Below are 56,617 nucleotides of genomic sequence, written 5' to 3'. Positions count from 1 at the left end.
CAACTGCGGTGCGATACCGGAAAGCCTGATAGAGAACGAGCTGTTTGGCCACTCCCGCGGCGCGTTCACGGACGCGGGCGCCGCAGGGCCGGGATTATTGCGGCTGGCGCACCAGGGTTCCCTGTTTCTCGACGAAATCGATGCATTGCCGGCACGCGGCCAGGTGGCGCTTCTGCGCTTCCTGCAGGACGGCCAATATCGCCCGCTCGGCGCCCGGCATACGGAGTCGGTGGACGTGCGCATCATCGTCGCTTCCAACCGCAACCTGAAAACCCTGGTCGGCGAGCGCAGGTTTCGCGAGGACCTGCTGTTTCGCCTGCATGTGCTGTCGCTGGAAATGCCGGCCTTGCGCGATCGTCCTGGCGATCCATGGTTGCTCGCGCATCATTTCCTGAACAAGTTTACGCGGCGCTACGAGAGCTCCTGCGATCAACAAAGCCGCTCGCTTGCTGCGCATGCGCACGCCTGGTTCGATGCCTATGCGTGGCCGGGGAACGTGCGCGAACTGGAAAACCTGGTCCACCGCGTGTTCCTGCTCGAGGACGGGCCGGAGCTCCACCTGCCTGCCCCGGATTTCATCGCGCCCGGCCATTCCGGCCAGTGCCCGCCGCAGGACGCCGTCGACGCCGCACGGCCCTATGCGCTGGCCCGCGCGCAGGCACTCGACGCCTTCCACCAGCACTACCTGCGGGCGCTCCTGCACCGCACCCACGGCAACGTCACCCTGGCGGCCCACCTGGCCGGCAAGGAAAGGCGTGCCCTCGGCAAGCTCCTGCAGAAATACCAGGTCGACCCTTCCCGTTTCCGTCAGTGAGCCCGGCGCTCCGGATGCGCTTGGCGTGTTTCCGCCGGGTCGGAAATGACCCGCCGGGTCGGGCCGGGCCGGGTGCGCGTTGACCCAGGCTACGTCCATCGTCCCCCGTCGCCTCCTGGTAATCAAGGCTCGCTCCTGTCGATCCAGCGCTGGCACATGGGTTGCTTTGTCATTGCACACAGTGGAAGGCCGGGGCATCTTGCCGCGACCTGTCCGAACTGCAAACGAAAGGAGCGGGCATGCCATCCACAGCGGGAAAGAAGCCAGATCCGGAGTCAACCGAGCATGACGTGGACGGGCATTCGGTCCGGATCGTCCACGGGCCCGACCACGAGGAATTGTGGATCGACGGCACGCGCCGGCGTTTCTTCAAGAACTCCGGCGGTTATGTCCTGGCCGACAATGCCTATGTGCCCGCATGCGACAGCCTGCTCGAGGCGGTGCGCAGCTACCTGAGCCAGGCCGAGGGCGCGAAGCCCGGCGAACGGAGGGGAGAACGATGATGCGCTGCCGAAAGAACTTCATCGACCTGAGCCCGGTGGAGCGCGAGCGGCTCGCGGACGCGCTGAACGACGCGTTCAGCCGCGGCGTCATCAGCGACTTCGCCGGCGAGCATGACGAGCACTTCAATCACGGCATCCATTGGGGGCCCGCCTTCCTCCCATGGCACCGCCACTTCCTGCTCCGGCTGGAATGGGAACTGCGGCAATTCGACGACCGGGTCAGCCTGCCCTACTGGGACTGGACGCGGCCGGATTCGCGCGACCTCGATGTCGAGCCGTGGAAATCCTTCTTCGGCGGGCGCAACAACAGTGGCGGCCGTTTCGACCATTGGGACTATACGCGCCGCAGCGACTCCGCCGGCGTGGTCCTCCCGAGCCTGGCCAATGTGCTCGGCGAGCTCGGCCCCACCAGCTACTCCGCGTTCCGGGCAATCGAATGCGGCACCCATGTTCCCGGCCACACCTGGATCGGCGAAACCATGGGCGGCGGGCGCTCGCCGGACGATCCCCTGTTCTATCTCCACCACGGCAATATCGACCGCCTCTGGGCCATCTGGCAGCTCAATCACCCGGCGCCGGCCTTCGAGCAATATTCGGGCGCCACGAGCACCTGCAACGAGGACAACGATGCCTTCGTCGACCTGAATTCGCCGATGCACGGAGGCGCGACGCCCGCGTCCATGCTCGACCATGCTGCGCTCGGCTACGTCTACCATCGCGACGATGTGTTGCTCGCCGCCGCGCAGGCGCAGGGAATGACGGGGTTCATACCGGGCGATCCGCTCACGGTGGTGCTCGACACGCCGCAAGTCACCTTCAACGACGTGCCCGAGGGTGACACGACCCACCGCGCGGCGCTGTTCCGGATCAGCGGCTGCGGAGGGCTGATGTTCGAGGCCGCCATCACATCGGGGCCTTTCACCCTCGCGGACCCAAGTCCGTATTCGTTCCCCGGCAGTAGTTTCCCGACCGACCAGTTCCGGATCTGGGTCCAATACACCGGCCGCGCTCCCGGAACATCCGACCTGGGATTGATGCGTGTCGTGGCGCGCAATACCTTCGGCGACGAGCTCTGGCGCGACGACGATGTCCCGATCGCCGCCAACTCCGTCCGCCGGCCAAGGGCCTCGGTCACCCTGGTGCTCGACGAGTCCGGAAGCATGCTCGCCAATGCCGGCAACAACCGGATGCGCCTGGAAGTACTCCAGTTCGCCGCCACCACCTTCGTCGACCAGCTCTTCGACGACAATGGCGTCGCGATGGTCGCCTTTTCCGATGCCGCCCAGACCATCCGCGACCTCGAGCCCGCCGGTGCGCTCACGTCAAGCGTGCGCAACGATGTGCGGCTGAAGATCACCCAGCACGGTCCGCCCGACGCCTATCCCCACACCTGCATCGGCGCCGGCATCCAGCAGGCCGCGGACCTGATCGGCGCATCACCGATCAAGGACGACTTCGAGATCAATGCCACCGTCGTCTTCACCGACGGCATCGAGGACCGCTCGCCGCGGATCGCCGACGTGCGGCATCTCATCACCAACCGGGTCTATGCCGTGGGCGTTGCCGACGCGGCGAATGTCCAGAACGACATCCTGCGCGCGATCGCCGACGATTCGGGCGGGTTCATGCTGGTCACGGGCGCCCTTGCACAGGATGACGAATTCCTGCTCGAGAAATTCTTCATCCAGATCCTGGCCGGCGTCCTCAACCGGGACATCATCCGCGATCCGGAGGGCTCGGTCGGCTTTGGCGAGGTGGCGCGCGTCCCCTTCTCGATCACGCGCTCGGACATCGCCTTCGATGCCGTCGCCCTCACCCGCGCGCCGCAGTTCCTGGCCATTGCCTTGCAGGCCCCGGACGGAACGATCATCGGGGTTTCCCAGCTCCCGCCCGGAGCCTACCGGCCCGGGGCGACCTCGCGCAGCCTGCGCGTGACGCTTCCAGTCCTGCTCGATGGCAAGGAGCATTGGGAAGGCGAATGGCACCTGCTGCTTGCTCTGATGGGCCGGGGCGACGCCGTAAAGCTGGCGAACCTGCCCGGCGCCGGCGCGGTGGCGGGCCAGGCGGCGCGCCTTCCCTTCCATGCCCTGTTCCATGCGCGTTCCAACCTGAACATGCGCGCCACGCTCAGCCAGAACGGCGTCGCGCCGGGCTCGACGCTGTACCTGCGCGCCACGCTCACCGAATACGGGCGGCCGCTCGCCACGCACCCGTTCATCAACGCGACACTGACGCTCCCGGACCGGTCGACTACCATCCTGCCGCTCCACGAGACCGATGTCGGGGTATTCGAGGCATCGATGCTGGCCACGCAGAACGGGGCCTACCGTTTCCACCTGGTGGCCGAAGGCCTTGCCTCGCGGGGAGCGAAGTTCACGCGCGAGCAGCTGCTGTCGGCCGTAATCGGCCGGGCGTCCCAGCCGGGCGATCCGCGGCCGGGCGAAGGTGGCGACAACGGTAACGGCGGCAATGGCCCGGGCAAGGACGGGTGGAAGGACTTCCTCTGCTGCCTGCTGAGCGAACGCGTGCTCACGGGCCGGTTCGCCGAATTTGCCAAGCGAATCGGCATCGATGTCGATCAGTTGAGACCTTGCGCCAGGCGCCTGTGCGAGCACCGCGACGAGCCGCCGCCGTCCCTGCGGTGAGCGCGAACGCGGGAAGGGCCGCCCGTGGCCGCGGGCTGCCCTTTCCCGACGCCAGGCGGCCAACATACGAGGACGCCAAGGATTCCAATCAATGCGAACATCCCGGCATCGTGCGGTCGGCCCTGCCGGCCCGGGGCGCATCGCACCGGCCGGCTAGCCGCCTTCCTGCAGATGACTGCGCAGGAAGTCCACGCACACCCTCACCCTGCCCGACCCGGCGAGCCGCTGCGGATACACCGCCCACACGTTCGCCGGCTGCGTGTAGTCCGGCAGCACCTGCACCAGCGCGCCGCTGTCGAGGTAGGCGCGCGCATCCCACTGCGAGCGCAGCACGATGCCGGCGCCCTCCACCGCCCACATCAGGGCGATCTCGCCGTGATTGGTCGACAGCGCGCCCGACACCCGCACGGTTTCTTCGCCATGCCTGCCATGCAAGCGCCAGGTGCCGAGCGGATGGTCGCGCTCCTTGATCGGCAGGCACAGGTGGCCGGCGAGGTCGGCCAGCGTCTTCGGCACGCCGTGCTGCGCCAGGTAGGCGGGCGCGGCGCACAGGATGCGGTGGTTGTCCATGAGCTTGCGCGCGACCAGCTGTGGCGGGATGCTGTCGCCGATGCGCACGTCCAGGTCGAATCCCTCGGCTACCTGGTCGACCAGCCGGTCGAACACCTCGAAGCGGATCTGCAATGTCGGATGCGCGGCGGCCAGCCTGGCGATCACCGGCGCCACCAGCTTGCGCCCGAAGCCGAAGCTGCTGCAGATGCGCAGGCGTCCGGCCGGTTCGCGGCGCCGCTCCGACAGATCGTCGACCATGTCGTCGAGTTGCTCCAGAATGAGCTGGGCGCGGCCATACACCTGTGCCCCGTCGTCCGTGATCACGATACGCCGCGTCGAGCGCTCGAACAGGCGCACGCCCAAGGCGTCTTCCAGCATGCCGATGCGCTTGCTCACGAAGGCGGGCGACATGCCGAGTTCCTCGGCCGCGCCGCTGAAGCTCCCCTTGCGCACCACGCTCACCAGGACCCGCAGGTCGCCGTTTTCCACATTATTCACGATTCGTGTTCCATGAACGCACAATGACCTGGATTATAAACACTTCGTTTCTTTGCTAAGCTTGATACCAATATCAACACGCCATTATTGAGGAAAAACGATGAACACCCACAGGATCGCCGTCATCGCCGGGGATGGCATCGGCAAGGAAGTCATGCCGGAAGGCCTGCGCGCCTTGGAAGCGGTGGCCAGGCGCTTCGGCATCAAGTTCGACTTCGTCAGCTTCGAATGGGCCAGCTGCGACTACTACGCGCAGCACGGCAAGATGATGCCGGACGACTGGAAGGAGCAGCTGGCAGGCGTTGATGCGATCTTCTTCGGCGCGGTCGGCTGGCCCGACATCGTCCCCGACCACATCTCGCTGTGGGGCTCGCTGCTGAAGTTCCGGCGCGAATTCGACCAGTACGTCAACCTGCGCCCAGTGCGCCTGATGGCGGGCGTGCCCTGCCCGCTCGCGAACAAGCAGCCGGGCGACATCGATTTCTACGTGGTGCGCGAAAACACCGAGGGCGAATACTCGGCCGTCGGCGGGCGCATGTTCGAAGGCACGGACCGCGAGCTGGTGCTGCAGGAAGCGATCTTCACCCGCCACGGCACCGACCGCATCCTGAAGTACGCCTTCGAGCTGGCCCAGCGCCGCCCAAAAAAGCACCTGACGGCTGCCACCAAGTCGAACGGGATCGCCATCTCGATGCCATACTGGGACGAGCGCGTGGCAGCGATGGGCGAGTCCTACCCGGAGGTCCGCTGGGACAAATACCACGTCGATATCCTGGCGGCGCGCTTCGTGCTCTCGCCCGAGCGCTTCGACGTGGTAGTGGCCTCGAACCTGTTCGGCGACATCCTGTCCGACCTGGGCCCGGCCTGCGCCGGCACGATCGGGATTGCGCCATCAAGCAACCTGAATCCCGAGCGCAGCTTCCCCTCGCTGTTCGAGCCCGTGCACGGCTCGGCGCCGGACATCTACGGCAAGAACATCGCCAACCCGATCGCGATGATCTGGTCGGGGGCGATGATGCTGGAGTTTTTGGGACATACCGAGGCGCACGATGCCGTCATGGCGGCAATCGAGCATTGCCTGGTAAAGGGGCCGCGCACGCCGGATATGGGCGGGACGGCCAATACGACGGAAGTGGGTGTGGCGATCAGCGAGCGTATCGCGGCGGCAGGATAGCCGCGATCCGTAGGGTGGGCGGCGTCATTCAGGCCAGTGGCCTGAATGACGCCCACAGGTTCAACAAGCGTGAGAATGGACGCAACGCATCGACGCATACGTCAGTTGAACGCGCGGCCGGCAAAGCCGGCCACCCTACGACCTGCCTCCCTTCAACAGGCAGGCATTCAAACACTCCCCCCGCATCAAACAGATCATCCGCATTCGCCTTCTCGGCGAACCCTCGCCCCTCGCGTTCGCCGTCATGTGGCACAGCTCAGCAGGCAAGCGCGCCCAGGCGTAAGATGTTCGTCCCGGGCTGCATTCATCGCGCATCAAATGTCATCAAACTGTACGCAAACGTCCCCTCTTTGTAGGGACTGTGCTTTTAGATAAGTGGTCTTATACAATCATGGACCAAGGAGAAAATGAGCATGTACCGAGTGATGTTGGTGGAAGACGATGCGCGCCTGGCCGAGCTCGTCATGGAATACCTGTCCGGCTATGAATTCGCGGTCGACCTGGTCACGCGCGGCGACGCGGCGCTGGAGAGCTTCAAGGCGCTGTCGCCGGACGTGGTGGTGCTCGACCTGATGCTGCCCGGGCTGGACGGCATGGTCGTGTGCCGCCAGATCCGCGAGATTTCCGAGGTGCCGATCCTGATCCTGACGGCGCGCGAGGATTCCTACGACGAGGTCTCGGGCCTGGAACAGGGCGCCGACGATTTCGTCAACAAGCCGGTCCAGCCGCGCGTGCTGCTGGCGCGCCTGCGCGCGCTGATGCGACGCACCCAGGCCAAGGGCGGCCTTGACGCGCGCGTGCTCCAGTTCGGCGCCCTGCGCATCGTCACCACCGACCGCAGCGTGACCTGGCGCGGCGAAGCCTGCGTGCTGTCGAATACCGAATACAAGCTGCTGCTGGTGCTGGCCGAAGCAGCCGGCCGCGTGCTGTCGCGCGACGCGCTGCTCAAGAAGATGCGCGGGATCGAGTTCGATGGTCTGGACCGCAGCATCGACAACTGCATCTCGAAGCTGCGCCGCAAGTTCGACGATGCGGAGTCGGAGAAGATCAAGACGGTGTGGGGGGAAGGCTACCTGTTCTCGCCATCGGCGTGGAATTAGCCACTGTCACGATATCGCCCGCAGCGCGGCCCTACTCGAACAAAGGCACGATCGCCAGCGGCGCACTATACGTAATCAGCTGCCCGCTCTCCGCCCCGAAGCGGTAAGTCGCCGCCGGGAAGTCGTTATCGATATCTCCCGCGAACGCCGGCCCCGCCACCAGCTGCAGCGGCTGCTCGCCCTCCGGGCGGCGCAGCTTGACCGACACGTCGCCGCTCTTCTTCGGGAACACCATGCGCACCCCTACGCACTGGCGCGAGCGCGCGGTGGCGTCCACGTGACGGGCAAAGGCGAGCGCCTGCTCGCAGGCGGCGCGCAGGCCGGTCGTGTCGTAGGTGTTGTCCAGCTGCGGCGCGATCGACACGCGCGAGCGCAGCGCGAAGCCGCCCAGCCGGCGGTTGGGCGCCAGCACCGCGTTGTCGTCATAGGCGGCCTTCACCAGCGGCAGCACGCCGCGGCCCAGCGCGTCGAGCGCAAGGCTGGTCTGCACGGTCTTGCCGGTCAGCGCGAGCTGGATGCCCTCGCCCAGCACGCCCTTCTCGCGCGGCACCAGCTGCAGGTGGTTGTGAAGCAGGTTCTTGGCGCCGCCGTATTTTTCGAACACCACCATGGCGCGGTAGGCGTCGCGATAGCTCGCCCATTCCAGCGCGTGCAACTGCGCCTGCGCCAGGGCCAGGGAGGCCGTGGACAGGAGGCAGACGCTTGCAGTGGCGTGGGCGAGGCGCATGATCAGAACCGGTAAGCCAGTGCGGTCGAAACCGTGAGGTTGGTGGGCCGCTCGATGAGCGGGCTGCGGCGTGCGTCGCCAGTCAGGCGGGCCGCCTGCACGGTCGAGGTCACGATCCAGGATGGCGCCAGGGTCCAGTTCCAGCGCGCGCCCACGTGCACGTCCTTCATGCCGCCTCGCGGGCGGTATTCCAGGTTGCCGCCGGCGGAGGCTTCGTCCGGGGTGACGCCGAAGTAGGCGCGGTTGTAGGCGCTGTTGACGAAACTGGCGCCGGCCGACAGCGACACCGTGTGGTGCGGCGCGACCTGCAGCGCCAGGCGCTGGATGCCGAGCTGGGCGCGCACGCCGTCGCGGTCGTTGCCGGAACCGGCCAGGATGCTGCTCGTCAGGCGCCACTCGGGCGCCACGTAATAATTCAAGAAGCCGCCGCCTTCGAGGCGCAGTTTGATTTCGTCCATGCCGGCCAGCCGGTTCATGCCGAACAGGCCCTCGCGGGCGGTAACCGGCAGCAGGGTAGCACCCTGGGTGTCGCCGATGCGCCCGCCGGTGCCGGACAAGCTGCGGCGCGGATGGAGCGAGAGCAGCGGGCCGTATTCGAGCGTCGGATGACCTGACAAATGGATGCCGGCGCTCATGCCGGAAATGAAGGCGCCGCCGCTCCACTGGACCTGCAGCACCGGCAGTGCGGATACTTTCCGGCCGTCCGCTCCTTCGTACCGCGGCGCCGAGACGGCGCCCAGCCCCGCATACATGTCGCGGCTGCCGTCGGGCATCGGGTTGGTGGTCGGCGTCTGGGCGCTCGCAGCGCCGCCACAGAGGGCCAGGACCAGGACGAAAAGCTTTTTCATGTCGTTACAACCGGGAGTTCGCGTGCCGATATTTTACGTCGAGCAAGACAAATTCTCACGAATTGTTACCCTAAGAACTGAATTTTCTTGGAGAAGATCACCGGCACGCTGCTCCGGTCGACCACGACGAGGTGGGCAGGATAGGTGATCGCCATCGTGCAGATCACGCCCGGTCCCGGTTCGGTGTCGACGTGCAGCACCTCGAGCCTGCCGTCGCTGGGCACGATGCTGGAGATGACGGTGCTGTAGCAGCCGGACGGGCGCGCGCCCAGGAACACGCCGATGACCATCTGGCGGCTGAAGTCCACGGCCGGCAGGGGCAGCTCAAGGCCGGCATGTTCCCGCCACAGCGCGGCCCAGGCATCGGCATCCATCACCACCACATTGCGCGGCGCATTGACGCCGGAGCGGGTGGTCTGGGACAGCGTTTGGTAGCCCAGCGCCCCCCCTGGCGCCGGCAGCAGGTCGATCGCTTCGACCTTGTGCGCCGCGCCCAGGCCGAGGTCGGCCTTGTCGAGGTTCTGCAGCATGGTGTCGAACAGCGGGCGCAGGCCGGCGTCGCTGCAGCTGGTACGCGGGCCGGCGATGGTCTGGCCGGCGCTGCACAGCACCGCCTGCGGGGTCGGGCCCATCAGCGTCTGGGAATAGGACGCGTCGGCGCACTGGCCGGCGCGGTCCCACAGCACGTATTTGCTGTCGATGACGAACAGCTTGTTGCGGGTGCCGGCGCAGGGAGCGTCCTGCGCCATCTTGACGTACTCGGAAACGACCGGCACACCGCCATTCGGCTCGCCTACCGCAATACCCTGCCCCGCAGTGCGGTCGGGCGGCATCACGGTGGAGCCGCCACAGGCAGCCAGGGCAACGCCGATCACGGCGGCAGAAAGCAGGACGCGCACAGCCATGTTCATCTTGTTCTTCTCCTGCCGGCGTGTCTCTCCGCCAGTCGTTTCCTTGGGAATAAAAAAACCCGCCGACACTCGCATATCAGGCGGGCAAACGGAAAACCAGATAACCGGATACCTGATGATGAGTATCTTAAGGATCTTGCATGTTTTATTCCCCCCTAAACTGTCGGCGAATTGTCATCAATTTGTAAGGGCGGCGCGATGCACATCGTACCCGCCTTGCATTCGACTTGCCCTGGAAATTTTGTTTATTGCACAATGCTCCAGCGAGCCTTTGCTCCTATACAATGCGCTCAAGGAGAAACTATGTATTACGCAGCGCCTAGCAACCGCAAGTCATGCAGGATGGGTACGTGAACCGGATTTTTTTCCGCTTCTTCGTGCTGGTCATGTTGTCGATCACGGCCGCCACCTTCGTGATCTATTTTGCGTTCAGCCGGCTGTTCGGCGATCCGCTCGACGACATCGCGCGCAGCCAGGCCGCAGCGCAGATCTTCCTGCTCGAACAATACGTCGACAAGGCCCCGGCCGACGAATGGCTCACGCGCCTGAACAACGTGCGCGTCGTTTCCGACGTGCGCTATGACCTGATCACCCTGGCCGAAGCCCGCGCCGCGCTGGGCAGGAGCGGGCGCGCCGCGCTCGACCGCGGCGAGATCGTCCTCGATCCGGCCGAACGCACCCTGTTCCGCCGGGTCGACCAGGCGGGCGAGCGCTATATCGGCAGCCACGAAGAAGTGCTGCGCGCCGGGAACCTCCCGATCGATATCGGGCAGGCACTCAAGATGGAAGCCCTGCGCTACGTGATCGTCGCGATCGCCCTGCTGCTGCCGATCGCGCTGTGGTCGCGCTCGCACTGGCAGGGCTTGCAGGCGCTGTCGCGCGTGGCGGACGAATTCGGCAGCGGCAAGCTAGGGGCGCGCGCCCACTTGAAGCCCTCCGAGGCCGTCTATCCGCTGGCCGGGCGCATCAACCACATGGCCGACCGCATCGAAGAGCTGCTGCAAGCGCAGCAAAGCCTGCTGCACTCGGTGTCGCACGAATTGCGCACCCCGATCGCGCGGCTCGAGTTTGCCCTCGAACTGCTCGACGCCCGCGCCAGGGACCCCGACCTGAGCCGCCGCATCGCCGCCATGGAGGGCGACCTGCGCGAACTCAATGCCCTGGTCAACGAGCTGCTCGACATGAGCAAACTCGACAGCAGACGCAACCTGCAGGCCACGCCCACGCAGGTGGAACCGGTGCTGCGCGAATGCACGGAGATGCTGCCGCCCTCCCCGCAGCGGCTCGATTGCATCCTGGCCGGCGACCTGGGCGAACTGGAGCTCGACCGCCGCCTGCTGGGGCGGGCCGTCTGCAACCTGCTGCGCAATGCGCAGAAATATGCGAACGGCCGCATCCTGCTGGCGGCCACGCGCGGCCCGCAGGCGCTGGAGATCACGGTGGACGACGACGGTCCCGGCATCCCCGAAGCCGAACGCGAAAAAGTGTTCGAGCCCTTCTACCGGCTCGACCGCAGCCGCGACCGCGCCACCGGCGGCTTTGGCCTGGGCCTGTCGATCGCGCGCAAGGCCGTGGCGCTGCACGGCGGCGCCCTGCGCGCGGAAGCGTCAACGCTGGGCGGCGCGCGCTTCGTCATCACCCTTCCCGTCTGAACGATTATCAGGAGATATGCCATGATGAGCATGCGTCGACCCGGCACAAGGTCCATTGCCGCCCTCCTGACTGCGGCGGCGTCGTACGGACACGCGCACGCAGCCGATCTTGCGCTGGTGCTGCACAAGCCGGCGGAGATCCGCATTTTCGCCGCTGGTGAATCTCCGGCCAGGCTGATCCAGCGCCGGGCCGCCATTGTCCCGCCGGCCAGCACTATCCCAGGCGCCGTCTCGCTCCGGGTCGCGCCGGTCTCCGCCCGATTTTGTCCTCAACCCGGCTGTTCAGGAGAATCACGATGACGCTTGCATTGCGCTGCCGCTGCGGCAAACTACAGGGACAGGTCGACACGGGGCGCGTCGCCGCGCGCGCGGTCTGCTATTGCAAGGACTGCCAGGCGTTCGGGCATTTTCTGGGCACGGGGGCGCTCGATGCCGCCGGCGGCACCGAAGTCGCCGCGGCCCTGCCCGCTGCCGTGCGCTTCGACGCCGGCCTGGAGCACCTGGCCTGCATGTCGCTCAGCTCCAAGGGCCTGTACCGCTGGTATGCCAGCTGCTGCCGCACGCCAATCGGGACAACTCCGCGCGACCCGCGCACCTCGTATGTGGGATTGATACGTGCCTGCGTGGATGCTTCGCCGGAAGAGATGAACCGCGCACTGGGCCCGCTCAAGTCGCACGTGAATACGGAATCGGCAACCAAGCCGGTGACATCAAACGGCCTGGCTCTCGTCGGGGTGGTGGCGAAGGTAGGGATGATGCTCTTGAAGGCGCGCCTCGGTGGCGGCTACAGGAACAATCCGTTCTTCGACCCGCAATCCAGCCAGCCGGTGAAGCCGGTACAGGTCTTGTCGCTGGAAGAAAGAAAGGCGCTGACCCCGCAGGGCCAGCGCTAGGCCACGCGATCAGCGCTGGCGGGTCTCGGGCACGGTGCGCACGTGCGTGAAACCGTACCAGAGGTGTTCCCACCAATGGTCGCGCGAGTGCACGGTCACGAGGCAGGCCTTGTCGATGCCGCCCTTGAAGAGCGGATCGGGGCACTTGTTGGTCATCAGGGCATAACGCTGGTTCTCGGCGTTCACCAGGGCGAGGGCGAGCCAGATCGCCAGGCCCGCGAAGAAGGCCGCCAGCGACCAGGCAATGTGGTTCACATTGCTGGTCTCAAACAGGTCGTCCTCGTCGGGCCGGGACCCATCGTACATCTTGAGGACTTCGCGTTCGACGTCCTTGCTCATTTGGTCTTGGCTGCCTTGGCGACGAGTGCGTCCATGACCTGGGAGGTGGCCTGCAGCATCTGCTTCACGTCCTGGATCTTGTTCGCTTCGGCCACCTGGCCCGGCGACACCACGTACTTGCCGTCGATGATGATGGTCGGGGTACCGGTGACCTTGTAAGAGGCCTGCAGCTGGCTCAGGCGGCGCAGCTTGGTGGTCACGCCGAACGAGTTCCAGGTTTCCATGAACTTGGCCTTGTCCAGGCCGTTCTTGACCGCCCAGTCGACGATCGCGTCATCGGTCATCAGGCGCTTGCGCTCGACGTGCACCGCGCGGAACACCTTGCCGTGGAATTCTTCCAGCTTGCCCATCGCTTCGAGCGTCAGGAACAGATGCGCTTCCGGATCGGCCGGGCCCTGGAACGGCAGGTGGATGCGGCGCATGACGATGTTGTCGCCCTGCTTCTTCACCCAGCCGTTGAGCATCGGTTCGACCATGTTGCAGGCCGGGCAGTGGTAAGCGAAGAATTCGATGACTTCGACCTTCTTGCCCGCCGCCTGGACCGGCTGCGGTGCGGTCAAGGTCTGGTAATCCACGCCGTTTTTCGGGTCTGCCGGGGAAGCAAAGGCAGTGCTGGCGACCATGGTGGCAGCGATGAGGGCAAAACGCAGGGAACGCATAGATTTCCTTCCACAAGTGATTGAGCAAACGCCGGGAGATTACCATCTTTTTACCCGTCCCTAGAGGCTGGGGCGGTAATTTTGCATTTGCTTACGGATTTAACGGTTTGATGTTGAATAGTGGCTACGCAATCAACTTGGCGGAAATGACGGTCTTAAGGCCAGAAGCGTCAGAACCGTCGTTCCGCGAGGCGGGAACCCAATTTTTCAGCCGAAGTCACTTCGGCCGCCGCTGCCGCACCTTATCCAATACCTCGCACAGCGCCGCCGCCCCCTCCACCGTCCGCGGCCCGGGCCGCGTCAGCAGCTCGCCATCCACCGTGATCAGATTGCCCCGCTTCACCGCCGTCATGCCCGGATACGGCGCCCACACCTTGAGCCCCGGATTGGCCGGGTCGTCGCGCTTGCCGGCCAAAATCGCTTCCGGGTCGGCCGCCAGCACCGCCTCAATGCTGACCTCCGGCGCCACCACCTTCAGGCTGCCGAACACGTTGCGCCCGCCGCAGATGCGGATCGCGTCGCTGGCGATCTGCGCGTCGTTGAGCGTGTACAGCGGCTGGTCCCAGATCTGGTAGAACACCGTCACGGGCGACCGCTTGCCGTAGCGCGCGGCCAGGCCGGCCAGCTTCTTGCGCAAGGCGCCCGCCGCCGCCTGCGCCGTGGCGCCGGTGCCCAGCAGCTCACCGAGCCGCTCGATATTGCGGGCCACCTGCGCCAGCCGGCTCGGCTCGCTGTGGAAGATCGGGATGCCGAGCGATTCGAGCTGGGCGATCTGGCGCGCCGTGTTCCCGGTATGCCAGACCACGATCAGGTCGGGCTTGAGGCTGAGAACGCGCTCCATGTCGATCTGGCTGTTGCTGCCGACCAGGGGGATGGTCTTGGCCGCTTCCGGGTAGTCGCTGTAGTTCATGGCGCCGACCACGCGCGCGCCGCCGCCGGCCGCGAACAGCAGCTCGGTGGCATGCGGCGCCATCGAGATGATGCGCCGCGCCGGCGCCTGCACGGTGACGCGGCGGCCGGCGTCATCGACCACGCTGACCGCCGCCGCCGCGCTTGCCGAAGCCAGGGCTGCCAGCAGCACCGGCAGGGAGCGGACCAGCGCCTTCATCAGAACTCGTAGCGCAGCGACAGCTTCAGCTGGCGGCCATCGCTCGGGTAAATCCCCGAACGGCAGCCGTAAGCGTTGCTGTAGTACTGGCGATCAAGCAGGTTCAGGCCGGTGACGGCCGCCTCCCAGGCGCCAACGCGGTACGCGTAACGCCCATCCACGGTGGCGTAGGACGGAATGCGTGCGCCGCAGGCATTGGTGAAGTCGTTGCCGTAGCGCTGGCTGTCGACCCACTGGGCGCCGAGGTCGGCGCTGTGGGCGCTGCTTGGCGTCCAGGCCAGGCGCGCGGTGACGACGTTCTTCGGCACCAGCACCATTTCGCGGCCCGCGTTCGGGCCATCCGTGAACCCGGCCTCGACGCGCTGCCACTGGCCGCTGAAGCGCCAGGCCTGGCCCAGCGCCAGCTGGCCTTCCACCTCGACGCCCTGGCGGCGGGTCGGATCGAGATTGGTGTTCGCACCCCAGCCGCCGGAGAGCGTCGGGTCAAAGAAGATCTCGTTACGCAGGCGGTGGCGGAAGACCCTGGCCGCGATACGGCGCGCGTCGCTGCCGGCGCTCACGCCCAGTTCCAGGTCGCGCGAGGTCTGCACGTCGAGCAGCGCACCGGTCGAGCGGTAGCCGTTTTCGTCGGCATTCGGGATGCGATAGCTCTGCCCGGCCTTGGCGTGCAGGGTGAGGCCGGGGGCGGCGTCGATGCTCCCCTCCACGCTCCAGCCGTTCTGCGACTGTTCCCCTGCCGGCACGGCCAGCGCCGCGTTGGCCTCGTCCTTCTCGAAGCGCTCGTGGCGCGCGCCCAGCGCCAGGCGCGCGTTCAGGGCGCCGGCAAAGCGCATCTCGTCGCGCAGGTAGACGGCTTTCGAGTCCTGGCTGGCCTCGGAACCAAAGCTGGTGGCACGCTCCCAGCGCACCAGGTCGATGCCGGCCACGAACTCGTTCTGCACGCCGTCCCAACGTGCGCTCTGGCGCAGGCGCGGCGAAAACTGGGTCTGGCGCGAACGGTAGGTCGCCTCGGACAGGAAGCCGCCGAAGTTGTAGGCCGACTGCACTTCGCGCTCGCGGTGGCCCAGTTCGGCGGCCAGCTCGAGGCTGCCGATGCGATGTTCGGCAAACGCGGTAATGCGGTCGCTGTCGGTGGAACCGAAATCGTCCGGGGTCAGGGTTTGGCGAGGTTTGGCCAGGAACTGCTGCTCGGTGAGCGATCCCGGGAAGCGCATGTGCTGGCGCGCGCTGTCGACGCGCATGCCAAGGCGGGTCGCGTTGTGCGCCCACTGGAAGCCGCCGCTGATGCTCTTCTGGCGGAAGGCGTTGTTGTCGCGGTAGTTGTCGGTGCCCTGGTGGGCGGCGGCCAGGTCGAAGGACAGCGGGCCTGCACCATGGCGCACGGAGGCGCGCACGTCGTGCTGGTCGAAGCGTCCGCCCTCCGCGCTCAGCGAGCCGTGGTAGCCGGGCGCTGCGCCGCGCTTGGTGATGACGTTGATGACGCCGCCGGTGGCGCCTTCGCCATACAGCACGCTGCTGCCGCCGCGCGTGATCTCGATGCGCTCGACGGTATCGACCGGGATCGACGCCAGCGTCGCGCCGGACAATTCGTTTTCGTTCATGCGCACGCCGTCGACCAGGATCACCAGGTTCTGGCTGCTGTTCGAGCCGAAGCCACGCAAATCGAGCCCGAAGTCGGGCGAGCCGTCCAGGCTCTGGCGGCCATGGACGCCGCCGATCTTGCGGATCGCGCCATTCACGTCCGTGGCGCCGGCGCGGCGGATCTGGTCGGCGGTGATGACGGTGGCGCCGATCGGCGCGTCCGCGACCCTTGCCGGGAAGCGCGCGCCGGTGATGACGACGGCAGGCAGTTCAGGCACCTGGACGACCTGGTCCTGGGCATGGGCAGGAGCAGCAAGGAAGGAAGACGACAAGGCGCAGGCCAGCGCGAGCGGCGTGAGGGCCGGCGCGCTGCGTGGTACGGCAGCAAATTTCATGTGATGGTTCTCGGTAAAAGCACCGGCCTGCGTCCCCGCACACCGGAGTCAACGGAAGACGCCACTGGCATGCGAGCCCGTGGCGCTTCCACCTGTCCTGGCCGGTATCCGGGCTTGCAAGACCGACCGCCTCACCTTCCTATGCATGTGCACAGTGGTTATCGAGGCGGCCTGCCACCCCCCTGTCATACTTAGAAGGCGGCGCTTGTTGACCGTTGCGGGGGCAGCACATCTTGGCAGCAGCGCGCAGCACTGTTGCCTTGTGTTTCCCGTTTAACTGCGCTCGCTGATCGCGGGCGCGGGCACCAAAACCCGACGATTATAACCTGACAAGTCCCGGGCCGCGCCCGGCGGCTCCCGTCGGCACTCTCGCCGTCCTGTCGCAAAAGCTTGGCCTTTCGGCCACCGTCTGGATATAGTCGAGCAAGTAGAAGGACAACATCGACAAGGAGTGCTGCATGCACCTGCAAGGAAAACATGGGCGCCTGCGCGCCGCCGTGCTGGCCGCGCTGCTGGCCGTTGGCGCTGCCAGTGCCTGGCTGGCCCAGGCCGAGGCGCCGGCGAGCGTCGTGCCGCCATCGCTCGACGGCATCGCCCTGGCGGCGCCGGATGCCGCCGCGGTCACTGTGCCGAGCAGCCCGGCTGCCTGGGGTGGAATCCGCGACACTAGCCTGGCCACGCTGTCGGACCGTGTCGCGAATTACCGGATCGAAGCCACGCTCGATCCGGTGAAACACGTTGTCACGGGCCGCCAGCAGCTCACCTGGCGCAACCGAAGCGCCGTCCCGGTGCGCAGTGTCTACATCCACCTCTACATGAACGCCTTCGAGGGCGAAGGCAGCACGTTTTACACCGAACAGCGCGAGCGCGGCGAACGTTTCCGCAGCGGCAAGGACAGCGGGGCCGGCGAATGGGGCCATATCGCCCTGCGCAGCGTGCGCCAGGGCGGCGCACAGGTAGCCTGGCATTTCGTCCAGCCCGATAAGGGCCCGGCCACCGACCACACGGTGGCGCGCCTGGACCTGCCGCAAGCCGTGGCTCCGGGCGCTTCGACCACGCTCGACATGGCCTTTACGACCCAGCTGCCGCGCGTAACCGCGCGCACCGGCTATTTCGACAGCTTCCACCTGGTGGCGCAGTGGTTCCCGAAGATCGCGGTGCTCGAACTGCCGGGCGAGCGCGGGGCCACGGCGCCGCGCTGGAACGCCCACGAATTCCACATGGATTCGGAGTTCTACGCCGACTTCGGCAGCTACGACGTCAGCTTGAGCGTCCCGAAGGGCTATACGGTCGGCGCCACCGGCGAACTGCAGGGCGCACCGTTTGAGAAGAATGGCAAGCTCACCCACCGCTACGTGCAGCACGACGTGCACGATTTCGCCTGGACCGCCGACCGGCGCAGCGCTGCCCCGCTGGTCGAGACCTGGAACGGCCCGGGCAGCCCGCCCGTGACCATCCGGGTGCTCTACCCGCCGGAGTACGCGGCCAGCGCCCGGCCGGCGATGAAGGCGGCAAAGGATGCACTGGCTTACTTCGCGCGCACGCTCGGCCCCTACCCTTACCGCACGCTGACCGTCGTGATCCCGCCACACAATGCCCAGGAAGCGGGCGGCATGGAATACCCGACTTTCATTACCGCCTCGGGCTATGCCGAGGTGCCGGCCAAGTCGCTGGCCGAATACGAGCTTGATGGCGTGACCATCCACGAATTCGGCCACGGCTATTTTTACGGCATCCTGGCCAGCAACGAGTTCGAGGAACCGATGCTGGACGAGGGCCTGAACGAATACTGGGACACCCGCATGCTGCGCGAGCGCGGCCAGCAGGTACATCCGCTGCCGCATTTCCTCCAGCGGATCGGCGTGGCGCCCGCGTTTGCGGCCTTCGATACCCTGCGCATGGCATCGCCGCGCGACAAGCCGGCCGATGCGCCGGGCCAGAACGCATGGAAACGGCTGCAGGGCATCGGCCCGGTCTACACCCGCAGCGCAACCGTGCTGCGCGACCTCGAGGCGCGCATCGGCAGCGCGGCGATGGAGCGTGGTTTCAAGGAATACTACCGCCGCTGGCAATTCCGTCACCCGAGCATCGCCGACTTGCGCGAAGCACTGGCGGACGGCAGCCGCGCACGGGCTGCCGTCGAAGACGTCTTTGCCAAGCAGGTGTATGCGACCTCGCGCGTGGACGACCGCGTGTCCGCGCTATCGAGCGAGGAAGAGCTGCCGCTGGCGGGCACGCACATCGCCAACGGCAAGCGCATTGAAGAGACCGAGACTGCACTGGACAAACGCATCGCGGAGATCCGCAAACAATGGGAAAAAGCCAATCCGAAGGCGAAAAAGGGTACGGGCCCCTTCCCCTGGCGCACCCAGGTGACGGTGCGGCGCGAGGGCGCCGGCGTGCCGCAGACGCTGGTCGTGAAGTTCGAAGACGGCAGCAGCGAGACCGTCGCGTGGGACGCCGATGAAAAGTGGCGCAGCTTCAGCTGGAGCAAGCCGGCACGCGCCCTGTCGGCCGAACTCGACCCGCAGCGCAGCCATTACCTCGACGTGAACAAGCTCGACGACAGCCGCACCATGCAGCCGGATACGAGCGCATCGACCCGCTGGGCGAGCGAAGCCGCGGCCCTTGTCCAACTCATCCTGTCCTTGATCGCTACCGTATGACGACCATGAATGCTCCTGTCGCAGCGCCGGCGCTGCAAGCTACTGCGCCCTGCGCCGCCCCTGCCCAACATGGCTTGCTGCGTGCCCTCCGCCCTGCCCTGCAATGGCGCCTGATGCTGCTCTGGCTGCTGGCGCTGCTGCTGCCGGCGATGGTGGCCGTGCTGCCCATCTGGCGCATGCTGGGCGCCGCCTTCGACCGCTCGGTGCACGCCCCTGCCATGGCCAGGGCGCTCGACCTGGTCGCCATTTCCGACATCCTGAGCCTGCACGGCCAGCATGCCTCGGCCCTGGCCAGCGGCGGCCTGGTGGCGCTGGCGATGACGCTGCTGCTGTCGCCGCTGCTCACCGGTGCGGCCATCACCGCGGCGCGCGCCCCGGCCCCGATCGGCTTCGCGGCGCTGGCCGCCGGCGGCGTGCACGAATACGGGCGGCTGCTGCGCATGATGCTGTGGGCGGTTGTGCCGCTCGGCCTGGCCGGCTTCCTGGGCGCCATGGCGGTCGGGGCGGCGGACGAACATGCCGCCACGGCGGTGCTGGAATCTTCGGCCGGCAATGCGCAGCTGGGGGCGGCGATCGTCGCGGGCATCCTGGTGCTGCTGGCGCATGCCACGCTCGATGCGGGGCGCGCGGTGCTGGCGCTGGACCGCCGGCGCAAATCGGCAGTGCTGGCATGGCGTGATGGGTTGGGATTGCTGGCGCGGCGGCCCGTGGCGGCGCTCGGCTTTTATGTGGCGGTGACGGTGCTGGGTCTTGGGCTGGCGGGTGCGCTGGCCGTGGCGCGGCTGAATGTGCCGGCGCTGGGTGCGGGCAGCCTGGTGGGCGGGCTGCTGCTGGCGCAGCTGGCGGTGCTGGCGCTGGCGTGGATGCGTTGCGCGCGGCTGTTCGGGTTGATGGAGCTGGCGCGGGTGCGCGGTTCGCAGGGTGGGCGGGTCTTCGCGCCCGCGCGGTGATTGTTGTAGTTTGAACCGCCGTACGGGCGGCATCACCGTGATTTGAACGCGCGGGGTGATCTGGTCCAGTGGACCAGATCACGAGCCGCCACCCTAGGGGTCACGTGCCGCGCTTGCCGCGCGCCGCCTCTTCCGCCTTCTTGGCCGCCTTCTCTTCCGCCAGGCGCGCCTTCTCGGCTACCTCGGCCGCATGCTGCGCCAACGCCGCAGCGCGGCTTTCCGGCGTCTCGAGGCTGATCCGCCCCAGCGCCCCGGTGCGGTAATCCTGCAGCAGCGTATGCGCGCCCTTTTCGTAATCGAATTCGCCGCCGCGCACGCGGAAACCGCGCCGCGCCGCCACGCCTTCGATCACCGAGATGCCGTCCATCCCGTCGGTCTTGAAGCCGTAGCGGGCCGTGAGCAGCTGCGGGTATCGCTCCAGCAGCAGGTTGCCCAGGAATTCAGCCACTTCTTCCTCGATCAGCGCATTGGTGCCGATCGCATGGCTGGCGGCCAGCATCAGGCCGTCGCTGGCCATGGCGATCTTCGGCCACAGCATGCCGGGGGTGTCGACCAGCACAGTGTGCTTGCCCAGGTAAAGCTTTTGCTGGACCTTGGTCACGGCCGGCTCGTCGCCCACCTTCGCGACGCGTTTCTTGAGCAGCGCATTCATCAGGGTCGATTTGCCAACGTTCGGGATCCCCATGATCATGATGCGCAGCGGCTTGGTCGGCACGCCGCGATGCGGCGCCAGCGACAGGGCCAGGTCGGGGATGCGCGCAACGTCGGCCGGCCTCTTGGTCGTCATCGGGTAGGCGGTCACGCCCTTGCGCGCTTCGTAGAAGGCTTTCCACGCGGCGGTGGCGACCGGATCGGCCAGGTCGGTCTTGTTCAGGATTTTCAGGCAGGGGCGCTGGCGGAAATTACGCAGCTGGTCCACCAGCGGGTTGCAGCTCGCCTCCGGAAGGCGTGCGTCGAGGACTTCGATCACCAGATCGATGTTCTCCATCTGCTCGGCGGCTTCCTTCTTGGCCGCATTCATGTGCCCCGGGAACCATTGTATCGACATGCTCTACTCTCTCATCTTCAATCAGGGCGCTATTTTACGCTGGTGCTGCGGCATCGAAGCAACCGACCGACGTTCTGGCCGATCTGTTGATGCATTGCAACGCATTTGATGGTGATCGGCGCAGACTCGTGATTCTTTATCACACGCTGCAATGCGGAGAATTACGATGCGTCTCGTCACTCACCCCGGCTTCAAAAAAACCTTTGCACGCTGGTTCGCGTTCGGCATGCTGTGCGGCGTCATCGGCGCCGCCTGCCTGGTCGACCGCTTTCCCCTGCTGCCGGTCTAGGGGCGCGCCGGCGCCGGCGGCTCGCAGGCGCTCGGCGGCAGCGGCTGGCCCGGCTCGAACGCTTCCAGCTTAGCCCTCGCCATCTTCCGGTCCTTTGCATATTCGGCCAGGTAGCGGCTGCGTTCCTCGCTCTGCCATTCCGCATCCGATACTCCGTTCATCGACCTGGTGCGGCTGGCATACACGCGTCCCTGCAGGCGCGGCATGAGCAGGCGGTCCGGGTCGACGTTCTCGCGCAGCAGGTAGCCGTCGACGTCGCGCAAGCTCAAGGGCAAGGCTGGCGCTTCGTCCGTCATCAGCTTGCCGAACACCGTCAGCTTGATCTCGCGCGGGCCGGTCTCGAGCACCTCGTTGAAAGTCGCCACCGCGAACGGCCTGCCGCGCGCGTCGTCCACCCGCCCCGTGACGATATAGCGTCCCGGTTGGCGCACGTCCGCGCGCAGGTAGAAGTTGAGCGACCCGTCCTCGACCGCCTCGCGCACCTGCCCGCTCCAGGTGGCCGGCAGGGTCGGCGTGTACACCACGTCGAACAGCGCGAAGCCGTTTCGTCCGCCCGCCGTATAACGTACTTCGGTGCGGATGGTGCCGTGAAAGCCCGCCAGCCCGGTCTGGGCCGGGGACAGCACGCCCGCAAAGGCATTGTCGCCCGCCACCGGATCGGCGCCGGCGCCATCGTCCAGGAAGGCCAGCGCCACCTGCCCCGTGGCACGGCTGGCGCCGTAGGTCATGCCCTGGGCGACCGCGCGCGTGACCACCAGCGGCACGGTCTCGCCCTGCGCATTCACGGCCCGCAGCGAGAAGGCGGCCGATTCCCCGGCCGCCAGGTAGACATGGGATTGCGAGGTCTGCAGCAGCACCGTGCCGCTGGTGCCGCCGCCTTCAACCCGCATCGGGTGCATCTCGGTGACCGGCTGGTTCGGCTGCAGCTGGTCCGGATTGTGCGCGGCCGGGCGCGACTCCATCGGGTATTTGCTGCCCTCGCGGTAGCTGCAATAGGTGTGGTCGGTGAGCTGGACCTGCTCGAGCAGCTGGCGGCGGCGCTCGGCGCGCTCGTTGGGGATCACCACGCCGTCGCTGCCGCCGACCTGGCCGAAGAACTGGGGCTTGATGGGCGGCGGCGCGGAGGCGGCGGGGGGAGCCGACTGTTCCGCGCCGCCTTGCAGCCAGAGTCCCACTGCGGCCAGCGCGGCCACGCCAAGCCCGAGGGGCAAGGTGTAGCGGCGCCAGCCGCGTGACTCAGCAGGCGTCCGCCTAGTAGGCACTGTTCACCACGGCGCTGCGCACGACCCCCACGATGCCGCCCCAGTTGCCGTTGGCGTAGTGGTTGTAGGCCTCGTTATCGTCGCGGAAGATTACCGAGTGGTAGCTCCACTTGGCGCTGCCGCCCTCGTTGGCCGCGGTGCCCAGCGACAGGTCGTTGCAGAACCAGTCGCCTGGGTTGCAATACGAGCCTCCCGAACTGCCGGATACGCCGCCGGTGCTGTGGTAGGCCACGGCTTCGTCGTCCTGGCCCGGCAGGATGCCGGAATAGGCGGTGCCGCTGGCCGCTGCATACATGTAGAACCAGACGTTGCGCGTGGTGTTGTGGTTGTACATGGCGCGCGCGGTGGTGGTCTTGAGGTCTTGCACCAGCGGCTCGGACGTGGTCCAGGAGCCGGCGTCGGACAATTCGGAGCCGCCGCCGGCGCCGGACGCCGCGCGCACCCACTTGATGTTCCACCCGGTCTGCGAAGTGCCGTCGCTGTTGCCGCATACGCCGCTCGTAGCGGCGCTGGCGTTCTTCTTCAGGCGCGCCGAGCCGCCGTAGTTGGCCAGGGTGTAGCCCATCATCAGGTCGCCCGCGCTGTGGGTGACGACATAGCACCAGTTGGTGCCGGTGCAGAAGCAGTCGAGCGCATCGCGTACCTTGCCGCTTTGCGAGGCGATGCTGCTGCGGCCGTCCCAGTTGACGGCCTTCTTGTTGATGCCCGCCGCAGTCGCGGACGGGCCCCAGTAGGTGAAGTCGTTGTAGTTGCCGATCGCCCCACCGCCGGTGCGGCCGTTGATCCACAGGGTGTAGTTGGCGGCGGATGCCAGGCTTGACGCGAGTAACAGGCACAGCGCGCAGATGACGCGAATTTGTCTCACTGTCTTTCTCCTTTTGTCGTCGTTGTCGGCCGTATGTACGGCTGAGTTCGACTCTATGCCCGACATTTACCCCTGTCAATTTGCACAATTGGAAAAGCAGTGGAGTGTCGCTTTATTGGATCGGACGGCTTACTGGGCCGTGTTCACCACCGCGCTGCGCACCACGCCGACGATGCCGCCCCAACTGCCACCAAGGTAGTGGCTGTAGTCCTCGCCGTCGTCGCGGAAGACCACCGAGTGGTAGGCCCACTTGACGCGCCCGCCCTGGTTGGCCGCGGTGCCGAGGGTCAGGTCGTTGCAGAACCAGTCGCGCGGGTTGCAGTAGGAACTGCCCGAGCTGCCGGACACGCCCCCGGTGCTGTGGTAGGCCACGACTTCGTCGTCCTGCCCCGGCAGCAGCAGCGAATAAGCCGTGCCCCTGGCCGCCGCATACATGTAGAACCAGATGTTGTAGGTGGTGTTGTGGTTGTACATGGCGCGCGCCGTGCTGGTCTTGAGGTCCTGCACCAGCGGCTCGGACGTGGTCCAGGACCCGGCATCGGACAGCTCCGAGCCGCCGGCCGCGCCGGAGGCCGCGCGCACCCATTTGATGTTCCACCCGGCCTGATAGCTGCCGTCGCTGTTGGCGCATGTGCCGGCTGTGTTGGGGCTGGCGTTCTTCTTCAGGCGCTGCGAGCCGCCGTAATTGGCCAGCGTGTAGCCCATCATCAGGTCGCCGGCGCTGTGGGTGACGATGTAGCACCAGTTGGCGCCGGTGCAGAAGCAGTCGAGGGCGTCGCGGATCTTGCCGTTTTGCGTGGCGATGCTGTTGCGGCCGTCCCAGTTGACCGCCTTCTTGTTCACGCCTGCGGCGGTGGAGGACGGGCCCCAGTAGCTGAAGTCGTTGTAGTTGCCGATCGCCCCGCCGCCGGTGCGGCCGTTGATCCAGAGGGTGTAGTTGGCGGCCGCTGCCAGGCTGGACGCGAGGAACAGGCACGGCGCACCGAGGATGCGGATTGATCTCACGGTCTTCTCCCGGTTGTTCGTGTCGCCGTGTACGGACGCGTCGAACAGCACGGCGGCACGCAGGCGAAGTGTCGAGGAAGTGTTAGATCCGGGGGATGGAGGCTGCGTTCCGCGCTGAGGCTGGCTGCAGGAATAATTAATTTGGATTCCCGCCTACGCGGGAAGTCATAGCCGCCAGTGGCGGGCATGACGGTTCTCATGGTAGGGATGACGGTTGGGCATCCTTGGACCTGCTACCGAAAAACCGTTGTTCCCGCTGATTTCGCCGAGCAGCCGCACACGCTACTCGAGCTCGGCCAGCACCTTCACATGCGCCACCACGCTGCGCCCCAGCGCCGACAGCGCATACCCGCCCTCGAGGCAGCTGACGATCCGCCCCTGCGCATACTGCTTGGCGATGCCCATCACCTGGCGCGTGATCCACGCATAGTCCGCCTCGACCAGGCCGATGCCGCCCATGTCGTCTTCGCAATGCCCGTCGAAGCCGGCTGACACGAAGATCATCTGCGGCCGGTGCGCATGCAGCGCGGGTAGCCAGAGCTCCGTCACGAGATTGCGCACCACCTCGCCGTCGCACAGCGCCGGCACCGGCACGTTCACGCTGGTGGCCGTGATCGGCTCGGGGTCGCAATACGGGTAGAAGGGATGCTGGAACAGGCTCACCATCAGCACGCGCGGATCGTTGCGGAAGGCGTCCGCCGTGCCGTTCCCGTGGTGGACGTCGAAGTCGACGATGGCCACGCGCTCCAACCCATGCACTTCCATCGCATGGCGCGCCGCGATCGCGACGTTATTGAAAAAGCAAAACCCCATCGGCTCGCTCGGTGTCGCGTGGTGGCCCGGCGGGCGCACCGAGCAGAAGGCGTTGTCGACTTCGCCGCGGATCACGGCGTCGGTGGCCGCCACCGCCGCGCCGGCCGCGCGCAGCGCCGCCTGGTAGCTGTAGTGGCAGAGGATGGTGTCGCCGTCGAGCGGATAATAATCGCCTTCCGGCGGTACGTGGTCGCGCACCAGCGCCACCGCGCCGGGCGTGTGGTTGCGCAGGATGTCAGCCATGTCGGCCAGCGGCGCGCTGCGTTTTTCCAGCAGGCTGTCGATGCGGGCCCGGATCAGCTGGTCGTCGATCGCCTGCAGGCGCGCCGGCGATTCGGGGTGCCAGTCGCCCATCTCGTGCCGCAGGCAGTCGGGGTGGCTGTAGATTGCTGTGCTCATTGTGCTCGTTCTGTGCGTGCGTATTTTAGTGCCGGACCGCTCATGCTCCATGCATGCGCGGCCGCGCCTGTTCACCCGCGCGCCCTTTCTCGCATAGAATCAATGCGAAGGCTTGTTGCCGACGGAGTAAGAAGCTTGCCAATGGCGCTAATCTACCATGTCGGCGTTCGCCTGCGCACGGGCAGCATGGCGCCCCGTATCGAATGAATCACCGGAACCCAACCATGTTCAATCAATTGCATGCCGCCGCACGCCAGGTCGGCCAGGTCGTCGTCGGCAAGGACCAGCAGGTGCGCCTGGCCATTACCTGCCTGCTGGCGGGCGGCCACCTGCTGCTCGAAGACCTGCCGGGCGTGGGCAAGACCACGCTGGCGCATGCGCTGGCGATCTCGCTGGGGCTGAAGTTCAACCGGGTCCAGTTCACCAGCGACCTGCTGCCGGCCGACGTGGCCGGCATCTCGGTCTACGAGCGCGAGAAGAACGACTTCGTGTTCCACCCCGGCCCGATCTTCACCCAGGTGCTGCTGGCCGACGAGATCAACCGCGCGACGCCCAAGACCCAGTCCGGCCTGCTGGAAGCGATGGAAGAACGCCAGGTCAGCGCCGACGGCGTCACCCGTCCGCTGCCCGAGCCCTTTTTTGTCATCGCGACCCAGAACCCGGCCAGCCAGGTCGGCACCTTCCCGCTGCCCGAGTCGCAGCTCGACCGCTTCCTGATGTGCCTGTCGCTGGGCTATCCGGACGCCGCCGCCGAACGCGCGCTGCTGATGGGCGAAGACCGGCGCGCCATGCTGCGCGCCCTGCAGCCGGCGATGCAGCCGCTTGAATTGGCCCAGGCCCAGCGCGCGCTCAAGGAAATCCACGCTTCGCCATCCTTGATTACGTATGTACAGTCGCTGGCCCAGGCGTCGCGCCAGAACGGCCTGTTCGCCGAAGGCCTGTCGCCACGCGCGGCCATCGCCCTGCTGCAGGCCGGCCGCGCCTGGGCGGCGCTCGAGGGGCGCGACCACGTGATCCCCGAAGACATCCAGGCCGTGCTGGTGCCGGTGTGCGCCCACCGCCTGCGCCCGCTCAAGGCGGCGCAGGGGATGGCGCTGGCCAGCCGCGACCTGGTGCTGCAGCTGCAGAAGTCGGTCGCGCTGTAAATGGCGGCGGAGCTGGGACGATCAACCGGAGGCCTGCGGGGCTGGGCGCGCCGCACGACCGGCAAGTGGCTGCCGCGCCGCGGCACGCTCGATGCCGGCGAAGTGGTGCTGAGCCAGCACCGCATCTTCATCCTGCCTTCGCGCGCCGGCATCGGCTTCGCCGTGCTGCTGCTGGTGCTCCTGATCGGGTCGATCAATTACACGCTCGGCCTGGGCTTCGCCCTGACCTTCCTGGCGCTGTCCTGCGCCCTGGTCGACATGGTCTTCACCTATCGTAACCTGGCCCATTTGCGCCTGCAGCAGGGCCGCGTGCCCGCCGTCTTCGCCGGCCAGGAAGCCCAGTTCGAACTGCACCTGGCCAACCGCACGGCGCTGGCGCGCTACGGCGTCTGGATCGATTTCGCCGACATCCGCGAGCCGCGCCACGTCACCGATATCGCGGCCCACGGCAGCGCGGCTGTGCTGCTCGGCGTGCCGACCACCGAACGCGGCTGGCTGCAGCCGGCGCGCGTGGTGCTGTCCACGGGCTTTCCGCTCGGCCTGTTCCGCGCCTGGAGCTATTGGCGTCCGGCCGCGCGGGCCCTGGTCTACCCGCGCCCGGAAGAAGGCACGCCGCCCCTGCCTTCAAACGGCAGCGGCGCCGGCAGCGGCCGCGCCGGGGGCAACGACGACTTCGCCGGCGTGCGCAACTATCAGCCGGGCGACTCGCCGCGCCAGCTGGCCTGGCGCCAGATCGCGCGGCTCGACCCGGCGCTCGGCGGCCAGCTCGTGACCAAGCATTTCGAAGGCGGCCTCAGCGACGAACTGGTGCTCGATTTCGCCGCCCTCCCCGGCACCCTCGACCTGGAACTGCGCCTGTCGCGCATGACGCGCTGGGTGCTCGACGCCGAGCAGCGCGCCCTGCCCTATGCCTTCCGCCTGGACGCCACCCACTACGAGGCCGCCATGGGCGCGGCCCATCAGGCGGCCTGCCTGCGCGCGCTGGCCTTGTATGGCCTGAAGGAAGCCGCATGAAGGTGCAGGCGCTCAAGGCGCTGCCGCGCGACAAAGCCGACACCCTGCTGCTCCTGGGGAGCGCGCTGCTGGTGCTGGCGCCGCATGCCGCCCACCTGCCGCTGTGGGTGTCGCTGCTGTGCGCCGCCACGCTGGCCTGGCGCGCCGCCGTCACGCTGCGCGGCAAGCGCATGCCGTCCACGCTGGTGCTGCTGCCGATTGCGGCGGTCGCGATGGCCGGCGTGCAGTTCAGCTACGGGACCATTCTCGGGCGCGACGCCGGCGTGGCGATGCTGGTGCTGCTGGTCGCCTTCAAGATGCTGGAGATGCACGCGCGCCGCGACCTGTACGTGGTGATTTTCCTGTGCTTCTTCCTGGTGCTGACCAACTTCTTTTATGCCCAGGGCATCGGAAGCGCGTTATTGATGGTGGCCGCGGTGCTGGCCCTGCTTACCACCCAGTTGTCGTTCCAGTTCACCGGCAAGGTGCCGCCGCTGCGCGAGCGCCTCCGCCTGGGCGCCAGGATGCTGCTGTTCGCCGCGCCAATCGCGGTGGTGCTATTCGTGGTGTTCCCGCGCCTGGGCGGGCCGCTGTGGAGCATGCCGGGCGGCGACGGTGGAGGCGGCGGCGGAAAATCCGGCCTGTCCGACCGCATGGCCCCGGGCCAGATGTCCAACCTGGCGATGTCGAACGACCCGGCGTTCCGGGTGCGCTTTCATGGACGCGTGCCGGAAAAGGGCCAGCTCTACTGGCGCGGCCTGGTGCTCGACGCCTTCGATGGCGTGGCCTGGACCCGCGGCGGCTCGGCCCCGACGCGCGCCAGCGTGCTACTCCGCGTACGCGGCGAGCCGCAGCGCTACGAGGTCACGCTGGAACCATCCGACACCCGCTGGCTGTTCACGCTCGAGATGCCGCGCCACCTGCCGGCCATCGCCGGACACAAGGTGAGCGTCTCGCACCAACTCGAGATGACCGGCAGCCGCCCGCTGGCGCAGCGCGTGCGCTACACGATGGCCTCCTACCCCGCCTACACGCTCGATCGCCTTGATGCGCTGGACGACCCGAACCAGTGGCTGCTGCTGCCCTACGGTTTCAATCCACGCGCCCTCGCCGCGGGGCTTGCGCTGCGCCGTGAACCGGAGCCCGCGCGCCGCGTCAACGCCGTGCTGCGCCAGTTCCGCGAACAGCCTTTCAGCTACACCCTCGAGCCGCCCCTGCTCGGCCGCCACTCGGTCGACGAATTCCTGTACGGGACGCGCTCGGGCTTTTGCGAGCATTATTCCGGCGCCTTCGTCTTCCTGATGCGCGCGGCCGGCATCCCGGCGCGCGTGGTCACCGGCTACCAGGGCGGCGAACTCAATCCGATCGACGGCTACATGACGGTGCGCCAGTCCGACGCCCACGCCTGGGCCGAAGTCTGGATGCAGGGGCGCGGCTGGGTGCGGGTGGATCCGACCGCCGCCGTGGCGCCGGAACGCGTGCGGCGAGGCCTGGCCTCGGCCGTGGAAGCGCCGGCGCCTTTCGGTATCGATGCGCTGCGCGGCATGTCGATGTTCGGCCTGGGGCGTGATTCGGTACTGGGGCGCCTGCGCAATGCGATCGGCGCGGTCAACAACGGCTGGAACCAGTGGGTGCTGAACTATACGCCGGAACGCCAGCGCGGCGTCCTCAAAAGCCTGCAGTCGGGCATGGGCGGCTGGCGTTTTATCGCCCTGACAACGTTTGCCTTGATTGTGTTGCTTTTGGGCAGATTTTTGCTTCGCCGTCGGGAAATTGATCCTATCGAAGCGGTATACTCTTCCTTATGCAAGCGCCTTGCCTACCTGGGCCTGGCCCGTGCAGCGGACGAAGGGCCCACCTCTTATGCGGCCCGGATCGCGGCCACCCAGCAGCTGGCGCCGCCATCACGTGAAGCCGCCGCCGAGTTCTTGCGCCGCTACAGCGCATGGCGCTATGCGCCACCCCAGCCCCAGGCCAGCCTGCGGCTGGCCGCTATCTTGAAGAGTTTATTGTCGCAAGTTAGATGAAATCCATTGTTCCCCTGTTTGCCGCGCTGGCACTGGCCTTTGCCCCGATCGGGCAAGCCGATGCCGCCGCGAAGGATCCGCACGCCGGTACCGCTTTCGCCAAGGCCAAGCCTGGCAAATCCAAGGCCAAGGCCTCGAAGGCCGGCAAGCAGGTCTCGATCAAGGCCAGCCACGTCATCAAGGCCAAGCCGGCTGCCGCCGTGATCGACTACGACGGCGAGCACAGCAATTTCCTCGAATGGCAGGCCATGCGCGAGTTCATCGATGAGATGGTGAGCCAGCACGGTTTTGAGCGCGCTTACCTGGAGTCGCTGTTCGGCCAGGCCCGCTTCATCGATTCGGCCGTCCAACTGGTCAAGCCCATGCCGCCGGGTAAGCCGAAGAACTGGCAGGTTTACAGCAGCCGCTTCATCGAACCGATCCGCATTGCCGCCGGCGTACGTTTCTGGAACGAGAATGCCGCGACCCTCGCACGCGCCGAGGCAGCCTATGGCGTGCCGGCCGAGATCATCGTCGGCATCATCGGTGTCGAGACCATCTATGGCCGCGACACCGGCAAGTTCCGCGTGCTCGATACGCTTGCCACGCTCGCCTTCGGATATCCTGACACGCCGAACCGCGCGAGCCGCATGCAGTTCTTCCGCAGCGAACTGGCGCAAACCCTGTTGTTCGCGCGCGAACACCGCGTCGACCCTTTCTCGCTGCTCGGTTCGTTTGCGGGTGCAGTCGGCATGCCGCAGTTCATGCCGGGCAGCATCCTGAAATTTGGCGTCGACTTCAACGGCGACGGCCAGATCGACCTGCGCAACTCACCTGAGGATGCGATCGGCAGCGTGGCCAACTTCCTGGTCCAGCACGGCTGGAACCCGGAATACCGCGGCGCGCCTGCGGTCGCGGCCGACGTATCGCCCAACCACGCCTGGGATAACCTGCTGAACCGGGGCCTAGCCGCCACCCTGCGCCCGGAAGAGCTGCGCGCGGCCGGTGTGACGGCCACGGCGCCCCTGCCGGCCGAGCGCCTGTATGGGCTGGTCGACCTGCAAAATGGCGCCGAGGCAACTGAATATTGGGTCGCGAACGATAACTTCTTTGCCATCACCAAGTACAACCGCAGTTATTTCTATGCCATGTCGGTCATCGAGCTGGGCCGTGCAGTTCGGCAGTCGCGCGCCGATTAGCCCTTGCCTATTGGGAAAGTTTGTATCGAGTTGTAACGCCTGAATGTTTATTGTAGCCGCATCAACACTCCCCTTTTTCGTGCATACCCCCCGGGGGTATGCACCAATCTGACCTAGATTCTCCACAGAAACATCCCCTCGCGTCTCATACTCCCCGTTTTCTTGCAATCCTGTCGACCGTTTCCATACTGTGCGGCATCTAGGGCCGGATGGTTCTACACTCACGCTTAATCAAAAAACAATTAATATTTCCGTGACTTTATGAGAGAATTGCATTGGGGCTATTGTTGCGTTCAGACAACAATACTCAGGATAGCTGTCTGATTCTTGTTGCTAGTGAGTATCAGATTGAGAATTAGTTGTACAATTGAATAGATAATTACGAAATACCAGATTCGGAGTCGAGCGCCGCATGGGGACTCCGTCAACCCAAAATAGGATATTGAATCATGACAAACCAAGTCGGCATCGATATGAACAGCGATTCGGAGTCCGATGAACTCCTGCAATACAACCCGAACCGCCTGCTCGACACCCTCATCGAGAACCTGCGCCTGAAGAACGACGCAGCACTGTCGCGCGCCCTGGAAGTGGCGCCGCCGGTGATCTCGAAGATCCGCCACCACCGCCTGCCGGTCGGCGCTTCGCTGCTGATCCGCATGCACGAAGTCAGCGACCTGTCGATCCGCGACCTGCGCTACCTGATGGGCGACCGCCGCGCCAAGTTCCGCATCAGCGACAAGCAGTTCAAGCCGAAAGAAGGCGCGTCGCCATCGAAAGAGGCGTAATCGCCGGCGGGCAAGCTGCTGGGCCAAGGCCCTTCGCTTGCCTCGCCAGTTGTAGCCAGGAGTTTGATAACACGGCGTGCAGCTCGACGTCGCCGCATCGGCTTCCTGGACGCGAGATAAGCAAAAAGCCATCCGTCGGATGGCTTTTTTATTGGCTGCGGGTTTAGCTCAAGCGGGGAACACGCCCGTCGACAAATAGCGGTCGCCGCGGTCGCAGACCACGAACACGATGGTCGCGTTCTCGACCGTCTGCGAGATGCGCAGCGCCACTTCGCAGGCGCCGGCTGCCGAGATGCCGCAGAAGATGCCCTCCTCGGTCGCCAGCCGGCGCGCCATCTGCTCGGCCGCGGCCTGGCTCACCGCCTCGACCTGGTCCACGCGCGCGCGCTCGTAGATCTTCGGCAGGTAGGCTTCCGGCCACTTGCGAATGCCCGGGATCGACGAGCCTTCTTCCGGCTGGGCGCCGACGATGCGCACCGCTTCGTTCTGTTCCTTCAGGTAGCGCGACACGCCCATGATGGTGCCGGTCGTGCCCATGGCGCTGACGAAATGGGTGATGCGGCCTTCGGTGTCGCGCCAGATTTCCGGACCGGTGGTGTCGTAGTGGGCGCGCGGATTATCCTGGTTGCCGAACTGGTCGAGGATGATGCCCTCGCCGTTCTTCTGCATCTGTTCGGCCATGTCGCGTGCGTATTCCATGCCGCCCGACTTCGGCGTCAGGATGATCTGTGCGCCGTAGGCGGCCATGCTCTGGCGGCGTTCGATCGACAGGTTGTCCGGCATCAGCAGCACCATCCTGTAGCCGCGGATCGCGGCCGCCATCGCCAGCGCGATGCCGGTATTGCCGCTGGTCGCTTCAATCAGCGTATCGCCCGGCTTGATCTGGCCGCGCTCTTCGGCGCCGCGCAGCATCGACATGGCGGCGCGGTCCTTTACCGAACCGGCCGGGTTGTTGCCCTCCAGCTTGCCAAGGATGATGTTGTTGCGTGCGGCGGCGTCTGCGCCGGGCAGGCGCACCAGGCGCACCAGCGGGGTATTGCCGATCGTGTCTTCGATGGTCTTGTAAGCCATGCCTTGCTCTCTCGCGATTTCCTAAACCGCTATTCTAATCCGGACAGCAAGCTGGCGTATGAGGCCGGCCTCTAGCTCGAGGCCGCCCTCCGGTCCTGAAAGATTGCGCTATATCAGCGCTGCGGCAGCGGGTAGGTAGCGACACTGACGTTGCCGTCCTTGTCCACCGCCTGCACGCCGAAGAACACATTGTCCTTCGACAGGTCCACGGTGGCTTCGACGACGTTGCCGACCCATTTTGAACCCTGCCAGTTGGCGGCCGTGGTGTCGCGCCACACGATGCGATAGCCAGCCAGGTCCGGTTCCGCATTCGCCTGCCACACCAGGGTCGAATCGTTGGTCAGCTTGTCGGTGCGCAGCTTGACTTGCTGCGGCGCGGCTGGGGCCAGCGCCAGTGAGGCCAGCGAGGCCGCATTCACGCGGGCCACCTTGGCGATGTAATCGTAGTCGTTGAACTTGGCCAGGTCGCCGTATACCTTGCCGTCTTCGGTACGCAAGTCCTGGTGCTGGTGCGCGAAGTCTTCGGCCGGCTCGGTAAAGCGCAGCGCCGCATAGCCCTGCTCCAGGAACGGCATGTGGTCGCCGCCGCGCAGGTATCGGTCGGCGCGGTGAATCACCGAGACCTTGAAGTCCTTCACGTAGCGCTCGCCCTGCTCCTTGGTGTGGCGGGCCAGTTGGCGCGAGAGCGAATCGCTGTCGCCGCCGGTGGCGACCAGCTGGCGCACGGCCTCGCTCATTTCCTTGGTGGCCGGGACGCTCTGCGAGAACAGGCGCACCTGCTTGTTGTCCACCTTGCCATTGTCGGCGCGCGAGCTGCCGATGATGTCGTTGGTGTACATGCCGGCCACGTTCAGGTTCTTCTTGCGTGCCTGCTCGGCCCAGTGGCGCGCGCCCAGCAGGCCCTGCTCCTCGGCAGCCACCGCCATGAACACGATGGTGGCGTCGAACTTGTACTTGGCCATGACGCAGGCCAGCTCCATCACGGCGGCGGTGCCGGAGGCGTCGTCGTTCGCGCCCGGCGCGTCGGCGGTGTAGTTCATCACGTCGGTGACGCGCGAGTCGTAGTGGCCGCTGACCACGTAGAGGCGATCTTTCGAGGCGTCCTGGGTGCCCGGCAGCGTGGCGACCACGTTGACGATCTCGGTCGGGCGCGAGATGCGCGCCGAGACTGGGGCGATGTGGCTGTCGAAGGCGACTTGCAGTGAGGTGCCGGCGCCGCAGCGCTCCAGCTCACTCTTGATCCAGCGCCGCGCCGCGCCAATGCCGCGGGTCTCCGATTCGGTTTCCGACATCGTGTGGCGGGTGCCGAAGCTCACCAGTTTGGCGACATGGGCTTCGATGCGCTTGGGGGAGATCTCGGCGACGATCTTGTTGATCTGCGCCTGCTGGCGCTTGAGGTTCGGGGCGGCCGGGGTCGCCGGCGCAGGAGCAGCGGCGGCGGAAGCGGCGGCGGAAGCGAGCAGTGCCGCCAACAAGGACGAAGAAATGCGTGCGTGAGGCATGAGTACCTTTCTGGTTTGTTTGCAGGGTGATATGCACATCTTCTCATGCGGATTGCCCCGTGTCAGTCAATACAGGACCTGAGGTGCATGGCTTGGCCATGCCATGAAAAAAAGGGCTGCCGCGGCAGCCCTTGCGGTGGTCAAGCGGCGAGCGCCAGCCTTGGCGGTGTGGCGCCCGGCTGCCGCGCCGCATCCAGCCGGAACACGCTCACCACCTGCGCCAGGCGCTCGGCTTCCGCTTCCAGCGATGCAGCCGAGGCGGTTGCCTGCTGCACCAGCACCGCGTTCTGGCGGGTGGCTTCGTCCATCTGTCCAATTGCCTCGTTGACCTGGCCGATGCCGGTGCTCTGCTCGGCGCTGGCATGGGTGATGTCGGCCATGATGTCCGTGACGCGGCGCACCGAGCTGACGATATCGTCCATCGTCGTGCCTGCTTCGTCCACCAGGCGCGCGCCGGCGTCGACGCGCTCGACCGAGCTGCCGATCAGTTCCTTGATTTCCTTTGCCGCCGCAGCCGAGCGCTGCGCCAGGCTGCGCACTTCGGTCGCCACCACGGCAAAGCCACGGCCCTGCTCGCCAGCTCGGGCCGCTTCCACGGCTGCGTTCAGCGCGAGGATATTGGTCTGGAAGGCGATGCCGTCGATGACGCCGATAATGTCGACGATCTTCTTGGAGGAGGCATTGATCGAAGCCATCGTCTCCACCACCTGCGACACGACGGCGCCGCCGCGCAGGGCCACTTCCGACGCCGATTCCGCCAGCGCATTGGCCTGGCGTGCATTGTCCGCATTCTGGCGCACGGTGGCGGTGAGCTGCTCGACCGACGCGGCAGTCGCTTCCAGGGTGCCGGCCTGGCGCTCGGTACGTCCGGAGAGGTCACGGTTGCCATTGGCGATCTCGGTCGACACGCTGGCGATGCTCAGGGTGCCGTTGCGCACCTGCTCGACGATGCCCACCAGGCTGTCGCGCATGCCTTTCATGGCGAACAGCAGGCTGCCCCGGTCGCTTGCTGCGGTTTCGATCCTCACGCCCAGGTCGCCCGCCGCGATGGCGCCGACGATCGAGGCGGCGTAGTCCGGCTGGCCACCGAGCTGGCGCAGCAGGCCGCGGGCGATGTACCAGGCGCCCATGGCGCCGGCTGCGATGGCGCCCACGCACAGCAGCACCATCCAGCCGAAGAAACCGGAGGCCACGGCACGGGCGCCGGCGGCATCCTCGTTATTGAGCTTTTCCTGCAGGTCGATGAAGCGGTTGATGCTGGCCAGCCAATCCACGAAGGCAGGCGCCGCCTGCTGCGCCAGCATGGCATTGGCTTCCTGTACCTGGCCTGCGGCCTGCAGCGCGCTGACGCGCTCGATCAGCGGCTTGGTGCGGCGCTCCTGTTCCTTGATCGCGGCCAGCGCTTCTTTCTCGGCCGGAGAAATTTCCTTCAGTTCCAGAAACAGTTTGTCCATCGGGGCGGCCGAACGGGCGTAATTCTCGTCCAGTGTCTTGATCAGGCCGTTTGGCGCGGCCGCGGCGGCCGGGTCGGCGGACAGCACCACGTCGCGCAGCGCAATCGCACGGTCGTGGACGCTGCCGCGGAAATTGATGGCGTAGCGCTGCTTGACGTTGTTGACGTCGTTGATGCGGTTCAGGGTACGGTCGATCTGTCCGACACGGCTGATCGCCAGGCCAGTCAGGACTATCATCAGGAAGAATACGGCGCCATAGCCGATTGCGAGGCGGGCACCGATCGTGAGGGACTTCTTTGTCATGGCGATATCGTAATGAAGGGGCTGGACCGGCGCGCGGGATGCACGCCTTTAGTTTCCCAACGGCAATCAGTAGAATACCGTACGGACAGTTTCTCATTGACAAATTCGTCAATAATGTTGTTCCAATCCAACAAATATTTGATTTTCTCGACAATCTTTCATGAAAAATGCCGAATCTGAGCGCTTGATTCGGGATCGCATCGTCCCGCGTGCCATAAAAAAACCCGCGTTGCCGCGGGTTTTAGCTGGGGGCAGCCGGATTACATCGCCGCCTTCTGCGCCGCAGGCGTGGCCTTGGCGTCCTGCTTGGCGGAAGTCTTCTCCGCCTTCGCCGCAGCCGGCTTGGCCGCCGCGCCTTCCTTGGCCTTGCCGTTGACCTGCAGGCCGGCTTCCGACAGCTTCATGGCCTTCTTGTCGCCGACGCCTTTCACGCGCTGCTGGAAGTCGGCCCAGTCCTTGAACTCGCCCTTGGCGCGTTCGTCGAGGATCATTTTCGACATGCTCGGGCCCACGCCCTTGACGCCGTCAAGTAGCGCGGCGTCGGCCTTGTTGACGTCCACCTGGGCGAAGGCGAAGCTGGTCGAAGCGACCAGTGCGGCGACAGCAAGCATCAGTTTCTTGATCATGTGATTTTTTCTCCGTTGGTTTTCGCACGATGGACGACGACGCCGCCCACCCTGCACTAACGGAACTGCCCCGCCACCGTTGACGGCCAGGACTTGATGCAGATCAAACCGGGAACAGTTCTTCGCGGGTAACGGTTGCCGTGCCCAGCTTGCCGACGACGATGCCGCCGGCCCGGTTGGCCGTCGCCAGGGCTTCGGCCAGCGGCGCGCCCGCACCCAGCATGGCGGCCAGGGTCGCAATGACCGTGTCGCCCGCACCCGAGACGTCGAACACTTCGCGCGCGTCGGCATGCACGTGCAGCACTTCGTCGGCGCTGTACAGGCTCATGCCCTCTTCCGAGCGCGTGAGCAACAAGGCGTCCAGGCCCAGCTCGATGCGCAGGCGCTGGGCCTTTTCCGTGAGCTGCTCCTCGGTCTTCCAGGTGCCGACCACGCGCTGCAGCTCCGAGCGGTTCGGGGTCAGGATGGTGGCGCCCTGGTAGGGCGAGAAATCGTCGCCCTTCGGGTCGACCAGCACGATCTTGCCGGCCGCGCGCGCGGCCTTCACCATTTCGGCCACGTTCACCAGCGCGCCCTTGTTATAGTCGGACATGATGATGACGTCGTAGTCGGGCAGCAGCGCCTTGAACTGGTCGAGCTTGTCGCGCAGGACGGTTTCGGTCGGTGCATCCTCGAAGTCGATGCGCACCATCTGCTGCTGGCGGCCGATGACGCGCAGCTTGATGATGGTGGAGATCGCGTCGTCGCGTTTCAGGTAGCTGTGGATGGCGGCGCCCGCGAGCAGCTTCTCGACTTCGTCGCCCGCTTCGTCGTTGCCGGTCACGCCCAGCAGGCCCGTATGGGCGCCCAGCGCGGCGGCATTGCGCGCCACGTTGGCGGCGCCGCCCAGGCGCTCTTCGCGGCGCTCGATGCGCACCACGGGCACCGGGGCTTCCGGCGAGATGCGCGAGACCTCGCCGAACCAGTAGCGATCTAACATCACGTCGCCCACCACCAGCAGGCGGACGTTCGAGAGTTGCGGGGCCGCCTGCTGGCGGAAGCTGTCAGCCGCCAGCAGGCGGCTCGGGGTCAGGTCAGTCATGGGCTCTTCTCGATGCGGCCAGGTGCCGCATCAGTTCATCACGTTGAGTTCTTCGGTACGGCGCGGCGGGTAGGTCTCCCAGCGGCTGCAGCCCGGGCACTGCCAGTAGAACTGGCGCGCCTTGAAGCCGCAGTGGCTGCACTGGTAGCGCGCCAGCTTCTGGGTATAGCGCTGCACCAGGTTCTTCACCATCGACAGCTCTTCCCAGATATGGGCCGGGGCGTCCATCAGGCGCGCCTCCAGCAGCTTGTCCAGTCCCAGCAGGGTCGGATTGCGGCGCAGCTCCTCGATCACCAGGCCCTTGGCCGCTTCCACGCCATCGAGTTCGATGACGGCCTTGAACACCACCTCCACCAGGTCAATCGAGGAAGCCTCGAGCAGGTAGGCGCGCAGCAGGTTGACGCCTTCCTGCGGCCGGCCGACCTTGCGGTAGCCGTCCATCAGGCGGGCTGCCACCAGGGCCACGTGCGGCACGCTCTGGTGCTCGACGCGGCGCCAGGTCATGATCGCACCCTCGGTATCGCCCTGGGCCAGCTCGGCGTCGCCATACAGGATGGTGGCGCGCACGCTGGAGCGGTCGACCTGCAGCGCCTGGTCGAGCAGCTGCATGGCGTCGGTCGGTTGCAGGTGCACGATGGCGTCCTGTGCCAGTTCGCAGTAGAACTGGGCGATTTCCTTCTGGCGCGCGCCGGCGCCCGATTCCTGCAGGCCCACGGCAACGTCGATCGCACGGCGCCATTCCTTTTCGCGCTGGTAGATTTCCAGCAGCGCGCGGCGCGCCGGCACGGCATAGGTGGTGTCGACCAGCAGGTTGAAGGTCTCTTCGGCGCGGTCGAGCAGACCGGCCTTGAGGTAGTCCATGCCGAGTTCGTATTGGGCCTGGGCCTTCTCTTCGCCGGGCAGGTCGGGACGCGACAGCAGGTTCTGGTGGACCCGGATGGCGCGCTCGGTCTCGCCGCGGCGGCGGAACAGGTTACCGAGGGCGAAGTGCATGTCGGCCGATTCCGGATCGAGCTTGACGATCTCGATGAAGGAATCGATGGCCTTGTCCGGCTGGTCGTTGAGCAGGTGGTTCAGGCCCTTGAAGTAGCCGCGCGGCAGGGAGCGCGACTCGGACACGATTTCATTGATGTCGACGCGGGCGGCGATCCAGCCCAGGCCGAAGAAAAAGGGGATGCCAAGCAGCATCCAGATTTCGAATTCCATGTATTTTTATTCTGTGTGGCGAGCAAGCAAGGCTTACAGCGCCGGGTTCACGGCATCCGGCTGCGGCTGGGCGGCGCCGGTCCCGGCGGCGCTCTGCAGGGCCTGGATGGTGTGCTTGTGCTGCGAGGTCTGGCGGCGCTGGCGGAACATGGTCGGCGTCAGGGCCAGGATGCCGAGGGCGGCGCCGGCAATGAAGAAGGCGAGCAGCATCAGCACGAGCGGGCCGCGCAGTTCGTAGTTGAGGAAGAAATGCAGGTCGACTTCCTGGGTGTTCTTCAGGGCGAAGCCGAAGAACAGCACGAACAGGATGAAGCCGGCGATGGTCGAAACGAATTTCATCGGGAGTGGCCGCTGGTTGAGTGCGCAATGGCGCAGTGTCGCATATCCAACATGATATTTCAAAAGGCGTGGCGGTGCTGGACGGTTCGTGGTGCAAGGACCGGCTAACTGGACGCGGCGGAAGTGGCGGGAACGACGGTTTTTAGGTGAGCGGTACAAACACCAGCGACGCATGCTTAACCACCGCTCTCTCCCAACGTCATCCCGGGATCCAAGTTTGCACGCATACCGCCAACACACGCACCCGCCAAAAAAAACGGCATCCCCAAAGGGACGCCGTTCTTGTCTGCAGACTCGCAGACGACTTCAGTCTTCGATGATCGGTTGCCCGACCATGGCGTCCACCCGCTCGCGCAACTGTTTGCCAGGCTTGAAGTGAGGCACCCGTTTTTCGGGCACCATCACCTTGTCGCCGGACTTCGGGTTGCGGCCGATGCGCGGGGGCCGGCTGTTCAGCGCGAAGCTGCCGAAACCGCGGATCTCGATGCGCTGCCCGGTCGCCAGGGCGTTGGTCATCGCATCGAGGATGGTCTTGACAGCGAATTCCGCGTCTTTCGCCACCAGCTGGGAATAACGCTCAGCCAGTCGGTTGATCAGCTCGGACTTGGTCATCTGGTCGCCTCAAGGACTATTAGTTCTTGCTCAGTTTTTGTTATCGAACTTGGCCTTCAGCAGTGCGCCCAGGCTGGTGGTGCCGGTGGCTGCGCTGTTGTCGTTGGCCAGCTTGCTCATTGCTTCCTGGGTCTCGACATTGTCTTTCGCCTTGATCGACAGCTGGATGCTGCGAGCCTTGCGATCGATGTTGATGACCAGTGCTTCGACCTTGTCGCCCACTTTCAGGTGGGTGCCGGCGTCTTCCACGCGGTCACGCGAGATTTCCGAAGCGCGCAGGTAGCCTTCGACTTCGTCGCTCAGGGCGATCACGGCGCCTTTTGGCTCAACCGACTTGACGGTGCCGGTGACCAGGGTGCCCTTGTCGTTCAGCGACGAGAAGTTGTTGAACGGGTCGCCTTCCAGCTGCTTCACGCCCAGCGAAACACGCTCGCGCTCGACGTCGATTGCCAGGACCACTGCTTCCAGCTCGTCGCCCTTCTTGAAGCGACGCACGGCTTCTTCGCCGGCTTCGGTCCACGACAGGTCCGACAGGTGGACCAGGCCATCGATGTTGCCTGGCAGGCCGATGAAGACGCCAAAGTCGGTGATCGACTTGATCGAACCCTTGACCTTGTCGCCCTTCTTGTGGGTGACACCGAAGTCGTCCCACGGATTCGCCTTGCACTGCTTCATGCCCAGCGAAATACGGCGACGCTCTTCGTCGATTTCCAGGACCATGACTTCCACTTCGTCGCCCAGCTGGACAACCTTGTTTGGCGCCACGTTCTTGTTGGTCCAGTCCATCTCCGACACGTGCACCAGGCCTTCGATGCCCTGCTCGACTTCGACGAACGCGCCGTAGTCGGTGAGGTTCGTGACTTTACCGAACAGGCGGGTGCTCTGTGGGTAACGACGCGACAGGCCGGTCCAAGGATCGTCGCCCAGCTGCTTGACACCCAGCGAGACGCGGTTCTTTTCCTGGTCGTACTTGAGGACCTTGGCGGTGATTTCCTGGCCAACCGACAGCACTTCCGACGGGTGACGCACGCGACGCCATGCCAGGTCGGTGATGTGCAGCAGGCCGTCGATGCCACCCAGGTCCACGAACGCGCCGTAGTCGGTGATGTTCTTGACGACGCCGGTAACCACGGTGCCTTCTTTCAGGGTTTCCATCAGCTTCTGGCGCTCTTCGCCCATCGAAGCTTCGATGACGGCGCGACGCGACAGCACGACGTTGTTACGCTTGCGGTCGAGCTTGATGACCTTGAATTCCAGGGTCTTGCCTTCGAACGGGGTGGTGTCCTTGACCGGACGGGTGTCGACCAGCGAACCCGGCAGGAACGCGCGGATGCCGTTGGTCAGGACGGTCAGGCCGCCTTTGACTTTACCGTTGACGGTACCGGTGACGATCTCGCCCGATTCCATTGCTTTTTCCAGAGCCAGCCACGATGCCAGGCGCTTGGCCTTGTCGCGCGACAGGATGGTATCGCCGAAACCATTTTCCAGCGATTCGATGGCCACGGAAACGAAATCGCCGACAGCGACTTCCAGTTCGCCCTGGTCATTCTTGAATTCTTCGATTGGGATGAAGGCTTCCGACTTCAGGCCAGCGTTGACGATCACGAAGTTGTGATCCAGACGAACGACTTCAGCGGAAATGACTTCGCCCGAACGCATGTCTTGACGCGACAGCGATTCTTCAAACAGGGCGGCAAAGCTTTCCATACCGGTTGCTTCGGTGGTTGCAGTAGACATAAAGGTTATTACTCGAGTTAGCCCAGCAGGCCGACGATAATGCAGACTGAACTGGGGTTAGGTTGAAACACACCTGCGGCGACGGAATTGCCGCTGCAGGCACCCTACGTGGACGATGTGATGTGCTTGGTTTTCGCATCACCGGCTCATGAACATCGAACCAGTTACCACGACCACCTCCTCCAGCACGTCGTCCCCGCGAAGGCAGGGATCCAATTTTGCATGCGTACCACGGCGATGACTCGAGCCAACGATATGCACCCAACCTGGATTCCTGCCTGCGCGGGAATGACGGTCTCCTGGCTAACTAAGTCAGCCCTAACCGCCATTTCTAAACTAAAAAACTAAGCATGCGCATACCACGCAAGAACCTGCTCGGCCGCTTCCGCAGCCGTCATGTTCGAGGTATCGAGGAGATGCGCATCTGCTGCGGGGACCAGCGGGGCGATCGCGCGATTCGTGTCGCGCTCGTCTCGCGCCTGCAAATCCGCCAGCAGATCGTCCATATTAGCAGAAATTCCTTTGTCAATCAATTGCTTATACCTGCGCTCGGCACGCGCCTTGACGCTTGCGGTCAAGAAAATTTTTAACTTCGCGCCGGGAAAGATTACGGTGCCCATGTCGCGCCCGTCGGCCACCAGGCCGGGTGCTTCGCGAAAGCCCAGCTGCAGTGCGAACAGCGCGTGGCGCACGGTCGGCAGTGCGGCGATTTTCGACGCCATGTTGCCAACTTCTTCCGCGCGGATCGCAGCCGTCACGTTCTCGCTGTTCAGGTAAATGTCGCCGCCATTGAAACGCGCCGGCAGGTGCTCGGCCAGCTTGGCGATGCCATGCTCGTCGCGCGGCTCGAGGCCGCGGCGCAGCGCCTGCAAGGCGGTCAGGCGGTACAGCGCGCCCGAATCGAGCAAATGAAAGCTCAGGCGCTCGGCGACTTTCGACGCGACCGTGCCCTTGCCCGAGGCGGTCGGGCCGTCGATGGCGATCACTGGAATGGGATTGTTCGGCATAGATTCTTTTTTTGGTGTTAAAACAACTCGTTCTTCGCGATCCCCGCGAATGCTTCGAAATACTCGGGGAAGGTCTTGGCCACGCACTTCGGGTCGTTGATGCGCATCGCGTTGCCGCGCCGCGCCTTGCCGTCCAGCGAAGCGAGCGAAAAGCACATCGCCATCCGGTGGTCGTCGTAGGTGTCGATGGTGGCGGGCTTGAGCTGCTCGGGCGGGGTGATGCGGATGTAGTCCGGCCCCTCCTCCACCTCGGCGCCGAGCTTGCGCAATTCAGTAGCCATCGCGGCCAGGCGGTCGGTTTCCTTCACGCGCCAGCTGGCGATGTTGCGCAGCGTGCTCGGGCCGTCCGCGTACAGCGCGGCCACGGCGATGGTCATCGCGGCATCGGGAATATGGTTGAAGTCGGCGTCGATGGCCTTCAACACGCCGTTCGAACGCGCCTCGATCCAGTTCTCGCCGCGCGTGACGATGGCGCCCATGCGCTCGAGTGCGTCGGCAAAACGCACGTCGCCCTGGATGCTGTGCTCGCCCACGCCCTCGACCCGCACCGGTCCACCGCCGATCGCGCCGGCCGCCAAAAAGTACGAGGCCGACGAGGCATCGCCCTCGACGTGAATGCTGCCCGGCGACGTGTAGCGCTGGCCCGGATGCACGGTGAACGAGGCCCAGCCATTCTGCTCCACCGTCACGCCGAAGCGGCGCATCAGGTTCAGGGTGATCTCGATATAGGGCTTGGAAATGAGCTCGCCGACCACGTCGATCGACACCGCATGCGTTAGCGCCATCAGGGGCGCCGCCATCAGGAGCGCCGTCAGGAACTGGCTCGACACGTTGCCGCGCACCGCCATGCGGTGGGCGTGGATGTGGCCGCGGCGGATACGCAGCGGCGGGAAGCCCGGTTCGCCCGTGTATTCGATCTGCGCGCCGACTTCGTTCAGTGCTTCCACCAGGTCGCCGATCGGGCGCTCGTGCATGCGCGAGACCCCATGCAGGGTGTAGTCGCCGCCGATCACAGCCAAAGCCGCCGTCAGCGGACGGATCGCGGTGCCGGCATTGCCCATGAAGAGGTCGGCCTGGTGGACTGGCAGCACGCCGCCGTTGCCGTGGACGATCACGGTACGTTCGTCGACTTCATCCCATTTGATGCCGAGCGAGCGCAGCGCGCCCAGCATGACCATGGTGTCGTCGGACGCCAGCAGGTCGTGGATGGTGGTGGGGCCTTCGCTCAGTGCCGCCAGCAGCAGCGTGCGGTTCGAGATGCTCTTGGAACCAGGCAGGCGAACCGATCCTTCAACGTGGATGACCGGCTCCAGGTCGATGTGCTCGGGGTAGTGTTTAGACTGCGTCATTCGGTATCCTGGTGAAGCGGCGGGGGCGAGCCGGCCTCGATCGCCTCGATCCATTCGCGCCGCGCGCGCTGCGCGTTGGCGTAAACTGCTTCGAGGCCGGGACCGTCGGCGGCTGCCAAGGTGGCCCGCAACGCCGTTAATTGTGCCAGATAAGCATCGAGCTCGTGGAGCAGGGCGTCGCGGTTGGCCAGGCTGATGTCGCGCCACATCTCGGGGGAGGAGCCGGCGATGCGCGTGAAGTCGCGAAAGCCGCTGGCGGCGTACTGGAACAGCATGCCGGCGTGCGGTTTGGCGGCGATGTCGTCCACCAGCGCATAGGCCAGCAAATGCGGCAGGTGGCTGACCGCGGCGAACACGCGGTCGTGGTCCTGCGGGCTCAGGGTGTGGACCAGCGCGCCGCACAGGCGCCAGGCGTCAGCCACGCGTGCCACCTGCGCCGCGTCGTTCTCAGGCAGCGGCGTGAGCACCGTCTTCTTGCCGCGATAGAGGCCCGCCATCGCGGCGTCCGGCCCGTTCGACTCGCTGCCCGCGATCGGATGGCCCGGCACGAACTGATTGACGCGTGCGCCAAGCGCTGCACGCGCTGCGGCCACGACGTCGCACTTGGTGCTGCCGGCATCGGTGATGACGGTCGAGGGCTCCAGCCAAGGCAGGAGCGAAGCCAGAATTAGCCCGGTCTGCCCCACCGGCGCGGCCAGCAGCACCAGGTCGGCGCCGCGCATGGCTTCTTCGGCAGTAGCGCAGACTTCGTCGACGATACCGAGTTCCAATGCACGCGCCATCGCTTCCGGCGAACGTCCCAGGCCGGCCACGGTACGTACTGCGCCAGCCTCCTTCAGCGCCAGCGCGAACGAACCGCCGATCAGACCGGCGCCGACGATGACCAGCCGCTCGATCATCAAGTCAGGGCCTTCTTCAAAGCTGCGATGAAGGTGGCATTCTCTTGCGGCAGGCCGATCGAGATGCGCAGCCATTGCGGCAGGCCGTAGTTGCCGACCGGGCGCACGATCACCCCCTGCTTGAGCAGCGCCAGGTTCACGCGCGCGCCGGCCGCATCGTCACTGCCGACCTTCACCAGCACGAAGTTGCCGAAGGACGGCACGTATTCCAGGCCCAGTTCCTCGAAGGCCGCAGTCATCTGCGCGTAGCCCTCGGCATTGTTGCGGGCGCCCTTCTCCAGGAATTCCTTGTCGTTCAGCGCGGCGATCGCGGCGGCTTGCGCCAGCGAGTTGACGTTGAAGGGCTGGCGGATGCGGTTCATCAGGTCCGTCACTGCCGGCTGGGCGATGGCGAAGCCCACGCGCAGGCCGGCCAGGCCGTAGGCTTTCGAGAAGGTGCGCGAGACCACCAGGTTCGGGTATTTGCGCACCCAGCCGCTCGACTCGAACTGGTGTTCCGGCGCCAGGTATTCGTTATAGGCTTCGTCCAGCACCACCACGACATTGCCTGGCACTTTCTGCAGGAAGGCTTCGATCTGCCCGGCCGCAATGAAGGTGCCGGTCGGGTTGTTCGGGTTGGCGACATAGACCAGTCGGGTATCGCTTTGAATAGCGGCGGCCATCGCGTCCAGGTCGTGGCCATAGTCCTTGGCTGCGACGACGATCGCGCGGCCACCGACGCCCTGCGTCGCCAGCGCATACACGGCAAACGAATACTGCGAGTAGACGACCGATTCGCCCTTCTGCACGAAGGCGTGGGCGGCGATCTCCAGGATGTCGTTGCTGCCGTTGCCCAGGGTGATCCACTCGGCCGGGACGTCGTAGCGGGTCGAGAGCGCCGCCTTCAGCTCGAAGCCGTTGGCGTCCGGGTAGCGGCCCAGGTCGGCCGCCGCCTGCGCCATCGCGGCGCGGCTCGATTCCGGCACGCCGAACGGGTTCTCGTTCGAAGCAAGCTTGACGATACTGGCTTCGTCAAGGCCGAACTCGCGAGCGACTTCTGCGATGGGTTTGCCGGCCTGGTAAGGGGCAATGGCACGAACGTAATCTGGACCGAATTGCGACATGGGATTCTCGAATAAGTAGTAAAAAGGGGGATTCAGAGGCTCTGCGGATAGGAACCGAGCACCTTGAAGAAGGCCGCGTTGTCTTTCAGCTCACCCAACGCGCGGCTGACGGCCGCATCGTGTACGTGGCCTTCGATGTCGACATAAAAATAGTATTCCCAGGTGCCGATGCGCGCCGGGCGCGATTCAAAACGCGTCATCGACACGCCGTGTTTCGCCAGCGGCGCCAGCAGGTTGTAGACGGCGCCGGCCTTGTTCGGCACGGCGAGCACGACCGAGGTGTGGTCGCGGCCCGAGGGACCGGTCTGCAAACTGCCGATCACCGCAAAGCGGGTGCGGTTGTGCGGGTCATCCTGGATGTGGGCCTGCACCACGCCCAATTGATACTGCTCGCCCGCCATTTCGCTGGCGATCGCCGCGACCGTCGGGTCCTGGCTGGCCAGGATCGCCGCTTCCGCGTTCGAGGCCACGGCGCGGCGCTCGATACCCGGATGGTGCAGGTTGAGCCAGACCTGGCACTGTGCCAGCGCCTGCGAATGCGCGCAGACGACCGTCACGCCATCCATGGAACCGGTTTTCGTCATCAGGCTGTGGTGGACCGGAATGGAGATCTCGCCGCTGATGACTGTGGTGGTGGCCAGCATCAGGTCGAGGGTGCGGTTGATTGCGCCTTCCGACGAATTCTCGACCGGGACCACGCCGAAGTCGGCGGTGCCGGCTTCGGTGGCGCGGAAGACTTCGTCGATCGACACACAGGGCAGCGTCTCGATCGCGGTGCCGAACTGCTGGAATACGGCCTGCTCGCTGAAGGTGCCGGAGGGGCCCAGGTAGGCCACCGTGACGCGCTTTTCCAGCGCGCGGCAGGCCGACATGATCTCCCGGAAGATAGTCTGGACGTCGCCATCCTTGAGCGGGCCGGGATTGCGCTCGGCCACGCCGCGCAGCACCTGGGTTTCGCGCTCGGGGCGGAAGACGGGGGCATTGGTTTCGGCCTTGACGTGGCCGACCTCTTGCGCGATGCGGCCGCGCCGGCTCAGGAGATCCAGGATTTGCGCGTCGATCGCATCGATCTGTTCGCGTAAGGGAGTGAGTTTTTCGGACATATGTTTCAACCAGAAATCGGGCGTTGAGTGATACGCGGCGGTGCATGCGTTCGTTGAACGCGCGGTCGGCAGAGCCGACCACCCTACGGCTTTACCGTCCCGCGAATTCGTTCAAATAATCGACGAGGGCCTGCACCCCCTCGAGCGGCATCGCGTTATAGATCGATGCCCGCATGCCGCCGACGGACTTGTGGCCCTTCAGTTGCAGCAGCCCGCGCGCCTTCGCGCCGGCCAGGAATTGGTCGTTCAGGGATTCGTCGCGCAGGAAGAACGGTATGTTCATGCGCGAACGGCAATCGAGCGCCACGCGATTCTGGTAAAAATCGTCGGCGTCCAGCGCCGCGTACAGCAGGCGCGCTTTCTCGATATTCGTTTGTTCCATGGCCGCCACCCCGCCCTGCTTTTTCAGGTGGGCGAACACCAGCCCGGCGATATAGATCGCATAGGTCGGCGGCGTATTGAACATCGATTCGTGCTCGGCCACGGTCTTGTAGTGGAAGGCCGAGGGGCAATCGGGCAGCGCGTCCTTCAGCAGGTTGTCGCGCACGATCACGATCGTCAGGCCGGCCGGGCCGATGTTCTTCTGGGCGCCGGCGAAGATCACGCCGTACTGCGACACGTCGATTTTCCGCGACAGGATGTGCGAGGACATGTCGGCCACGACCGGCAGGCGCGGATCGACCTTGGGCACGAAGTTGTACTCGACGCCGTCGATGGTCTCGTTGGTGCAGATGTGCAGGTAGGCCGCGCCGGGCGTGAGGCGCCAGGTGTCCTGTGGCGGCACGAAGGTGAAGCCGCCCGCTTCGCCGGATGCGGCGATGTTCACGTTGGCGTAGCGTTTCGCTTCCTTGATCGACTTGCCCGACCAGGTTCCGGTGTGGACGAAGTCGATGGTGGCCGGCTGGCCGCAGCACCCTGCGAGATTCATCGGGATGATGGCGTTCTGCGCCAGTCCCCCGCCCTGCATGAACAGGATCTTGTAGTTCGGCGGCACCGCGAGCAGTTCGCGCAGGTCGGCTTCGGCCTGCTTGTAGATCGAGATGAATTCCGGACCGCGGTGGCTCATCTCCATGACCGACATGCCGCTGCCGTGCCAGTCCAGCATCTCGCTGGCCGCCTGCTGCAGCACTTCCTTCGGGAGGACGGCCGGGCCGGCCGAAAAATTGAATACCTGGGTCGTCATGCGGTCCTTTCGTCCTTGGGTTTGCTGCACATCTTGCCGCCCACCGGGCGCTTGTAGAACACGGCGCGTTGGTTGATCACGTCGACCGGATAAAAAAAGGGCCGCGCAGTCGCGGCCCCGTAGGATGTTACTGCGGACCTTGTTCGAGCTCGACCTCTTCCAGGTCGGTCTCGACGATGCGCTGCAGGCCGGACAGCTTGGTGCCGTCTTCCACTGCGATCAGGGTCACGCCCTGGGTCGCTCGGCCCATCTCGCGGATCTCGGACACACGGGTGCGGATCAACACACCGCCGGTCGTGATCAGCATGATCTCGTCGGTGGTCTCGACCAGGGTGGCGGCGACGACCTTGCCGTTACGCTCGCTGGTCTGGATCGCGATCATGCCTTTGGTGCCGCGGCCGTGGCGGGTGTACTCCGTGATCGGGGTACGCTTGCCGTAGCCGTTCTCGGTGGCCGTGAGCACCGACTGCTGCTCGTTCTCGGCCACCAGCAGCGCGATGACCTGCTGGCCTTCCTCGAGGTTCATGCCGCGCACGCCGCGCGCGGTACGGCCCATCGGGCGCACGTCGTTCTCGTCGAAACGCACAGCCTTGCCGCCGTCCGAGAACAGCATCACGTCGTGCTGGCCATCGGTGAGTGCGGCGCCGATCAGGAAGTCGCCCTCGTCCAGGTCGACGGCGATGATGCCGGCCTTGCGCGGGTTGGAGAAGTCCTTTAGCGGGGTCTTCTTCACGGTGCCGAGCGAAGTCGACATGAACACGTAGTGGTCTTCCGGGAAGGTGCGGTTCACGCCCGACAGCGGCAGGATGACCGTGATCTTCTCGTTGTCCTGCAGTGGGAACATGTTGACGATCGGCTTGCCGCGCGAGTTCCGCGAGCCTTGCGGCACTTCCCACACCTTCAGCCAGTACATGCGGCCGCGGTTCGAGAAGCACAGCATGTAGTCGTGGGTGTTGGCGATGAACAGCTGGTCGATCCAGTCTTCGTCTTTCGTCGCCATCGCCTGCTTGCCGCGGCCGCCGCGCTTCTGGGCGCGATACTCGGCGATCGGCTGCGACTTCATGTAGCCAGTGTGCGAGAGCGTGACCACCATGTCCTGCGGGGTGATCAGGTCTTCGGTATCGAGGTCGCTGGCGTTGTGTTCAATAACCGAACGGCGGGTGTCCTTGCCGTTTTCGGCGTAGTCGCTCTTGATCTGAACCATCTCGTCGCTGATGATGGTCGTCACGCGCTCAGGACGCGACAGGATGTCGAGCAGGTCGGCGATGTGCGACATCACTTCCTTGTACTCGTTGACGATCTTGTCCTGCTCCAGGCCGGTGAGGCGCTGCAGGCGCATCTGCAGGATTTCCTGGGCCTGCTCGTCCGACAGCTTGTACAGGCCGTCGGCCTGCATGCCGTAGTGCTTCGGCAGGTGCTCGGGGCGGAAAGCCTCGACCCCGCCGATGGTGCTGCCTTCGGCGGTACGCAGCAGCATTTCGCGCACCAGGGACGAATCCCAGGCCTGCTGCATCAGCTCGACCTTCGCGATCGGCGGCGTCGGCGCGGCCTTGATGATCGCGATGAAGTCGTCGATATTGGCCAGGGCAACGGCCAGGCCTTCGAGCATGTGGCCGCGCTCGCGCGCCTTGCGCAGCTCGAACACGGTGCGGCGGGTAACCACTTCGCGGCGGTGCGACAGGAAGCACTCGAGCATCTGCTTGAGGTTCAGCAGCTTCGGCTGGCCATTGACCAGCGCCACCATGTTCATGCCGAAGGTGTCCTGGAGCTGGGTCTGCTTGTACAGGTTGTTCAGCACCACTTCCGGCACTTCGCCGCGCTTGAGTTCGATGACCACGCGCATGCCCGATTTATCGGACTCGTCGCGGATGTCGCTGATGCCCTCGAGCTTCTTGTCGCGCACGTTCTCGGCGATACGCTCGAGCAGCGACTTCTTGTTCACCTGGTAAGGCAGCTCGTCGATGATGATCGCGATGCGGCCGCCATCCTTGCCATACTCTTCGAAGTGGGTCTTGGCGCGCATCACCACACGGCCACGGCCGGTGCGATAACCGTCGCGCACGCCCGAGACGCCATAGATGATGCCGGCGGTCGGGAAGTCCGGCGCCGGGATGATCTCGATCAGCTCGTCGATCGTGCAGTCCGGGTTGCGCAGCAGGTGCTGGGCGCCGTTGATGATTTCCGACAGGTTGTGCGGCGGGATGTTCGTCGCCATACCCACCGCGATGCCGGACGAACCGTTGATCAGCAGGTTGGGGATCTTGGTCGGCAGGACGGTCGGCTCTTTTTCCTTGCCGTCGTAGTTCGGCTGGAAGTCAACCGTGTCCTTGTCGATGTCGGCCAGCAGTTCGCTGGCGATCTTGTCCAGCCGGCACTCGGTATAACGCATCGCCGCGGCGCTGTCGCCGTCGATCGAGCCGAAGTTGCCCTGCCCGTCCACCAGGGTGTAGCGCAGCGAGAAGTCCTGGGCCATGCGCACCAGCGTGTCGTAGATCGACGCGTCGCCGTGCGGGTGGTACTTACCCATGGTATCGCCAACCACGCGCGCGCACTTCACGTACGGGCGGTTGAAGTTGTAATTACTCTCGTGCATGGAGTACAACACGCGACGGTGCACCGGCTTGAGGCCATCGCGCACATCAGGCAGCGCTCGCCCCACGATCACGCTCATCGCGTAGTCGAGGTAGCTCTTGCGCATTTCTTCTTCTAGGGAAATGGGAACTGTTTCTTTTGCGAATTGATCCATTGGGCGGGTCGACTGCTTTCAGGCTGATGGTTATGTTTACTAACTCGTGATTCTACCATGCACCTCTTATTGCCAGCACAATTCCTCTGCAACTCGGGAGGCGTCGGCCGAGCCTTCCAGTATTGTCGATCCGGACATAGTGCATTTGCCTCAATGTTGCGGTAAAACAACGTACAATAGAGATATGCATGAAGTTTGATTTAGGTGCAGTCGTACGTTTTAAGTGCCTGTGGCAAAATAGACAGGAAATTAATTGTTTGTTTCACAATGCGAAACTGACCACGGCTAGGGACGTGTTAGTATCTTGACCACAACACCCCGCTGCATAACGCATTGCCGCACGGAATTTACCGAAAGGAAAAAGAATATGAATAAACTGGCAACCCTCCTGCTGATCGCTTCGGCTCTGGCAGGCAACGCGTTTGCACAAAGCGCGCCGCCGTATGCACCGCTGACCACCGACATCAAGGCCCGCACCCCGCACAGCGCCTATGTCCAGGACAGCCGCGGCGTGATCGCCCGTAATCCTTTCGGCCTGTGCTGGCGTACCGGCTACTGGACCCCGGCCGATGCCGTGCCGGGCTGCGATGCGCCAATCTGCGTACCACCAGAGAAGCTGGAAAACGGCCGATGCGTGGCACCGCCCCCACCGCCGCCACCTGCTGTCGTCGAGCAGGCTCCTGCCCCGGCACCTGCACCGGCTCCCGTGCCGACCTCGGAAAAAGTGTCGTACTCGGCTGACGCCTTCTTCGACTTCGACAAGGCGGTACTCAAGCCAGCCGGCAAGGCGGCGCTCGACGACCTGAGCTCGAAGCTGGGCGACATGAACCTGGAAGTCATCATTGCCGTCGGCCACACCGACTCGATCGGCACCGATGCCTACAACCAGAAACTGTCGATCCGTCGCGCTGAAGCCGTCAAGACCTACCTGAAGGGCAAGGGCGTGGAAGAAAACCGTATCTACACCGAAGGCAAGGGCGAGAAGCAACCGGAAGCCAGCAACAAGACGTCCGCCGGCCGCGCCAAGAACCGCCGCGTGGAGATTGAAGTCGTCGGTACCCGTACCGTCAACAAGTAATTCCGGCAGCTTTGCCAAGGACCCCGCTGCGGCGGGGTTTTTTTTCGTTTTCGGCAAGTGCGTACATTGGTAATACGCGTCAAACTTGGATCCCCGCCTGCGCGGGACCGACGGTTATGGGCTGCAGGACTCAGTATCGAGTGCCATCACGCTCACTACACCTGCGTCGCACCCGCGAAGGCGAGGCCAATGCCACGGGCATTGGCTCCCCCAGTTTGCTCGCCTTACCACACACGTATTTTCCGCGCCGCAACTCAATCCATTTCCAGTATTATCCCGCTATGACCACGAACGCAGACCCCTTAGAAATCCAGAAATTCAGCGAGCTGGCCCACCGCTGGTGGGACCCGACCTCTGAATTCCGTCCGTTACATGAAATCAACCCGCTGCGCCTGGAGTGGATCAACGCGCGCGCCCCGCTGCTGGGCAAGAACGTGATCGACATCGGCTGCGGCGGCGGCGTGCTGTCCGAAGCGATGGCGCGCAAGGGCGCCAAGGTTACGGGCATCGACCTGTCGAAAAAGGCCCTGAAGGTCGCCGACCTGCACAGCCTCGAATCGGGGGTCGAGGTACGCTACAAGCACATCGCGGCCGAAGAGATGGCCGATGCGGAAGCTGGCCAGTTCGACGTCGTCACCTGCATGGAAATGCTCGAGCACGTGCCCGACCCGGCCTCGATCGTGCAGGCCGCCGCCAAACTGGTCAAACCGGGCGGCCATGTGTTCTTCTCGACCTTGAACCGCAACCCGAAGTCCTACCTGTTCGCCGTCATCGGCGCGGAATACATCCTGCGCATGCTGCCGCGCGGAACCCACGACTATGGCAAATTCATCACGCCGGCCGAACTGTCGCAATATGCGCGCCTGGCCGGCCTGCAGGTCGACAGCCTCAAGGGCCTGACCTACAATCCGCTCACCAAGATCTATTCGCTCAACAACGACACCGATGTGAACTACATGGTGGCGTGCAGCAAACCTCTCTGATCCGGCTTTTCATCTTCCTATGACTCTCCCGACCGTCCTGCCGGCACCGCGTGCCATCCTGTTCGACCTCGATGGCACGCTGGCCGACACCGCGCCCGACCTCGCGGCCGCCGTCAACTGGCTGCGCACCGAGCGCGGCTTGCCTCCGACCCCGTACGCGGTGCTGCGTCCGACGGCCTCGGCCGGCGCGCGCGGCATGATCGGCGCCGCCTTTGGCCTCGGTCCCGGCGATGAGGGCTATGAAGAGCTGCGCCTGCAGTGGTTCGACCGCTACCAGGACAACATGGCCGTGCACAGCACCTTGTTCGGCGGCGTCGCCGAACTGCTGCTGGGCATCGAAGAGGCCGGCATGGCCTGGGGCGTGGTCACCAACAAGCCGGCGCGCTTTACCGATCCCCTGATTCCGCAGATCGGCCTGTCGCATGCGGGCTGCGTGGTCTCGGGCGACACCACCCCGCGCGCCAAGCCGCATCCGGACCCGCTGCTCGAAGGCGCGCGCCGCCTCGGCGTCGATCCGCAGCATTGCTGGTACGTGGGCGACGACAAGCGCGACATCGAAGCCGGACAAGCGGCGGGCATGCTCACGGTCGCCTGCAACTGGGGCTATTGCGGCGCCATCGAGCCGTCCACCTGGGGCGCGGACTACCTGCTCGACACCCCGACCGACCTGCTGCAGACCCTGCGCAGTGTGGTGGAAACGGCACGCCTGGCCGAGCGCGCGGCCTGAGTCTTTCCCCTGGCGTGCCGCCTGGTCCGCTTACATCTCCTTACGACTGATACAGGCTCCGGTCTATCTCCAAGCCGAGCCTGCCAGTAATCTACTCCCATACGACAACACATTGTCATCTAGGAGCAGAACATGGAAACCACCGCACGCCTTAACCGCATTCATCCCCTGATGGCCGCCGCCGCCGCATCGGTCGTGATCGTCAGCCTGACCGGCGCCGCCGCCATTACCGGCCTCCTGCCGAGCTCGAACAGCGCGCCCGACACCCTGGCAGCCAACCCGGCCTATGCCTACCAGCAGCCAGGAATGGTCCCGATGACCAATGCCCAGGGCCAGCTCGTGATGGTGCCGGCCGCAGCCGTGCAAGGCCAGGGGGCAACGCCGTTTGCGGCAGCCCAGGTCACGCCGCAGATGGCGATGCAGCTGGCGGCCGGTCCGCAGCAGCAATACCAGCAGCCGATGCCGCTGGCAGGCCAGCCGGTAGCCTACATGCAGCAGGCAGCCCAGCCTGCGCCTGTGGTGGTGAAAGAAGTAATCAGGGAAAAGCCGGTGGTGCGCGTGGTCGAGAAGACCCGCGTGGTGCACCATCACCATACCGCCAAGGCCACCCGCGCCAGCGAGCCGCGCTACTACGCGCAGCCTGCCCCGGCACCGGCCCAGCCGAACTATGTCGGCATCGGTACCGGCGCCGTCATCGGCGGCCTGATCGGTAACCAGATCGGCGGCGGCAACGGCAAGAAGCTTGCTACCGTGGCCGGCGTGATCGGTGGCGGCTTCCTCGGCAACGAGATTGCCAACCGCAACCGCTAAGCTGCACTTCCCCCCGCAAACACCGCAGGCGCCTTCAGCCTGCGGTTTTTTTCCGGAAAATGCAGACGATGATGTCGCTCGGGAAAATGCGCAGCACGGGAATCGCGCACAGGATGGCGATGTATTGGACCCACAGCGACAGCGGCGAGACATTGCCCGCGCAGCTCAGGCGCTCGCGCAGGCCCCTGGCGCGCAGGGCCGGCAGTTCTGCGCTGTCGACCAGCTCGAAACCGCGCCCCGCGACCAGCGTCGACAGGTTGTGCGGGCTGAAATAATGCACGTGCGGCGATGGCAGGTCTTTTTGCCACAGACGCTCGAAGGGCGTACGCCACCCGAGGCGGGCGATAAATTTTGACAACTGGTAAAAAAACCCGCGGCTGCTGGGCAGGTTGAGGATCAGGATGCCCTCGTGGTCGAGGCGCTGGCGGCAAGCCTCGAGCGCACTGCCGATGTCCGGGATGTGTTCGATGACGTCGTTGAAGACGATCACGTCGAAGCGTTCGTCATCGCGCAAGACATCCGGGAAGAAGCCGGCGCGCACCGGCAGGCCACGCGCCGCGGCGCGCGAACCGACCACCGCGTCGGGCTCGACGCCGAGCACGTCGAAATCGTCGCGCGCCGTCTCCAGGAACCAGCCATGGGCGCTGCCCACGTCGAGCAGCCTGCGTGCCCCGGGCCGCGCATGCCGTTTGGCGTACTGGACGATCGCGCGGAAGTTCTCGAGCCGCAGCGCCTTCAAGCCGGCTTCGCGCTCGGCCTCGTTGACCTCGGGGCCCGTATGCTCGTTGATCGCCACCGACAGCGCCGCACTTTCATAGTGGCAGGCCGGGCAGGTCGCATGCCATGCCGCGAGCCCTGCCGTTTGACGATTACCGCAGACGATACAGACCATTGTCATTCCTTGTCGAAAGAACACATGCAGACTGTGTAACCCGACCATGATATGGCAGTTTTGACATGCTTTGTGCATAATCGCGGACTGCTTGACATTCGCCGCGATTTACGCCGTGCTACGCACGCAGACAAATTGGAGTACAATGGAAGTTCGTTGGGGGCGACCTGGTTTCGACGTGGGTTGCGAAGCAGCGCAGGGCATACCGAGGACTGGTTACCTCGTAAATACATCCAGAAAATCAATAACTGCAAACGATAACTCGTACGCACTCGCAGCTTAATTGCTGCTAGCTCTACAACACCTCGCCCCTGGGGTGGCCGCAAGGCAGTAGAGTCATTTACAGGGGCTCGCAGTAGGCTGGGTTACTTAGTCGACTGTTAAATAATAGGTAACTCGCTTGTACAAAGGGTGCACATCCCCGTTGTCCAGGTTAAATTAATTGATAGTGCTAAGTATGTAGAACTGTCTGTAGAGTGCTTGCGGACGCGGGTTCGATTCCCGCCGCCTCCACCAACCGCATTTTTTTGATTGCGCGACCAACGCAGTCCGAAGTAGTCCGAAGCCGTCCATCGTGACGGCTTTTTTTCGTCCGTCCCTCTACGCCCACTCCTCCCGAAGTTGATCATAAGATACACAAGGTCGTCCAAACTGGACATCCCTTGTACTTACACTGCCGAGCACTTTTGAGGGTATTATCCAAGGTATCGAACGCACAACATCTTGGAGGATGACCATGGCTGGGGGTATCGAGAAAAGGCTGACCGAGAAGACGATCAAGGCGTGGAAGGACAAGGCCAAGCCCGGCAGCAAGCTGGCCGACGGTGGCGGCCTGCACCTGTTCATGACCCCCGCTGGCACCCACTGGTGTCCAAGATAATTCGATACCTCTTCACTAGAGTGCCCCCGGCCGCTTCGAGGGCACTGTTCTAGCTTGTTTTGGACGCGTTCGGGCAGGCTTCGTGTTGATCACGGGAGG

50 protein-coding genes, 1 other RNA gene and 1 riboswitch (1 of these 52 cut by a window edge) are annotated in these 56,617 nt (G+C 65.1%); of the genes, 21 read left to right on the top strand and 30 right to left on the bottom strand.

Features of this window, described 5'->3' with window-relative positions; all coding sequences use genetic code 11:
- The 3 genes from AC56K1_RS16810 to AC56K1_RS16800 form a co-directional block, all read left to right on the top strand.
- A protein-coding gene (locus AC56K1_RS16810; protein WP_497158938.1) for a sigma 54-interacting transcriptional regulator crosses the window boundary here: on the top strand, window positions 1-814 show its 3' portion. The gene continues 218 nt to the left of window position 1, outside the view; 814 of the gene's 1,032 nt are visible here — the last part of the coding sequence; the start codon falls outside the window, past its left edge; it ends in the stop codon at window positions 812-814.
- A 239-nt stretch (window positions 815-1,053) separates the two neighbouring features.
- Window positions 1,054-1,317: a hypothetical protein gene (locus tag AC56K1_RS16805; protein WP_497158937.1), complete on the top strand. Its 264-nt coding sequence runs from the start codon at window positions 1,054-1,056 to the stop codon at window positions 1,315-1,317.
- Window positions 1,314-3,962 carry a tyrosinase family protein gene (locus AC56K1_RS16800; protein WP_497158936.1) on the top strand — a complete coding sequence of 883 codons (2,649 nt, stop codon included), beginning with the start codon at window positions 1,314-1,316 and terminating at the stop codon, window positions 3,960-3,962. The genes AC56K1_RS16805 and AC56K1_RS16800 overlap by 4 nt, the downstream gene beginning before the upstream one ends.
- 153 nt (window positions 3,963-4,115) lie before the next feature.
- Here AC56K1_RS16800 and AC56K1_RS16795 read toward each other — a convergent pair whose 3' ends face one another.
- A complete protein-coding gene (locus tag AC56K1_RS16795; protein ID WP_497158935.1) occupies window positions 4,116-5,012 on the bottom strand; it encodes a LysR substrate-binding domain-containing protein in 897 nt (298 codons plus the stop codon).
- Window positions 5,013-5,112: 100 nt separating this feature from the next.
- On the opposite strand from AC56K1_RS16795, the gene AC56K1_RS16790 reads away from it, so the two are divergent.
- Complete coding sequence (locus AC56K1_RS16790) at window positions 5,113-6,186, top strand: tartrate dehydrogenase (protein WP_497158934.1); 1,074 nt, start codon at window positions 5,113-5,115, stop codon at window positions 6,184-6,186.
- Between the two features lie 413 nt (window positions 6,187-6,599).
- Complete coding sequence (locus tag AC56K1_RS16785) at window positions 6,600-7,286, top strand: response regulator (protein WP_497159036.1); 687 nt, start codon at window positions 6,600-6,602, stop codon at window positions 7,284-7,286.
- A gap of 31 nt (window positions 7,287-7,317) precedes the next feature.
- On the opposite strand, the gene AC56K1_RS16780 is transcribed toward AC56K1_RS16785, so the two are convergent.
- The 3 genes from AC56K1_RS16780 to AC56K1_RS16770 all read right to left on the bottom strand — a co-directional run bounded on the left by AC56K1_RS16780 (window position 7,318) and on the right by AC56K1_RS16770 (window position 9,772).
- Window positions 7,318-8,013, bottom strand: coding sequence for a hypothetical protein (locus tag AC56K1_RS16780; RefSeq protein WP_497158933.1), 696 nt, complete (start codon window positions 8,011-8,013; stop codon window positions 7,318-7,320).
- A gap of 2 nt (window positions 8,014-8,015) precedes the next feature.
- A complete protein-coding gene (locus tag AC56K1_RS16775) occupies window positions 8,016-8,861 on the bottom strand; it encodes a MipA/OmpV family protein (RefSeq protein ID WP_497158932.1) in 846 nt (281 codons plus the stop codon).
- A 65-nt stretch (window positions 8,862-8,926) separates the two neighbouring features.
- Complete coding sequence (locus AC56K1_RS16770; RefSeq protein ID WP_497158931.1) at window positions 8,927-9,772, bottom strand: protease complex subunit PrcB family protein; 846 nt, start codon at window positions 9,770-9,772, stop codon at window positions 8,927-8,929.
- A gap of 350 nt (window positions 9,773-10,122) precedes the next feature.
- On the opposite strand from AC56K1_RS16770, the gene AC56K1_RS16765 reads away from it, so the two are divergent.
- Together AC56K1_RS16765 and AC56K1_RS16760 are read left to right on the top strand one after the other, a co-directional pair.
- Window positions 10,123-11,424: an ATP-binding protein gene (locus tag AC56K1_RS16765; RefSeq protein WP_497158930.1), complete on the top strand. Its 1,302-nt coding sequence runs from the start codon at window positions 10,123-10,125 to the stop codon at window positions 11,422-11,424.
- Window positions 11,425-11,720: 296 nt separating this feature from the next.
- Complete coding sequence (locus AC56K1_RS16760; protein ID WP_497158929.1) at window positions 11,721-12,317, top strand: DUF6151 family protein; 597 nt, start codon at window positions 11,721-11,723, stop codon at window positions 12,315-12,317.
- A 9-nt stretch (window positions 12,318-12,326) separates the two neighbouring features.
- Here AC56K1_RS16760 and AC56K1_RS16755 read toward each other — a convergent pair whose 3' ends face one another.
- The 4 genes from AC56K1_RS16755 to AC56K1_RS16740 all read right to left on the bottom strand — a co-directional run bounded on the left by AC56K1_RS16755 (window position 12,327) and on the right by AC56K1_RS16740 (window position 16,399).
- Window positions 12,327-12,656, bottom strand: a complete 330-nt coding sequence (locus AC56K1_RS16755) for a hypothetical protein (RefSeq protein ID WP_497158928.1) — start codon at window positions 12,654-12,656, stop codon at window positions 12,327-12,329.
- Window positions 12,653-13,315, bottom strand: a complete 663-nt coding sequence (locus tag AC56K1_RS16750) for a thiol:disulfide interchange protein DsbA/DsbL (RefSeq protein WP_497158927.1) — start codon at window positions 13,313-13,315, stop codon at window positions 12,653-12,655. The genes AC56K1_RS16755 and AC56K1_RS16750 overlap by 4 nt, the downstream gene beginning before the upstream one ends.
- A 217-nt stretch (window positions 13,316-13,532) precedes the next feature.
- Window positions 13,533-14,423, bottom strand: a complete 891-nt coding sequence (locus AC56K1_RS16745; protein WP_497158926.1) for a cobalamin-binding protein — start codon at window positions 14,421-14,423, stop codon at window positions 13,533-13,535.
- The gene (locus tag AC56K1_RS16740) at window positions 14,423-16,399 is read right to left on the bottom strand and encodes a TonB-dependent receptor (protein ID WP_497158925.1); all 1,977 of its coding nucleotides are present in this window, start codon (window positions 16,397-16,399) and stop codon (window positions 14,423-14,425) included. The genes AC56K1_RS16745 and AC56K1_RS16740 overlap by 1 nt, the downstream gene beginning before the upstream one ends.
- An 82-nt stretch (window positions 16,400-16,481) precedes the next feature.
- Window positions 16,482-16,724: riboswitch (cobalamin riboswitch) on the bottom strand.
- 133 nt (window positions 16,725-16,857) lie between these two features.
- Here AC56K1_RS16740 and AC56K1_RS16735 point away from each other — a divergent pair.
- Both AC56K1_RS16735 and AC56K1_RS16730 read left to right on the top strand, forming a co-directional pair.
- Window positions 16,858-19,065, top strand: coding sequence for a M1 family metallopeptidase (locus tag AC56K1_RS16735; protein ID WP_497158924.1), 2,208 nt, complete (start codon window positions 16,858-16,860; stop codon window positions 19,063-19,065).
- Complete coding sequence (locus AC56K1_RS16730) at window positions 19,062-20,015, top strand: hypothetical protein (RefSeq protein ID WP_497158923.1); 954 nt, start codon at window positions 19,062-19,064, stop codon at window positions 20,013-20,015. Before AC56K1_RS16735 ends, AC56K1_RS16730 begins: the two co-directional genes overlap by 4 nt.
- Before the next feature lie 100 nt (window positions 20,016-20,115).
- Here the strand turns inward: AC56K1_RS16730 and ylqF are convergent, their stop codons facing one another.
- Window positions 20,116-21,036 carry a ribosome biogenesis GTPase YlqF gene (ylqF, locus tag AC56K1_RS16725; RefSeq protein WP_497159035.1) on the bottom strand — a complete coding sequence of 307 codons (921 nt, stop codon included), beginning with the start codon at window positions 21,034-21,036 and terminating at the stop codon, window positions 20,116-20,118.
- Between the two features lie 193 nt (window positions 21,037-21,229).
- On the opposite strand from ylqF, the gene AC56K1_RS16720 reads away from it, so the two are divergent.
- Entirely contained in the window at window positions 21,230-21,352 is a 123-nt protein-coding gene (locus tag AC56K1_RS16720) for a hypothetical protein (protein WP_497158922.1), read from the top strand.
- On the opposite strand, the gene AC56K1_RS16715 is transcribed toward AC56K1_RS16720, so the two are convergent.
- The 4 genes from AC56K1_RS16715 to AC56K1_RS16700 form a co-directional block, all read right to left on the bottom strand.
- The gene (locus tag AC56K1_RS16715; protein WP_497158921.1) at window positions 21,349-22,563 is read right to left on the bottom strand and encodes a hypothetical protein; all 1,215 of its coding nucleotides are present in this window, start codon (window positions 22,561-22,563) and stop codon (window positions 21,349-21,351) included. The two genes, AC56K1_RS16720 and AC56K1_RS16715, sit on opposite strands and share 4 nt — an antisense overlap.
- A gap of 40 nt (window positions 22,564-22,603) precedes the next feature.
- Window positions 22,604-23,479 (bottom strand): hypothetical protein, encoded by an 876-nt coding sequence (locus AC56K1_RS16710; protein ID WP_497158920.1) that lies wholly within the window; start codon window positions 23,477-23,479, stop codon window positions 22,604-22,606.
- A gap of 129 nt (window positions 23,480-23,608) precedes the next feature.
- Complete coding sequence (locus tag AC56K1_RS16705) at window positions 23,609-24,484, bottom strand: hypothetical protein (RefSeq protein ID WP_497158919.1); 876 nt, start codon at window positions 24,482-24,484, stop codon at window positions 23,609-23,611.
- Window positions 24,485-24,766: 282 nt separating this feature from the next.
- Window positions 24,767-25,696: a histone deacetylase family protein gene (locus tag AC56K1_RS16700; RefSeq protein ID WP_497158918.1), complete on the bottom strand. Its 930-nt coding sequence runs from the start codon at window positions 25,694-25,696 to the stop codon at window positions 24,767-24,769.
- Window positions 25,697-25,920: 224 nt separating this feature from the next.
- On the opposite strand from AC56K1_RS16700, the gene AC56K1_RS16695 reads away from it, so the two are divergent.
- From AC56K1_RS16695 to AC56K1_RS16675, 5 genes are all read left to right on the top strand, one after another.
- Complete coding sequence (locus tag AC56K1_RS16695; protein WP_497158917.1) at window positions 25,921-26,841, top strand: AAA family ATPase; 921 nt, start codon at window positions 25,921-25,923, stop codon at window positions 26,839-26,841.
- The gene (locus tag AC56K1_RS16690; RefSeq protein ID WP_497158916.1) at window positions 26,842-27,855 is read left to right on the top strand and encodes a DUF58 domain-containing protein; all 1,014 of its coding nucleotides are present in this window, start codon (window positions 26,842-26,844) and stop codon (window positions 27,853-27,855) included. It abuts the gene before it with no gap.
- Window positions 27,852-29,861: a transglutaminase TgpA family protein gene (locus AC56K1_RS16685; RefSeq protein WP_497158915.1), complete on the top strand. Its 2,010-nt coding sequence runs from the start codon at window positions 27,852-27,854 to the stop codon at window positions 29,859-29,861. Before AC56K1_RS16690 ends, AC56K1_RS16685 begins: the two co-directional genes overlap by 4 nt.
- Window positions 29,858-31,039, top strand: a complete 1,182-nt coding sequence (mltB, locus tag AC56K1_RS16680; RefSeq protein ID WP_497158914.1) for a lytic murein transglycosylase B — start codon at window positions 29,858-29,860, stop codon at window positions 31,037-31,039. The genes AC56K1_RS16685 and mltB overlap by 4 nt, the downstream gene beginning before the upstream one ends.
- A gap of 449 nt (window positions 31,040-31,488) precedes the next feature.
- The gene (locus tag AC56K1_RS16675; protein WP_171086272.1) at window positions 31,489-31,827 is read left to right on the top strand and encodes a hypothetical protein; all 339 of its coding nucleotides are present in this window, start codon (window positions 31,489-31,491) and stop codon (window positions 31,825-31,827) included.
- A 168-nt stretch (window positions 31,828-31,995) separates the two neighbouring features.
- Here AC56K1_RS16675 and cysM read toward each other — a convergent pair whose 3' ends face one another.
- The 16 genes from cysM to gyrA all read right to left on the bottom strand — a co-directional run bounded on the left by cysM (window position 31,996) and on the right by gyrA (window position 51,148).
- Complete coding sequence (gene cysM, locus AC56K1_RS16670; RefSeq protein ID WP_497158913.1) at window positions 31,996-32,898, bottom strand: cysteine synthase CysM; 903 nt, start codon at window positions 32,896-32,898, stop codon at window positions 31,996-31,998.
- A gap of 113 nt (window positions 32,899-33,011) precedes the next feature.
- Complete coding sequence (locus AC56K1_RS16665; RefSeq protein ID WP_497158912.1) at window positions 33,012-34,400, bottom strand: M20/M25/M40 family metallo-hydrolase; 1,389 nt, start codon at window positions 34,398-34,400, stop codon at window positions 33,012-33,014.
- A 140-nt stretch (window positions 34,401-34,540) separates the two neighbouring features.
- Complete coding sequence (locus AC56K1_RS16660; RefSeq protein WP_497158911.1) at window positions 34,541-36,157, bottom strand: methyl-accepting chemotaxis protein; 1,617 nt, start codon at window positions 36,155-36,157, stop codon at window positions 34,541-34,543.
- Between the two features lie 260 nt (window positions 36,158-36,417).
- Window positions 36,418-36,783, bottom strand: coding sequence for a ComEA family DNA-binding protein (locus AC56K1_RS16655; RefSeq protein WP_497158910.1), 366 nt, complete (start codon window positions 36,781-36,783; stop codon window positions 36,418-36,420).
- Window positions 36,784-36,886: 103 nt separating this feature from the next.
- Complete coding sequence (rfaE1, locus tag AC56K1_RS16650; RefSeq protein ID WP_497158909.1) at window positions 36,887-37,864, bottom strand: D-glycero-beta-D-manno-heptose-7-phosphate kinase; 978 nt, start codon at window positions 37,862-37,864, stop codon at window positions 36,887-36,889.
- A gap of 30 nt (window positions 37,865-37,894) precedes the next feature.
- Window positions 37,895-39,070, bottom strand: coding sequence for a lipopolysaccharide assembly protein LapB (gene lapB, locus AC56K1_RS16645; RefSeq protein ID WP_497158908.1), 1,176 nt, complete (start codon window positions 39,068-39,070; stop codon window positions 37,895-37,897).
- Window positions 39,071-39,103: 33 nt separating this feature from the next.
- Window positions 39,104-39,409: a LapA family protein gene (locus AC56K1_RS16640; protein ID WP_497158907.1), complete on the bottom strand. Its 306-nt coding sequence runs from the start codon at window positions 39,407-39,409 to the stop codon at window positions 39,104-39,106.
- Window positions 39,410-39,715: 306 nt separating this feature from the next.
- A complete protein-coding gene (locus AC56K1_RS16635) occupies window positions 39,716-40,021 on the bottom strand; it encodes an integration host factor subunit beta (protein ID WP_027864826.1) in 306 nt (101 codons plus the stop codon).
- A gap of 30 nt (window positions 40,022-40,051) precedes the next feature.
- Complete coding sequence (gene rpsA, locus AC56K1_RS16630) at window positions 40,052-41,728, bottom strand: 30S ribosomal protein S1 (protein WP_489874181.1); 1,677 nt, start codon at window positions 41,726-41,728, stop codon at window positions 40,052-40,054.
- A 374-nt stretch (window positions 41,729-42,102) separates the two neighbouring features.
- Window positions 42,103-42,765, bottom strand: coding sequence for a (d)CMP kinase (cmk, locus tag AC56K1_RS16625; RefSeq protein WP_497158906.1), 663 nt, complete (start codon window positions 42,763-42,765; stop codon window positions 42,103-42,105).
- Between the two features lie 17 nt (window positions 42,766-42,782).
- On the bottom strand, window positions 42,783-44,114 hold the full coding sequence (gene aroA / locus AC56K1_RS16620; RefSeq protein ID WP_497158905.1) for a 3-phosphoshikimate 1-carboxyvinyltransferase: 1,332 nt from the start codon (window positions 44,112-44,114) through the stop codon (window positions 42,783-42,785).
- Window positions 44,111-45,013 carry a prephenate dehydrogenase gene (locus AC56K1_RS16615; RefSeq protein WP_497158904.1) on the bottom strand — a complete coding sequence of 301 codons (903 nt, stop codon included), beginning with the start codon at window positions 45,011-45,013 and terminating at the stop codon, window positions 44,111-44,113. Before AC56K1_RS16615 ends, aroA begins: the two co-directional genes overlap by 4 nt.
- Window positions 45,013-46,116: a histidinol-phosphate transaminase gene (hisC, locus tag AC56K1_RS16610; RefSeq protein ID WP_497158903.1), complete on the bottom strand. Its 1,104-nt coding sequence runs from the start codon at window positions 46,114-46,116 to the stop codon at window positions 45,013-45,015. Before hisC ends, AC56K1_RS16615 begins: the two co-directional genes overlap by 1 nt.
- Before the next feature lie 32 nt (window positions 46,117-46,148).
- Entirely contained in the window at window positions 46,149-47,219 is a 1,071-nt protein-coding gene (gene pheA, locus AC56K1_RS16605) for a prephenate dehydratase (protein ID WP_497158902.1), read from the bottom strand.
- A 91-nt stretch (window positions 47,220-47,310) separates the two neighbouring features.
- Window positions 47,311-48,402 carry a 3-phosphoserine/phosphohydroxythreonine transaminase gene (serC, locus tag AC56K1_RS16600; RefSeq protein WP_497158901.1) on the bottom strand — a complete coding sequence of 364 codons (1,092 nt, stop codon included), beginning with the start codon at window positions 48,400-48,402 and terminating at the stop codon, window positions 47,311-47,313.
- A gap of 127 nt (window positions 48,403-48,529) precedes the next feature.
- On the bottom strand, window positions 48,530-51,148 hold the full coding sequence (gene gyrA, locus AC56K1_RS16595; protein ID WP_497158900.1) for a DNA gyrase subunit A: 2,619 nt from the start codon (window positions 51,146-51,148) through the stop codon (window positions 48,530-48,532).
- A 367-nt stretch (window positions 51,149-51,515) separates the two neighbouring features.
- On the opposite strand from gyrA, the gene ompA reads away from it, so the two are divergent.
- The 4 genes from ompA (at window position 51,516) to AC56K1_RS16575 (ending at window position 54,746) form a co-directional block, all read left to right on the top strand.
- On the top strand, window positions 51,516-52,226 hold the full coding sequence (ompA, locus tag AC56K1_RS16590; protein WP_497158899.1) for an outer membrane protein OmpA: 711 nt from the start codon (window positions 51,516-51,518) through the stop codon (window positions 52,224-52,226).
- A 281-nt stretch (window positions 52,227-52,507) separates the two neighbouring features.
- Window positions 52,508-53,209: a bifunctional 2-polyprenyl-6-hydroxyphenol methylase/3-demethylubiquinol 3-O-methyltransferase UbiG gene (gene ubiG / locus AC56K1_RS16585; RefSeq protein WP_497158898.1), complete on the top strand. Its 702-nt coding sequence runs from the start codon at window positions 52,508-52,510 to the stop codon at window positions 53,207-53,209.
- Window positions 53,210-53,228: 19 nt separating this feature from the next.
- The gene (locus AC56K1_RS16580) at window positions 53,229-53,936 is read left to right on the top strand and encodes an HAD family hydrolase (RefSeq protein ID WP_497158897.1); all 708 of its coding nucleotides are present in this window, start codon (window positions 53,229-53,231) and stop codon (window positions 53,934-53,936) included.
- Window positions 53,937-54,068: 132 nt separating this feature from the next.
- Entirely contained in the window at window positions 54,069-54,746 is a 678-nt protein-coding gene (locus tag AC56K1_RS16575; RefSeq protein ID WP_497158896.1) for a glycine zipper 2TM domain-containing protein, read from the top strand.
- 34 nt (window positions 54,747-54,780) lie between these two features.
- Here AC56K1_RS16575 and AC56K1_RS16570 read toward each other — a convergent pair whose 3' ends face one another.
- Window positions 54,781-55,638 (bottom strand): class I SAM-dependent methyltransferase, encoded by an 858-nt coding sequence (locus tag AC56K1_RS16570; protein WP_497158895.1) that lies wholly within the window; start codon window positions 55,636-55,638, stop codon window positions 54,781-54,783.
- A 158-nt stretch (window positions 55,639-55,796) separates the two neighbouring features.
- On the opposite strand from AC56K1_RS16570, the gene ssrA reads away from it, so the two are divergent.
- Together ssrA and AC56K1_RS16560 are read left to right on the top strand one after the other, a co-directional pair.
- Window positions 55,797-56,154: a transfer-messenger RNA gene (gene ssrA / locus AC56K1_RS16565) on the top strand.
- Window positions 56,155-56,374: 220 nt separating this feature from the next.
- On the top strand, window positions 56,375-56,518 hold the full coding sequence (locus tag AC56K1_RS16560; protein ID WP_497158894.1) for a hypothetical protein: 144 nt from the start codon (window positions 56,375-56,377) through the stop codon (window positions 56,516-56,518).
- The last annotated feature ends 99 nt before the right edge of the window (window positions 56,519-56,617 follow it).

It is taken from the genome of Telluria sp. ZB4P37, assembly GCF_059685855.1.
Note: the sequence above shows the minus strand (reverse complement) of the source record. Positions and strands in the feature narration are given on the sequence as shown.

Excerpts from the sequence above, each read along its gene's own strand:
- AC56K1_RS16805 (WP_497158937.1), top strand. The coding sequence starts at position 1,054 with ATGCCATCCACAGCGGGAAAGAAGCCAGATCCGGAGTCAACCGAGCAT.
- AC56K1_RS16800 (WP_497158936.1), top strand. The coding sequence starts at position 1,314 with ATGATGCGCTGCCGAAAGAACTTCATCGACCTGAGCCCGGTGGAGCGC.
- AC56K1_RS16790 (WP_497158934.1), top strand. The coding sequence starts at position 5,113 with ATGAACACCCACAGGATCGCCGTCATCGCCGGGGATGGCATCGGCAAG.
- AC56K1_RS16785 (WP_497159036.1), top strand. The coding sequence starts at position 6,600 with ATGTACCGAGTGATGTTGGTGGAAGACGATGCGCGCCTGGCCGAGCTC.
- AC56K1_RS16780 (WP_497158933.1), bottom strand. The coding sequence starts at position 8,013 with ATGCGCCTCGCCCACGCCACTGCAAGCGTCTGCCTCCTGTCCACGGCC.
- AC56K1_RS16775 (WP_497158932.1), bottom strand. The coding sequence starts at position 8,861 with ATGAAAAAGCTTTTCGTCCTGGTCCTGGCCCTCTGTGGCGGCGCTGCG.
- AC56K1_RS16770 (WP_497158931.1), bottom strand. The coding sequence starts at position 9,772 with ATGAACATGGCTGTGCGCGTCCTGCTTTCTGCCGCCGTGATCGGCGTT.
- AC56K1_RS16760 (WP_497158929.1), top strand. The coding sequence starts at position 11,721 with ATGACGCTTGCATTGCGCTGCCGCTGCGGCAAACTACAGGGACAGGTC.
- AC56K1_RS16755 (WP_497158928.1), bottom strand. The coding sequence starts at position 12,656 with ATGAGCAAGGACGTCGAACGCGAAGTCCTCAAGATGTACGATGGGTCC.
- AC56K1_RS16750 (WP_497158927.1), bottom strand. The coding sequence starts at position 13,315 with ATGCGTTCCCTGCGTTTTGCCCTCATCGCTGCCACCATGGTCGCCAGC.
- AC56K1_RS16745 (WP_497158926.1), bottom strand. The coding sequence starts at position 14,423 with ATGAAGGCGCTGGTCCGCTCCCTGCCGGTGCTGCTGGCAGCCCTGGCT.
- AC56K1_RS16740 (WP_497158925.1), bottom strand. The coding sequence starts at position 16,399 with ATGAAATTTGCTGCCGTACCACGCAGCGCGCCGGCCCTCACGCCGCTC.
- AC56K1_RS16735 (WP_497158924.1), top strand. The coding sequence starts at position 16,858 with ATGCACCTGCAAGGAAAACATGGGCGCCTGCGCGCCGCCGTGCTGGCC.
- AC56K1_RS16730 (WP_497158923.1), top strand. The coding sequence starts at position 19,062 with ATGACGACCATGAATGCTCCTGTCGCAGCGCCGGCGCTGCAAGCTACT.
- ylqF (WP_497159035.1), bottom strand. The coding sequence starts at position 21,036 with ATGAATGCGGCCAAGAAGGAAGCCGCCGAGCAGATGGAGAACATCGAT.
- AC56K1_RS16720 (WP_497158922.1), top strand. The coding sequence starts at position 21,230 with ATGCGTCTCGTCACTCACCCCGGCTTCAAAAAAACCTTTGCACGCTGG.
- AC56K1_RS16700 (WP_497158918.1), bottom strand. The coding sequence starts at position 25,696 with ATGAGCACAGCAATCTACAGCCACCCCGACTGCCTGCGGCACGAGATG.
- AC56K1_RS16695 (WP_497158917.1), top strand. The coding sequence starts at position 25,921 with ATGTTCAATCAATTGCATGCCGCCGCACGCCAGGTCGGCCAGGTCGTC.
- AC56K1_RS16690 (WP_497158916.1), top strand. The coding sequence starts at position 26,842 with ATGGCGGCGGAGCTGGGACGATCAACCGGAGGCCTGCGGGGCTGGGCG.
- AC56K1_RS16685 (WP_497158915.1), top strand. The coding sequence starts at position 27,852 with ATGAAGGTGCAGGCGCTCAAGGCGCTGCCGCGCGACAAAGCCGACACC.
- mltB (WP_497158914.1), top strand. The coding sequence starts at position 29,858 with ATGAAATCCATTGTTCCCCTGTTTGCCGCGCTGGCACTGGCCTTTGCC.
- AC56K1_RS16675 (WP_171086272.1), top strand. The coding sequence starts at position 31,489 with ATGACAAACCAAGTCGGCATCGATATGAACAGCGATTCGGAGTCCGAT.
- cysM (WP_497158913.1), bottom strand. The coding sequence starts at position 32,898 with ATGGCTTACAAGACCATCGAAGACACGATCGGCAATACCCCGCTGGTG.
- AC56K1_RS16665 (WP_497158912.1), bottom strand. The coding sequence starts at position 34,400 with ATGCCTCACGCACGCATTTCTTCGTCCTTGTTGGCGGCACTGCTCGCT.
- AC56K1_RS16660 (WP_497158911.1), bottom strand. The coding sequence starts at position 36,157 with ATGACAAAGAAGTCCCTCACGATCGGTGCCCGCCTCGCAATCGGCTAT.
- AC56K1_RS16655 (WP_497158910.1), bottom strand. The coding sequence starts at position 36,783 with ATGATCAAGAAACTGATGCTTGCTGTCGCCGCACTGGTCGCTTCGACC.
- rfaE1 (WP_497158909.1), bottom strand. The coding sequence starts at position 37,864 with ATGACTGACCTGACCCCGAGCCGCCTGCTGGCGGCTGACAGCTTCCGC.
- lapB (WP_497158908.1), bottom strand. The coding sequence starts at position 39,070 with ATGGAATTCGAAATCTGGATGCTGCTTGGCATCCCCTTTTTCTTCGGC.
- AC56K1_RS16640 (WP_497158907.1), bottom strand. The coding sequence starts at position 39,409 with ATGAAATTCGTTTCGACCATCGCCGGCTTCATCCTGTTCGTGCTGTTC.
- AC56K1_RS16635 (WP_027864826.1), bottom strand. The coding sequence starts at position 40,021 with ATGACCAAGTCCGAGCTGATCAACCGACTGGCTGAGCGTTATTCCCAG.
- rpsA (WP_489874181.1), bottom strand. The coding sequence starts at position 41,728 with ATGGAAAGCTTTGCCGCCCTGTTTGAAGAATCGCTGTCGCGTCAAGAC.
- cmk (WP_497158906.1), bottom strand. The coding sequence starts at position 42,765 with ATGCCGAACAATCCCATTCCAGTGATCGCCATCGACGGCCCGACCGCC.
- aroA (WP_497158905.1), bottom strand. The coding sequence starts at position 44,114 with ATGACGCAGTCTAAACACTACCCCGAGCACATCGACCTGGAGCCGGTC.
- AC56K1_RS16615 (WP_497158904.1), bottom strand. The coding sequence starts at position 45,013 with ATGATCGAGCGGCTGGTCATCGTCGGCGCCGGTCTGATCGGCGGTTCG.
- hisC (WP_497158903.1), bottom strand. The coding sequence starts at position 46,116 with ATGTCGCAATTCGGTCCAGATTACGTTCGTGCCATTGCCCCTTACCAG.
- pheA (WP_497158902.1), bottom strand. The coding sequence starts at position 47,219 with ATGTCCGAAAAACTCACTCCCTTACGCGAACAGATCGATGCGATCGAC.
- serC (WP_497158901.1), bottom strand. The coding sequence starts at position 48,402 with ATGACGACCCAGGTATTCAATTTTTCGGCCGGCCCGGCCGTCCTCCCG.
- gyrA (WP_497158900.1), bottom strand. The coding sequence starts at position 51,148 with ATGGATCAATTCGCAAAAGAAACAGTTCCCATTTCCCTAGAAGAAGAA.
- ompA (WP_497158899.1), top strand. The coding sequence starts at position 51,516 with ATGAATAAACTGGCAACCCTCCTGCTGATCGCTTCGGCTCTGGCAGGC.
- ubiG (WP_497158898.1), top strand. The coding sequence starts at position 52,508 with ATGACCACGAACGCAGACCCCTTAGAAATCCAGAAATTCAGCGAGCTG.
- AC56K1_RS16580 (WP_497158897.1), top strand. The coding sequence starts at position 53,229 with ATGACTCTCCCGACCGTCCTGCCGGCACCGCGTGCCATCCTGTTCGAC.
- AC56K1_RS16575 (WP_497158896.1), top strand. The coding sequence starts at position 54,069 with ATGGAAACCACCGCACGCCTTAACCGCATTCATCCCCTGATGGCCGCC.
- AC56K1_RS16570 (WP_497158895.1), bottom strand. The coding sequence starts at position 55,638 with ATGGTCTGTATCGTCTGCGGTAATCGTCAAACGGCAGGGCTCGCGGCA.
- AC56K1_RS16560 (WP_497158894.1), top strand. The coding sequence starts at position 56,375 with ATGGCTGGGGGTATCGAGAAAAGGCTGACCGAGAAGACGATCAAGGCG.